Origin of the sequence: Pseudophaeobacter sp. (assembly GCF_048267565.1) — a bacterium.
In the GTDB taxonomy this organism is placed as follows: Bacteria; Pseudomonadota; Alphaproteobacteria; order Rhodobacterales; family Rhodobacteraceae; genus Pseudophaeobacter; species Pseudophaeobacter profundi.
In genome coordinates this window covers 1-55,257 of sequence record NZ_JBLWXG010000001.1, presented here as the reverse complement: position 1 = coordinate 55,257, position 55,257 = coordinate 1, and the positions used below count along the sequence as shown (strand labels likewise).

Sequence of the window (55,257 nt, the reverse complement as noted above, 5' to 3'; positions counted from 1 at the left end):
GAGCCCATAGCTATGCCATGTTCATCCTGTCAGATACCCGCGATGAGGAATTGGCCGCCCAGGAACGGCTGAGCGTTGAGGCCTTGCGTGCCGACCTGCCACCTGGGACGGCACTGTACTATCGCCGCCGGGCCCGCAATACCGGGCGCAAGGTCGGCAATATCAGCAACTGGCTGCGGCACTGGGGCGCGGGATATGAGGCCATGCTGGTGCTGGACGCCGACAGCCTTATGACCGGCCGCGCCATTGCCCGGCTGACCGATGCGCTGTCACGCGATCCCTGCGCCGGGCTGATCCAGAGTTTTCCGCAGCTGATCGGCGCCCAGTCCATTTTTGGCCGGATGCAGCAATTTGCCAATGGCGTTTATGGGCTTGCCCTGGCCGAAGGGCTGGCCCGCTGGACCGGGCATGAAGGCAACTATTGGGGCCACAACGCCATTCTGCGCACCCGCGCCTTTGCCGCCTGTGCCGGCCTGCCCAAGCTGCGTTCGCGGCTTAGCGGGCGTGAACACCTGATCATGAGCCATGATTTTGTCGAGGCAGGCCTGTTGCGCCGGGCCGGCTGGCGGGTGCGGTTCTTGCCACGCCTGGGGGGATCTTATGAGGAAACGCCCGCCACCCTGGTCGACCACATCCTGCGAGATCGCCGCTGGTGCCAGGGCAATCTGCAACACCTGAACCTGCTGGGCGCGCGTGGCTTTTTCGCCATGTCGCGGTTTCACCTGCTGCACGGGGCCATTGGCTATCTGATGGCGCCAATCTGGTTTGCGCTCTTGGTGATCTGGGCGCTGATCGGTCTGGGCGAAGACCGCTCGGTGATCCACTATTTCAGCATCACAAATCCTTCGCGCCCCTCTTGGCCCGATATGTCAGAACCCCGCCACGTTCTGGTGATTTTGCTGATCTATGCCATGTTGCTGGCCCCCAAACTGCTGGCGGTGCTGGCACTGGCAATGACCGGTCGTCGGCTTGATCAGTACGGCGGCCCGGCGCGCTTTGCGCTTTCAACCCTCTGCGAGATCCTGTTGGCGGTGCTTTATGCCCCTATTCTGATGGTACAGCAGATGATTGCGGTGCTGCGCACCACCTTTGGCATTCAGCGGGGCTGGTCAGCCCAGGCGCGCGAAGGCGGGCACTATGGGCTGCGTCATCTGCTGATCTGCCACGCGCTTGAAACCCTAAGCGGATTTGCACTCTCTGGCGGTATCCTGGCCGGGTTTGTATCGCTATGGCTGCTGCCAATTGCGCTGTCACTGGTGCTGGCGGTGCCCTTGTCGGCGCTCTCTGGCTGGCGTGCGGGGACCTCACGGCGCGGATGGATGGCGACCCCTGTGGTCTATGCCGAACCGCAGATCACCCGCGCCGCCGACCGCTATCGCCGCAGCTTCAAGCGCTATCTCGATATGCAACGCCAGCACCCCGCAGAATAGCCCCTCCCGTACACGCCATAAACTAGAAAAAGCGATAATCTTGCAACCCTGATGCGCTTCACCTAACCTCGTGCAAAGCATCGGCCACGTAGCCATTTCCCGGAGGATCGTCCACTGAGCCCCCATCTGAGCTTGGATCTTATTCCCTTTATAGCGGGGCTAAGCATCATCGGCGCCCTCCTCTTTGCGTCAAGGCGCCTGTCCATGCAACACGCTGGACTGCGGGTTGTGATCATTGGCGGGGTCTTGATGACGCTTTCTGCGCTGGTACCGATCCTGCAAGGTATCTGGCGGGCGACACCACAGCCACAGCCGCCAGATCACCCGATTGCCATGCTCCTTGCCCTGGGGTTCATGGGGCTTGGCGCCATTCTGGTCTTTCAAGGAATGTGGACCTGGCTATCGGCACTGGATAGCCTTTCTGCGCGCATTGACGAACATCAGCACCGCGCGCAAGAAGGCCACCTGAAAGAACGCCGCCTACTGACCATGATGCAGCACGCCCCCGAAAGCATCGTTGTACTCGATGCAGAGGCCAACTGCCTGGTCGAGGTAAACCCAGCTGCAGAGACACTGTTTCAGTATTCCAGCGATCAGTTGGTCGGCGAGAAAACCCTCTGGCAGCTGAGCCCGCCACTGCAGCCCTGTGGCACCCCCTCCAAGGACTTGATGGAAAGATACCTGAAACAGGCCATCAATGGCACATACCCGGTATTTGAATGGCTGCATCTCAACGCCAAGGGAGAGCCGCTGGACTGCGAGGTTACCCTGGCCCAATTGCCCTCTGCAGATCAGATGCTGATCCGCGGCACCATTGTCGACATATCCAAGCGCCGCGCCGAGGCACAGGAACGCGAAAACCTTCTGCTGCAATTGGCGGCCTCACACAAACTGGAATCCGTAGGCCAGCTGACCGGCGGAATTGCCCATGATTTCAACAATTTGCTTGCCGTTATTGTGGGAAACCTAGAGCTGTTGCGCGAAAATATCACAGAGGTTGATCAAATTTCATTGATCGACGCCGGCATCGACGCTGCGCTGCACGGTGCTGATCTGACCAAGAATATGCTCGCCTTTGCCCGCAAATCGCCGCTGGCCCCAGCAGAGCTGGATCTGAACAAGATCATTCGCAGCACGAAAAACTGGGCCGGTCGTACCCTGCCTGCCTCTGTCGCGATGGAAACCTCCTTGCTGGCTGGTCTCTGGCAGGTCAAGGCGGACCCCAGCTCGACAGAAAGCGCCCTGCTCAACCTTTTGCTGAACGCCCATGACGCAATGCCCGATGGTGGCCGGGTGACCATTGAAACCGCCAATGTCAGGATCGACGAGGATTACATCAGCTCCCGCCAAGAGGACCTGTCGCCCGGCCGCTACGTGATGCTGGCGGTCAGCGATACCGGCACGGGCATTCCCCAAGAGCATCTCGACACCGTTTTTGACCCCTTTTTCACCACGAAATCGCCAGGCAGAGGCACCGGGCTTGGCCTGTCCATGGTAATGGGCTTTATGCAGCAATCCGGCGGCACCGTGCGGGTCTATTCAGAACCCGGCGTCGGCACCACTTTCAAGCTGTATTTCAAAGCGCTTGGCAGCGACAACGAAGGGAGCCAAGAAACCATGCCCCACACCGCCCCCATCCCGACAGGAGAAACGCGCGTTCTGGTTGCCGAAGATCAGGAACAGGTTCTGGACATCATCGTCGCCACCCTGACCAAGGCGGGCTACGATGTCATCGCTGCCAAGTCGGGCGACGATGCCTATGCCCTATTCGAGGCCAACAACGATATCGACGTCTTGCTGACGGATATCGTGATGCCCGGCTCGCGGCACGGCCCGGCACTGGCCCGTGATCTGCGGCAACTGCGACCGGATCTGCCGGTGGTGTTCATGTCTGGCTATGCCAGCGAAGCCACGGTGCATGGCAATGGTTTGCGCCCCGAGGATATTCGCTTGATGAAACCCGTACGCAGGTCGCAGCTTCTGGAGGCGATCAAAAAGGCCACGAGCTAGGCGGCGCGTCAGTCTGTCCTGCCCAAGGCCTGCTGGGGTTTGGCCGGATCAATCCGCCCTGCCTCAAACCAGTCCAGCAGCCAGCCGGCCCAGGCCGCAGGCACCTGGTGGCCTTCGGGGAACAGGACGAATTCGATGTCTGCGCCAGGGGCACAGTCCCAGCGACGGCGCAGCACCGCGCCCTCGCGCGAGCGCTGCGCTGGGGCCTGCTCCTGGCAGCCATTGGTCTGACGCCACAGCGCAAGCCCGGCAAAAATATCGCCTTGCTGAAACCGGCCACCCCCCAGAAACCGCCCCTCCAGCGGCACCACGGCGTCGGTCCAGCCATGGCTGTGAAACAGCCGTACAGGCCCGGCGCAGTGGTCCGGCTGTGGGCGCCAAAAACCGCCCGCGACCGGCGCATAGGCGGCAAAGGCATCGGGGCTGTCGCAGGCCAGATAGGACACCATGAAGCCCCCGGCGGAAAATCCGGCCAGCACCATCGCCTGGCGGTCCAGATCAAAGCGATCGGCCGCATCCTGGGCCACCTGCTGCAAAAACCCCACCTCGTCGCGCCCCTGCCAACCCGGAAAAAACGTCCAAGAGCGGGGGCGGCCCACGCCGCGCGACAGTGCATCCGGCGCGATCACCGCATAGCCGCGCGCCGTCAGCGCCCCGACCAGTGTTTGATTGCGCAGCGCCCCTGCGCCAGAGCCGCCATAGCCATGCAAGAACATTACCGCAGGTCTGCGCGGCGCCGCACCAGCACGCACAGGCGACGGTGGCGCAGCGACGCCAGTCCGCGGCAGGACAACATGGTAACTGCCCTGTGCGATCTGGCAGGCTTCGGTGCCCGCTGTCCCGCAGCCTGCCTGGGCCGCAGCGGGCCAGGCAAACACGGCTGGCACCAGCGCCAGCGCCAGTTTTGCAATCAACCGCCCAAGCTGGCGATTTTTGCACCCTAATCCTGCCATGGCACCACCGGCAGCTGCGCAGCAATCCAGCCGGGGCCATCGGCGGATCCCAACATGCCCTGCGGCACGTCGATCACGCCCGGAAACCCTGCCGCTGCCAGGTCCAGCGTCATGCGGGCGGAACGCACGCCACGGGCGCAGATCAGCGCAACGGGGGCGGCGCGATCCCCGGCCAGAGCCTGATCCAGCGCCGCGACAAAGTCGACACGGCGCATATCGATTGGCATCGCGCCGACTGCCACCCCTGTTTGGTGCCATTCCTCCGGGCTGCGAATATCCACCAGGGTGATCTGGCCTGCCTGCGCTGCGGCGTGCGCCTCGGCCGGGGACAAGCGCGGCTGATCATGGGCGACAGGCTGCAACCGCCACCGCCAGATTCCACCACCTGCCGCAACCACCCCCAAGAGCGCCCCTGCGCCCACAACACCCCGCAACACCCGGCGCCGCGATGGCGGGCTGGACGGTACCGGTTCCTGTGGTCGGCTGTCATTTGCGTTTTGATCGCGCATATCACCCCGGTGCAATCTGAAGAAAACCCATGACGAAACCCCGCCGCGTCTCGCGCTGAATTTTACGGCTTATATCAGCTTTGCCCAGCGCGATCAGCCCTGGCATGGCCTTGGGCTGTTCACCTTCGCGTCACTGGCGGCACACTGGCCGGGTTCACCCACGACACCGTCGCAGAACCCCAGCAGCGACTGCGCAGTGGGACGAGCCACAAAATCTTGCACCCTATGCAAAAAAAATTCCAAGGAGAGTAAAAATCCGCCACGGGCCTGCCTACATGCGATCCACAAAAGCTACAAAACCTCACTCTTGAAACACTTACAGGGTCGTGGGGCTGGAACAGTTGCGAAAAATTGCTTAGGCGTTTGATAACCTAAGCCCAGCCAGGAGAACTGCTCGTGTCCCTGTTTTTGATTGCGGCCCTGCCGTTTCTTGGGGCGGTCTTCCCCGCCTTGTTGATCCGTGCCGGGCGCAATGCCTCGGCCTCGGCTGCGGGTCTGACTACTTTTCTCGCCTTTGCCGGGCTGTTGCTACACGCGCCAGCCATTTTTCGCGGCGAGGTCATTCAGGTGGGCGTCGACTGGCTGCCAGCACTGGGGCTGAATGCCAATTTCTTTCTTGATGGCCTTGGCTTTCTCTTTGCCAGCATGATTCTGGGCATTGGTCTTTTGATCATTCTCTATGCGCGGTTCTATCTCTCGCGCGAAGACCCGATGGGCCAGTTCTACACCTATCTCTTGCTGTTCCAGGGGGCGATGGTCGGCATTACCCTGTCCGACAACATTCTTCTGTTGCTGGTGTTCTGGGAACTCACCTCGCTGTCCTCCTTTTTGCTGATCGGCTATTGGAAGCATCTGCCAGAGGGACGCCAAGGCGCGCGCATGGCGCTGGCGGTGACCGGGTCTGGCGGGCTGGCGATGATTGGTGGCATGATGATCCTTGGCAATATCACCGGGTCATATGACTTGAGTGTGATCTTGCAAAACAAGGAGCTGATCCAGGCCTCTCCGATGTATCTGCCCGCCCTGGTGCTGATCCTGCTGGGCTGTTTCACCAAATCGGCGCAGTTTCCCTTTCACTTCTGGCTGCCGCACGCAATGGCAGCGCCAACCCCAGTTTCTGCCTATCTGCATTCGGCAACCATGGTGAAAGCGGGAATTTTCCTGATGGCGCGGCTCTGGCCGGTGCTGGCGGGCACACCCGAATGGTTCTATATCGTCGCCACCACCGGTCTGGTGACCATGTTGCTGGGCGCTGTGATTGCCCTGTTCAAGGATGATCTGAAGGCGCTGCTGGCCTTTTCAACCGTGTCCCATCTGGGGCTGATCACCATGCTGTTGGGCTTTGGCACCAAGATCGCTGCGGTAACGGCGGTGTTTCACATCATCAATCATGCCACCTTCAAGGCGGCGCTGTTCATGTCGGCAGGTATTGTCGACCACGAGACCCATACCCGCGACATCAAACGACTTGGGGGCTTGCGCCATCTGATGCCGGTCACCGCTACCGTCGCCATAGTGGCCGCCCTGTCCATGGCCGGGATCCCGCCCTTCAACGGCTTCCTGTCCAAGGAAATGATGCTGGAAGAAACCGTTCACACCCATTGGGGCAGCTCTGCCTATCTGGTTCCGGGTCTGGCGCTGGTGGCGGCGCTGTTCTCGGCAGCCTATTCCTTTCGCTTTATTGGCCATGTCTTTCTGGGCCAGCCGCGCAATGACTACCCCGCCCAGCCACATGATCCGGGGTTTGGCATGTGGGCCGGGCCCGCACTGCTGATGACCCTGGTGGTGCTGATCGGGCTGTTTTCGGCCACATTGGTCGGCCCGCTTGTGGCGATTGCTGCGGGCGCGGTGATTGGCGGCGCCGAACTGCCCTATTATTCGCTGAAACTCTGGCATGGGCTGACGCCTGCGCTCTATATGTCATTGGCCGCGAGCATTGGTGGGCTGGTGCTATTGCTGCTGCATCGCCCGCTGATGGCGGCCTGGAACGCCGCGTCGCGCCCCGAGGCAAAACAGATCTTTGACCGCCTGATGCGCGGCTTGACCAAGCTGTCGCAACTTATCACCGATGGGCTGCACAATGGGGCGATCACCCGCTATGCCTTTGTGATGATGCTGTTTATCATCGCGCTAAGCTATTACGCCTATTCCAGTGGCACGATCACTGCGCCGACGCGCCTGGCGCAAGCAGAGGGCCCGATTGCCCTGATCGCCTGGTTCTGCCTGATTGTCGCCACCCTTGCCGTGGTTGCCAAACACCGACAGCGGCAGCTTTCACTGGTGCTGATCGGGGTGGTGGGACTGGTTGTATCGCTGGGGTTCAACTATCTGTCAGCGCCCGATCTTGCCCTGACCCAGCTGTCGGTTGAGGTCGTGACAATGATCCTGCTGCTCTTGGCGCTGAACTTCATGCCCAAGGATAGCCCCATTGAATCGCCGCTTTGGGTGCGGCTGCGCGATGGTGGGATTGCGGTGATTGCCGGGCTGGGTGCGGCGACGCTGATCTATATGTTGATGCTGCGGGACTTTGCGATGCCGAGCATCTCTGAATTCCACCTGGCCAATTCCTACAAAGGCGGCGGCGGCACCAATGTGGTGAATGTCATTCTGGTAGATTTCCGTGGCTATGACACCTTCGGCGAGATCATCGTTCTCGGCATTGCTGCGCTGGTGATCTATGCCCTGACCGAAGCCGTGCTGGGCTCGCGGGTGCGCGCCTATCTGCTCAATCGTAAACCCGACATGCCGCAGGCCGGTGATGCCCATCCAATGATGATGGTTGTTGCCACACGGGTGATGATGCCGCTGGCCCTGATGGTGGCGGCCTATATCTTCTTCCGCGGCCACAACTTGCCGGGCGGCGGCTTTATCGCCGGGCTGATCACGGCCATTGCCCTGCTGATGCAGTATATGGCCTCCGGCTTTAGCTGGGCCTCGGAACGACAGCGGATGTTCTACCATGGCACCATCGGGTCGGGGGTGCTGATTGCGGCGGCCACCGGGCTTGGTTCCTGGTTTGGCGGTGTGCCCTTCCTGACCAGTGCCTTTGGCTATATCCACTGGCCCCCGCTGGAGGAATTTGAATGGGCCACTGCCGCCTTGTTTGACTTGGGCGTTTTTCTTGCGGTGGTTGGCGCAGTCCTCCTGGCGCTGGAGAGCCTGGCACGCTTTGCCTGGCAACCGGGGATTTCGTCTGAACACGCGATGGATATCAACCCCGCCCGTGACGATCTGGAACAGGCTCAGATGCAGGCGCAGACTCCGGGGCAGCACCCTGGCCTGCATCCACCCGGCCCGCATGATCAAAGCATAAAAGGCGAGGTGTAACGAGATGATCCCCTTGAGCATCGAATTCCTGGTGGCTTCTGCCGTCGGGCTGCTGACAGCAGCCGGGATCTACCTGATCCTGCGGCGGCGCACCTTTCCGGTTATCCTTGGCCTGTCACTGCTGACATATGGGGTGAACATTTTCCTCTTTGCCACGGGCCGCCTGATGGTCAATGCGCCCCCCATTCTGAACAAATACGCCGATGTCGCCTATACGGATCCGCTGCCGCAAGCGCTGGTGCTGACCGCAATCGTGATTTCCTTTGGCATGACAGCCGTGGTGGTGATGATCGCCCTGGCCGCCTATCTGTCGGCGCGCGATGACCTGATCGATATGCCACACCACCCCGAAGATGAAGGGGAAGACGCATGAACCATTTCCTGATTGCACCGGTTGTGCTGCCGGCCCTGGTTGGCCCCTTTATCATCATGGTGGTGCGTCACCATCTTGACCTGATGCGGATCTTCTCGCTGGCCAGCACCGTGCTGCTGGTGGCGATTTCACTGGTGCTGGCGGCGCAGGCCTCTAGCGGTGAAATTCAGGTCTATGAGCTGGGAAACTGGTCCGCACCTTTTGGTATCGTGCTGGTGCTGGATCGTCTGTCGGCGATGATGGTCTTGCTGACCTCAGTGCTGGCGCTGGTGGTCAACCTCTATGTCATCGGCTCGGGCTGGGACAAGCGCGGCGCCAACTTCCATGCATTGTTCCAGTTTCAGCTGATGGGCATCATCGGCGCCTTCCTCACCGGAGACGCCTTTAACCTGTTTGTCTTCTTCGAGGTTCTGCTGATCGCATCCTATGGGTTGATGATCCATTCGGGCGGCACCCGCCGGTTTCAGGCGGGCGTGCAATATGTGGTCTACAACCTCTTGGGATCGACGCTGTTCCTCTTTGCTCTGGGCACGCTTTATGCGGTGACAGGCACGCTGAACATGGCGGATCTGGCGGTGCGGGTGGCGGAAATTCCTGCCCAAGACAGCGCCCTGTTGCGGGTTGGCGCGGTGATGCTGCTGCTGGTCTTTGCCATCAAGGCCGCAGTAATTCCGCTGCATTTCTGGCTGCCGGCCTCTTATGCCAATGCGCCACTGCCGATTGCGGCGCTGTTTGCGATTATGACCAAGGTCGGTGCCTATGCGATCCTGCGGATGTATACGCTGGTCTTTGGCCCCGACCTGGCGCTGACCGAGGGGCTGGCAGGGGCCTGGCTGATGCCCGCAGCACTGATCACCCTGATGATTGGCGCCATTGGTGTGCTGGGGTCTTACCGGATGGGGCGGCTGGTGGCCTTTGGTGCCATTACCTCTATGGGCACCCTGCTGACCTCCATTGCGCTCTTCACCCCAGAAGGGGTTACGGCAGCGCTGTATTATACCGTGCATTCGACCCTGGCTGCGGCCTTCTTGTTTCTGGTTGCTGATCTGGTAACCGAACGCCAGGGTATCGAGATCACCGCCCAACCGGTGATGCCACAAAGCGGGCTGATTGCGGTGCTGTTCTTTACCGGAGCCATCGCCCTGGCAGGGATGCCGCCGATCTCGGGTTTTCTGGGGAAACTCCTGGTGCTGGATGCCGCCCGCGACCATGATCTGGTCTGGTGGATCTGGGGTACTATTCTGATCGGATCTTTGGTGACCATTCTAGGCATGGCACGGGCTGGCAGCCTGTTGTTCTGGAAAAGCCATAGCATCACGGAGACAGAGGTCGATCCTGCTGAGGACCACGACAGCGACGCGCATGACGAGACGGCGCCGACAGAGCATGCAGCTGCCCTGCCCTTTGTCGCCTGTTTCGCCCTGCTGACAGGATTGGTGGCGCTGACCATTTTTGCAGGCCCCGCCAGCCATTACGCCGAGGCCACGGCGGCCCAGTTGTTTGCACCTGAAGCCTATATCAGGGCCGTACTCGGAGAGGTGACGCCATGAAACTGCTACGTCGGCTGGTGCCGCATCCGATCCTGACCCTTCTCTTGACCATTGCCTGGGTGCTGTTGACCAGCACCTGGACGCTGAATTCCCTGGTCTTCGGCTTTTTGCTGGGGATTGGGATCCCCTTTCTGACCCAGCCCTATTGGCCCAATCAGATGCGGATGAAGAAACCGCTGAAGATCGCTGCCTACATCCTTTTGGTTCTCTATGATATTATCGTTGCCAATGTGGTGGTGGCGCGTATCGTGGTCTTCAAACCCAACAGCAAGCGCAGCCCTGCCTGGGTTGCCGTGCCGCTGGATCTACGCACACCAGAAGCGATTACCGTACTGGCCGGAACCATCACCATGACCCCCGGCACCGTTTCGGCGGATGTCTCTGCCGAGGGGCACGCGCTCTTGGTGCATTGTCTGGATGCCAGCGACCCGGATGCCGTCCGCGATTCGATCAAACAGCGCTATGAGCGCCGCCTGATGGAGATCTTTGAATGATAGCCTTTGCCACGTTTTTTGCCTTTGTCTGTTTTGCCCTCGCGATACTGATGAACCTTTGGAAGATCATCTCGGCCGCCGAAATTGCTGATCGCATCCTGGCGCTGGATGCTATGTTCATCAACGCGCTGGCACTGATGATCCTCTATGGGATTTCCCTGGGCAGCGAGGTCTATTTCGAGGCCTCCCTGATCATCGCCATGCTCGGCTTTGTTTCTACCGTGGCCTATGCGCGCTTTATTCTGCGCGGCAATATCATCGAGTAACAGGAGCCAGCCATGAGCATGATTTTTGAATATCTGATCGCGGGCTTTTTGATTATGTCTGGCGTCTTTGGCTTTGTTGGCTCTTTCGGGTTGCTAAAGCTGAACGATCCGATGTCGCGCCTGCATGCGCCGACCAAGGCCACGACGCTGGGCGTTGGCGGGGTTCTGCTGGCCTCTATGGTGCATGGGCTGACCGTCGAAGGCTCTGTCTCGTTGCATGAACTGATGATCACCCTGTTCCTGTTTCTGACTGCCCCTGTCACGGCACTGTTTATTGCCAAGGTTCACCTGCACCGGCATGAAACAAAGGACAGCCTGCCCACCCCCGCAGATGACAGCAGTTGGGCCACTCATACCGTGATTGAACCGCAGCCACAGCAGGACTGAGCCAACATCGCCCCACGGCGGCACCGGCAGGGGATACCGATCCAGGCACCATGACTGAGGCGTCAAGACACAGGCGGCACAACACAGGCGGCACAACACAGGCAAAAAGGTACAGAAGCAGATGCATAGCCCCCCTCTACCAGCAACCAAAGATGTGGTTTTGATTGGCGGCGGGCATGCCCATGCTCTGTTGCTATTGAAATGGGGGATGCGCCCGCTGGCGGGGGCGCGCCTGACCCTGATCAACCCAGGCCCCAGCGCCCCCTATTCCGGCATGTTACCGGGCTTTGTGGCCGGCCATTACCAGCGCGATGAGCTGGATATTGATCTGGTAAAACTGGCGCGCTTTGCCGGGGCCCGGCTGGTGCTGGGCGCGGCAACGGCGATGGATCCAGTGGCCCGTCAGGTGCAGGTGTCGGGGCGCGCGCCTATTGCCTATGATCTGGCCTCTCTGGATGTGGGCATCACCTCTGACATGCCCGATCTACCCGGTTTTGCGCGCTACGGCCTGCCGGCCAAGCCGCTTGGTGCATTTGCCCGGACCTGGGATCAGTTCCGCCAGGCGCAGGCGGATCGCGCGGCGGCATCAGGCCCGGCAGCCAATATCGCGGTGATTGGTGGCGGCGTCGCCGGAGCCGAGTTGATCCTCGCCATGGCCTACGCGCTGGCACAGCAGGGGCGGCTGGGCCAGGCCAGCCTGATCGACAGCCGCAGGATATTGGGACAGGCCAGCCCCGATCTGCGCCGGCGCCTGCTGCGCGCCTTTTGTGAACACAGGGTCACGCTGGTAGAAAACACTGCGGTCGCCCGGATTGAACCAGACCGCATCCTGCTGGAAGATGGCCGGACGGTACTATCGGATTTCACCACCGGTGCCGCCGGTGCCCGCCCGCAGGACTGGATCGCCCAGAGCGGGCTGGCGCTGCAGGATGGCTTTATCAAGGTGGACGAAACCCTGCAAAGCTCTGTTCCGGGTGTCTTTGCGGCAGGGGACTGCGCCCATATGACCGCGACGCCGCGCCCCAAGGCCGGGGTCTATGCGGTACGCCAGGCCCCCATTCTCTATCACAACCTGCGCGCCCAGCTGACCCAGGATCCGCTGCGCAAATATCAGCCGCAAAAGGACTATCTAAAGCTGATCTCGCTGGGCAGGGCCGAGGCCCTGGGCGAGCGCATCGGGCTACAATTTTCCGGTGCTCTGGTCTGGCACTGGAAAGACCGGATCGACCGGGCCTTTATGGATCAGTTTCGCAACCTGCCCCAGATGCCCCCTGCCAGCCTGCCGCCGGAACATACCCATGATCTGCCAGCCATCCTGGGCGACAAACCCATGTGCGGTGGCTGTGGTGCCAAGGCCGGCCGCGCCGCCCTGCGCGGCGCACTTACAGGGCTGGCAGCCCCGCGACGCAGCGATGTGACGCCGCTGCCCGGCGACGACGCTGCACTGGTGCAAACCGGTGGCGCGCGGCAGGTGATCACCACCGATCATCTGCGCGCCTCGACGCTCGACCCTGAGGTAATGGCCCGGATTGCCGCGGTACATGCGCTTGGCGATATCTGGGCCATGGCCGCTGCGCCACAGGTGGCCACTGCCAATCTGATCCTGCCGCGCCTGTCCCCGGCGCTGCAACAGCGCAGCCTGGCGGAAATCATGGGCGCTGCAACGCAGGTATTTCAGGACGCCGGGGCCGACATCATCGGCGGTCATACCTCTCTCGGGGATGAGCTGTCGATTGGCTTCACCGTCACGGGCCTGTGTGACAGCCCGCCTGTGACCCTGGGCGGGGCGCAGCCTGGCGATGTGCTGATCCTGACCAAGCCTATTGGGTCCGGCGTGATCATGGCCGCCGAGATGCAGGGCGCGGCCAAGGGCGCCTGGGTGGCAGCGGCTTTGGCGCGGATGGTCCAGCCCCAGGGCGCGGCCTCCCGGATCCTGGCTTCGGCCCATGCGATGACGGATGTCACTGGCTTTGGCCTTGCCGGGCATCTCTTGGGGATCTGCGAGGCTTCGGGCCTGGCTGCCCAGCTGGATCTTGCCGCAGTGCCACTGATGCAGGGGGCTGCCACGCTCAGCGCGCGTGGTATCCGCTCTTCCCTGTTTGAAGACAACCGCGCCCTCGCCCCCGAGCTGCCAGACCGCCCCGACGTTGATCTGCTGTTTGATCCGCAAACAGCCGGCGGGCTGCTGGCCGCGCTTGCCCCGGATGAAGCAGAAGACAAACTGCAGGACCTGCGCGCCGCTGGCTTTGAGGCTGCACGCATAGGCTGCCTGCAGGCTGGTGCGCCCGGTCTTACGCTGGTTTGACAGCGCCGCCTTCAGATCTCTGTGCCGGGGCTTCCATCAGATCGCAGATCTGTTGCGCGGCGCGGTCCAGATCTGCCTGCGTCATCTGCCCCAGACCCACCTCAGAAAGGGGCGGCAAACCATTGATACGGCGTGATTTCTGATAGGCAGGATCATAGTGATCCTGCATCAGGGCCAGGGTCAGCGCGGCCTTATCTCCCGCCGCGATCAGGTCAAACCAGTGATCTATAACCGCATTTGCGTGATGCCCCCGCAGATAGCCAAGCTTCTGTTGCAAGCGCTTTGTATCCGACAGGATATCATCATAAACTTGGGTCAGATATTGGCAGCGGGCCGCACTGGGGGCGCTGACCTCGATCCGGGGGGCCTGTTTCATCGCACGCCACAGGCTGGGGGGAATGATGCGGGCGCCGACCTTGCTCGACTCGGCCTCGACCAGAACCGGGCGCGCGGGGTCCATCTGCACCAGCGCCTGTGCCAGGGCGCTTTCAAATCCCTTTTGGCTAGGCTGTGGATCCGACATTGCCCCCAGCAAAGAGCCGCGATGTTTGGCCAGCCCCTCCAGATCAAGCATCTGTGCGCCCAGGGCCTGACAGCGCTGCAACAGCTCTGTCTTGGCGCTGCCGGTATAGCCATCCAGCGCGATCAGCCGAAACGGCAGCACCTGATCATAGAGGTAAGACTTCACCAGGCGGCGATAGGTCTGGTACCCGCCCTCGACCAGTTCCGCCCGCCAGCCGATCTGTTGCAGCATCCAGGCAAAACTGCCCGAGCGCTGACCGCCGCGCCAGCAATAGACCAGCGGTTGCCAACCGCCGTCATGATGGCTGAGGCTGGTTTCGATGTGATTGGCGGCATTGCGAAACACCAGTGCCGCGCCAAGTTTGCGGGCCCGAAAAGGGCTGTCCTGCACATAGATGGTGCCGACCTGCGCCCGTTCTTCGTTGTCCAGAACCGGCAGGTTGATGGCCCCCGGAAGATGATCCTCGGCAAATTCGGCGGGGCTGCGCACATCAATGACGCAGTCCGCCCCATGGGCCAACAATTCCTGCAGCGATTTGTAACGCTTTGACATGCGCTCTGACCTATCCTTTGAACGGGCTGAATAAAAGAAAGATTTCGCATACAGGCTGTCGCACCCGCTGCAAGGAATGCCCCGCCAATCAAAGATCGTGGCGGGGCATAGCAGGCAACTGTTTCGCGCGCGAAACGCTATTTTTGCGAAATGCGACCGTCCGTATAGGCCTGATAGGGGCCTTGCTGTGCCAGATATTCGGCCAGAACATCAGCGAGATCGGGACCAAAATCATAGGCGTTCTTGTCGTCACCCGCAAAAATCTTGTAGCCGTCACCGCCCTTGCGCACATAGTCGTTGGTCACAACGCGATAGGTCTTGGCCGGATCCAGCGGCACAAAGCCCGCATCGCTGGCGACCTGAACCTCTTGCACCCTGCCCTCATTGGCGGCGACAGTGCCATCCCAGCTGAACTTCAGCCCGGCAACCTGGGGAAAGCGGCCTTTGACCTCTTCCACCTGGCTGACGCCATTTTCAAGGGCTGCAACCAGATCAGCCCCGGTGATTTCAAAGGTGGACAGCGTGTTTTGGAACGGTAACACCGTCAGCACCTCGCCCATGGTGACAGCGCCGGGTTCCAGGCTGGCGCGAATGCCGCCAGAATTGGCAATGGCTATGGTCACGCCCTGGTCCTTGACCCGATCCAGCATGGCATCCGCCACCAAATTGCCCATCTCGCATTCCTGAATGCGGCAAATGGTGCGATCACCTTCTACCGCGCTGGCGGCCTCGGCCACGACCTTGTTGCGGATTTCATCCAGCGGCTGCGCCAATTCGGCAATGCGCGCCAGGGTGTCACTGTCCTCGGCCACATTGCCATCCATGATCAGCGGCTCGCCCGCAGCCTTGGTCACCGTTCCAGCCTCGTCAAAGGTAACGTTCAGCTCGCCCAGGAATTTGCCATAGGCATAGGCCTGCACGATGGCGACATCATTGACCATGGTGGGATAGGGACCAACCGCATCTTCGGATGTATTGGACAGATAGGTATTTGAATGCCCGCCAACAATCACATCCACCCCGGTGGTCTCCGCCGCCACGATCTGATCCACCTTATAGCCGGAATGGCTGAGCACGATAATCTTGTTGACGCCCATCTCTGTCAGCCGGTCGACCTCTGCCTGCACGGCGGCCACCGGATCAGAGAACGAAATATTCGCGCCCGGGCTGGCCAGATCGTGGGTATCTTCCGGGGTCAGGCCAATCAGACCGATTTTTTCGCCGCCACGTTCAATCACGGTGGATTTTTGCAAGACATCCGCCAGAGCAGGTTCCGCCGAGACATCCGCATTGGACATCAACACCGGGAACTCTACCGCATCCATGAACCCGCGCAGGACCTCGGGGCCATCGTCAAATTCATGGTTGCCAACGGTCATCCCGTCATAGCCGAGCTTGTTCATCATCTCGGCCGCGACCTTACCCTTGTAATAGGTATAAAACAGCGAGCCCTGGAACTGGTCGCCCCCATCCACAAGGATCGCATTGTCGGCACGTTCGCGCGCGTCTTCCAAGGCGGTAACCAAACGTGCCGATCCGCCAAAGCACTTGCCCTCGGCGTTGTCGCCCTCGCGGCAGCCGCTGTCATATTTACTGATCGGTTCAAAGCGCGCGTGGAAGTCATTGGTGTGCAGAATGGTCAGTTTATACTCTGCCGCCGCCATGCCAGCCGTCAGGCCCAAGGCCGCGACCGAGGTCAAAATTCGCATCATCATCAGTATCGCTCCCGTTGTTATTCTTTGCCCGTAATCGTGCGATCAAAGCATCAACCAGTCAAAGGGGAATAACGCCCGGCCCGCCCCCTAGGCAGCATTCGGTACGATATTTGCACGTTTGGCGCGATCGACGCGGCACGTGTTGGGCGATCTGCGGCGGATTACTGCGCCCGGTACTGTCGCTTCGGGCTTGATTCCAACGGCGGCGCGGGGCATCAGATCGCCATGCTGATCTATAAAATCCTCCGCGCCGATGAATGGTCGGCCTTCCAGTCCCAAGGCGAAACCCTTGGCGCGCCTATCGACCTGAGCGATGGTTTCATTCACTTTTCCACCGCGGTGCAAGCGGCCGAGACCGCCAGCAAGCATTTTGCCGGTGTTGACGGGCTTTGGCTGCTTGCGCTGGATGCAGACGCGCTGGGGGAGGCGCTGAAATGGGAGGTCTCGCGCGGCGGTGACGACTTCCCGCATCTTTACCGCAAGATGCACCTGTCAGAGGTGATCTGGGCCAAACCGCTGCCGCTGATCGACGGTGTACACCACTTTCCCCCAGCCATGACGTGAGCACCCCAATCAATGAAACTGACTGAAAAACTTGCGCTCAAGGCGCTGCACAAGCTGGATCCGGAAGTGGCACATGGGCTGTCGATCAAGGCGCTGACATCGGGGCTGGCCCCCTGCCCCGGCCCGGTACGATCCCCCCGGTTGAAATGTGACATCGCGGGCATCACGCTGGACAATCCGGTGGGACTGGCCGCAGGTTTTGACAAAAACGCCGAGGCGCTGGCACCGCTGAGCCAGGCCGGGTTCGGCTTTATCGAGGTCGGCGCTGCCACACCGCGCCCACAGCCGGGCAACCCCAAGCCACGCCTGTTCCGGCTAAGCGAAGACCGCGCTGCGATCAATCGCTTTGGTTTTAACAACGACGGTATGGAGGTGATTGCAGAGCGCCTGGCGAAACGGCCCAAAACAGGCGTAATTGGCCTGAACCTTGGGGCCAATAAGGACAGCGACGACCGGGCAGCCGATTTTGCCAGGGTGCTGGCGCGCTGTGGCGCTTTTCTGGATTTTGCGACGGTCAATGTTTCCTCGCCCAACACAGAAAAACTGCGGGATCTGCAAGGCAAGGCAGCACTTTCTGCGCTGTTGAACGGGGTGATCGAAACCCGCGACAGCCTGGATCGCCGGGTGCCGATCTTCCTGAAAATAGCCCCAGATCTGGATCGTGCAGGCATCGAAGACATTGCCGCCGTCGCGCTGGACACCGGTATCGACGGCGTGATTGCCACCAATACCACCCTGTCGCGCGAAGGGCTGCACAGCCCACACCGGGCCGAGGCGGGCGGGCTGTCCGGCGCGCCACTGTTTGAAGCCTCAACCCGGGTCCTGGCGCAGCTCTCTGATCTACTGCGGGATCAGGTGCCGCTGATTGGCGTGGGCGGTATCGGCAATGCCGAACAGGCCTATGCCAAGATCTGCGCCGGGGCTTCGGCGGTGCAGCTTTATACCGCCATGGTCTATGGGGGCCTGTCGCTGGCGGCTGAGATCGCGCAGGAGCTGGACCACTTGCTGGCCTGCGACGGGTTTGACTGCGTTGCTGCTGCGGTTGGGACAAAACGCGGGGACTGGCTATGATCCGCTATTGGCATAATCCACGCTGCTCCAAATCGCGCGCAGGTCTTGCGCTGCTTGAAAGCCGGGGGATCACACCAGAGGTGCGGCTTTATCTGCAGGATCCGCCCAGTCTGGCTGAGCTGCAGGCGCTGCATGCCGCCCTTGGGGGATCGGTAATCGAAATGATGCGAACAGGCGAAAAGGTCTTCAAAGAGCTGGGCCTGAGCAAGGGCAGCCCCGCAGCAGACCTCCTGACGGCCATGCAGGCACATCCCATCCTGATCGAACGACCAATTGCGATCAAGCAGGATGGCAATGCAATCGAACAGGCGGTGATTGGCCGCCCGACCGAAGCACTGGATGCGCTGCTCTAGGCCACCGCGCCAGGCTGAGATGACGCCACGCTGGCCTCTAGCCGAGGATAGCGCAGCCCCAGCGTCACAGCGCGGGCACAGTTCAATACCAAAAGCGCCGCCCAGAGCCCATGATTGCCCCAGAGCGGCACCAGCGCCAGCAGCACCAAGATGAAAATGGCCACCGATTGCACCATTGCCCGGCGCATATCACCCGTCCAGGTCGCGCCGATATAGATGCCGTCATACATGTAGCTTGCCACCGAGATCAGCGGCAGCACCGCAGCCCAGATCAGATAGCTACGCCCCTCAGCTCTGACCTCGGGGGCGGTGGCCATCAGGTCAATCAGATAGGGGCCGCCCAGAAAAAAACCTACGCTCAGCAATACGGCGCAGACAATCCCCCATTGACTGGAAATCAAGGCGGCGCGGCGCAGGTTGCCCCGGTTCTTTGCGCCTATGGCACCACCCACCAGGGCCTCGGCGGCAAAGGCAAAACCATCCAGCGCAAAGGCAGTGATCTCGACAAACTGCAGCAGTACCTGATTGGCCGCCAGCGTCACATCGCCAAATTTGGCCCCGACAAACATAAAACAGGTGAAAGACCCGGTCAGCAGCACCGAGCGCACCATGATATCCCCATTGACCTGCGCCATCCGCCGGATCCGCACCGGATCAAACACCCTAGGCCAATCGCACCATTGCCGCCCGGCAAAGGCGGCACGACACAGCCAGAGCCCCAGCGCCAAGCCGCTCCATTCGGCAATCAGGGTGGCAAGGGCGACGCCTTCGACGCCCCAGTCCAGCCCCAGCACGAACCATAGATCCAAGGCGATATTGATCCCATTCATCCAGATCTGCAGCACAAAGACGCCACGGGTATTTTCCACCGCGATCAGCCAGCCCGTCACCGCAAAGAGCGCAATGGTCGCAGGTGCCCCCCAGATGCGAATCTGCAAATAGTCGCGCGCCAGGGTTTCGACCTCGGCACTGGTGGGGGCCAGGGAAAACGCCCCCCAGAACACCAGGCCCTGCAACGAAACAAAGGTGATCCCAGCAAGCGCAGCCAGCAGGACGCCGCGCATCAGCAAGGCGCCGGTTTCCGCCGTGTCGCCGGCCCCGCGCGCCTGCGCCACCAGACCGGTGGTGCCCATGCGCAGAAAGCCGAAAATGAAATAAAGCGTCGCCAGAATAACTGCGCCGATGCCCACCGCGCCAATAGGCGCCGCCTGCCCCATCTGCCCGACAACGCCGGTATCCACCGCGCCCAGAATAGGCACCGTGGCATTGGACAACACAATCGGCAGGGCAATTTTCAGCACCCGCGCATGGGTGATGTCATCCTGTTGCAAACCCATCTCGCGGGCACCTTCCTGTCATCTGTCAGGTCACGCGCGACACCACCCAGTTCGGGGGGCTTGCTGCGCACCTGGCCCTGGCATCAGCTTTTGGCCGCTTTATCTTGTGGCATCAGAAAATGGCCGGTGGCCTGGGCAAACAGCTTGTCTTTGTGATCCTGCCAGGCCTCGACATGGACAGAGGCATAGCGCCGCCCGGCGCGGCTGATCGTGGCGCGGGCATAGGCATCGCGCGGCAGGCCAGAGCGCAGGTAGTCCACGGAAAAATCAATGGTCTTCGGTTGGCGTGGCAGGATGCCCTTCGCCATGTCTTCGGGGTCCAAGGCACCGTTTTCAATGCTGCTCCAGATCTGCGACCAATTCAGAGAGACCGTGGCGGTGATCTCCAGAAAAGCCGCGGTCACCCCACCATGAATGGCAGGCAAAAACGGATTGCCAATGTGTTTGTCGCTAAAGTTCAGCTGCGCTGTCAGCTCGTCGCCGCGACGATCGAAGGTGACGTTGAGAAATCGGATATAGGGCACGGAGTCGAGCAGAGCATTCAGCGCCGCATCGCGCCGCTGCTTGACCACCTGGATTGGTTCTGGACGGGGGCGATTCAAAATCCACTCTCCACTGTAAAGGCACCAGAAGCGGTTGCGACTGGACGATCGGTATCGTCATCGCTGGCCACCGCCCGCACAAAAGCAACGCTGCGGGTGATATGATGACAGGTGGCGCGGGTGGTGATGCTTTGCCCCGGCGTGGCACCGCGCATGTAGTCGATGCGCAGATCAATGGTGGCGGTGCCGCCAGGGGCATCAGGGTGACACATCACCGCAGCACCGCAACAGGTATCCATCAAGGCCGACACCGCCCCGCCCGCGATGACCCCGCTTTGCGGATCGCCGATAAGCTTTTCATCGTAGGGCATTGAAATACATGCAGTTCCATCGCCAATTTCTTCCAGGACCATCCCCAGCTCTTTGGCATGCGGTATCGCCTGAATGAACTGACGCGCGAGATCTGTCTTGTCTGCCATATGGCTGTTTCCTATCCTGACTTGGCCCATTTGTGGCCCCGCTCGAAACAAAGCGCAAGCCCACAGCACGCAGGGAGGTTGCACAGGTCATTTCAAGTGCATAGGTTGCGCGCAAGGGAGATGATGGATGACCGAAGCAAGATTGTCATTCAAGGAAATGTGCGCAGCCTTTGACGTTACGCCGCGAACCTTGCGATATTATGAGTATATTGAACTGCTGAAACCCGATCGCGAGGGGCGATCACGGTTTTACGGTGCCCGAGAGCGCGCCCGGATGAAGCTGATTCTACGTGGCCGCCGATTTGGCTTTCAGTTGGAGGAGATCCGTCAGTGGCTGCTGATCTACGAAAACGAAGGCAATCAGGCCCAGATGCAGGCTTTCATCGAGATGGCCGACCACCAGATGGGTGAGTTGCAGCAGCAACGCGAACAGCTGGACGAAGCCCTGGATGAGCTGGGCAGCCTACGCGCCACCACCAAAAGCCTTTTGTCGCAAAGCTGACGCCCGGCTGCCCTACCAAGGGTAAGCGCCAAACAGACGCGGCCGAGCAGATGATCCGCGCGCCCTGCCGCATCAATTGCTGCACAGGGCCTTTCCAATATGTTGACCCAGGATAGCGTGCCGCCCCAACCGGGCAGCACGCTGCTTTGTCATGTCCGGTTGACGACCTAGATCAAGCGACGCGCTGCCCGCTCTAGCACCGCCCGCAACCGGAACAGGCGTCACGACAGGTGACCGTGACGTCACCTTTGAAAGTGACGCGGCGTCCAGCTTACGTTAACGTCAAGAAGATGTTGTAAATCGCCTCAACCCGGGCCAGCTTGGTCAGGCAGGCCTTGCCGGTTCCCCCCGTTTCCCGGGGCCGATCCGCTGGCCAGCATTGCACTGGCAAACCACCGCCCCGCCCGGCACCGACAAAGAGTGACGACGATGACAGAAGAAGAGACAAAATCGATCCGTGAGATGTGCGACGCCTTTGGCGTGACCCCCCGCACCCTGCGCTTTTATGAGGCCAAAGAGCTGCTGTTTCCCCAGCGCGACGGGCAAAAACGCCTGTTCACCAAAAGAGACGGTGCCCGGCTAAAGCTGATCCTGCGCGGCAAGCGCTTTGGCTTTAGCCTGGAAGAAATCCGCCAGCTGCTGGATCTGTATCACATCGGCGATCAACAGATCACCCAACTGTCGCGCACCTATGAAATCGCCTGTGATCGCCTTGCCGATATGATGCGCCAGCGCGATGAACTGAACGAAGCCATCGAAGAATTGCAGGACCAGTTGAAATGGGGCGAAAAAGTCATCGCCTCGATGAAATCCGACCAGGAGGCCGCCGAGTAGCGGCCGCCCCCGCGCACCCCGCCAGCCTGCACGGGCAGGCCTATTGACCCGAACTCTGCCACCACGAGGACCGCAATGACCGTCTATTCAGCCCCCACCAAAGACACCCAGTTCATCCTGCATGACGTCTTGAAAGTCTCTGAGGCCGCAACTCCAGGCTACAACGATCTGGAACGCGACTTCACCGCCGCCATCCTGGAAGAAGCCGGCAAGATCAGTTCCGAGGTATTGCACCCGCTGAACGTCGTGGGCGACACCGAAGGTTGCCGCCTGGAAAATGGCGTGGTTTCAACCCCAACCGGGTTCAAAGCGGCCTTTGAACAGGTCAAGGAAGGCGGCTGGACCGGGCTGGACATGCCCGAACAATATGGCGGCCAGAACATGCCCTATGTGCTGGGCACCGCCGTTGGCGAGATGTTCTCCTCTGCCAACCAGGCCTTTGTGATGTACCAGGGCCTGACCCATGGGGCCGCCGCCGCGATCCTGGCACATGGTACCGATCAGCAAAAAGACACCTATCTGCCCAAGATGGTCTCGTGTGAGTGGACCGGCACCATGAACCTGACCGAACCGCACTGCGGTACCGATCTTGGTCTGATGCGCACCAAGGCAGAACCGCAGGATGATGGCAGCTACAAGGTCTCAGGCCAAAAGATCTTTATCTCGGCTGGTGATCACGACATGGCTGACAACATCATCCACCTGGTGCTGGCCAAAATCCCCGGTGGCCCCGAAGGCATCAAGGGTGTGTCGCTGTTTATCGTGCCCAAATTTGTGGTCAATGACGATGGCACACCGGGGCCACGCAATGGCGTTTCCGTAGGCAATATCGAGAAAAAGATGGGCATCCACGGCAATTCGACCTGCGTGATGAACTATGATGAGGCCACCGGCTATCTGCTGGGAGATCTGCACAAGGGCATGCGCGCCATGTTCACCATGATGAACGAAGCCCGCATCGGCGTTGGCATGCAGGGCGTTAGCCAGGCCGAAGCCGCATACCAGAATGCGGTGGAATACGCCAAAGACCGGCTGCAGGGCCGCGATGTCACCGGCGCCAAGAACCCCGACGGCCCGGCCGACCCGCTGATCGTGCACCCTGATATCCGCCGCTCTCTCATGGATCAGAAAAGCTTTGTTGAAGGCGGCCGTGCCTTCCTGCTCTGGGGTGCGGGGCTGATCGATCAGGCGCACCGCGATGGCAACAAAGACGCCGACGGGCTGATTTCACTGCTGACGCCGGTGATCAAGGGCTTTTTGACCGACGAAGGCTATGACATGACGGTCAAGGCCCAGCAGGTCTTTGGCGGCCACGGCTATATCGAAGAACACGGCATGAGCCAGTACACCCGCGACGCCCGCATTGCGCAGATCTATGAAGGCGCCAACGGTGTTCAGGCGCTGGATCTCGTCGGCCGCAAGCTGGCGGTTGATGGCGGCAAGCACCTGATGGGTTTCTTTGAGATGGTAAAAACCTTCTGCAAGGACAACGCTGATCTGAACGAAGCCTATAGCAAAGACTTTATTGCGCCCCTGAAATCCGCCTCGAAGGACCTGCAGGCCGCCAGCATGTATTTCATGCAAAACGGCATGAAGAACCCCAACAATGCCCTCGCAGGATCGACTGACTTCATGCATATGTTCGGCCATGTCTGCCTGGGCCTGATGTGGGCGCAGATGGCCAAAGCCGCAACGGAATGCCTTGATGCTGGGGCCTCTGACGCGGCGTTCTACGAGACAAAAATCGCCACCGGCCGGTACTATATGGCACGGAGGCTGCCCGCCACCAAACTGCATCTGGCCCGGATCGAAACCGGTGCCGATACAGTCATGGCCCTGGATGCGGCAAACTTCTGATCCATATGAAAAACCGGGCCTCCCCTGACAACCTTAGGGGAGGCCCGCCCCAGCCCGGGGGCTTTGACACCACCAACAAGGAGCCTCCGATGCCAAAACGTTTTCGCCTGACCCGCCGCTTTCCCGTCGCCATGACAGAAGATGGCTACCGTCGGCTGAAACGTTTTGCATCCGAGGCAGGGCTGGACGAAGGCGAAGCCCTGTCATTTCTGTTTGAAAATTTCGACAGCGTGACAGACCAAGAAAACCTCGGCCACCGGCTGCGACTGTTCAACAGCGCGCTGGAGGATCGCAAAAGATAGGGGTCCGGCGCTTCAGCGCCAGAATGGGCCAAAGGGAGCACTATGACGCGCGAAACACGTTCCGCCTGGATGACCGACGAGCACCAGATGCTTGCTGATATGACAGCACAGTTCATCACCAATGAATGGATGCCCAAATACGAGACCTGGCGCAAACAGGGCATGATGGACCGTGACACCTGGACCCAGGCGGGCGAGCTGGGCCTGCTCTGCCCCTCCATTCCCGAAGAATACGGCGGCGTCGGCGGCGATTTTGGCCATGAGGCCGCAATCCTGATCGAAGGCAGCCGCGCCAATCTGGCCAGCTGGGGACATGGTATCCATTCCGGAATCGTCGCCCACTACATCCTGGAATACGGCACCGAAGAGCAGAAAAAACGCTGGCTGCCCAAAATGATCAGCGGCGAACTGGTCGGAGCCCTGGCAATGACTGAACCCTCCACCGGGTCCGACGTGCAGCGGATCAAGACCAAGGCAATCCGCGACGGCAATGCCTATCGGCTTTCGGGTCAGAAAACCTTCATCACCAATGGCCAGCATGCCAACCTCATCCTGGTGGCGGCCAAGACCGATCCCAGCCTCGGGTCCAAAGGGGTGTCGCTGGTCGCGGTGGAAACCGACGGTGCCGAAGGCTTTTCGCGCGGCCGCAACCTCGACAAGATCGGTCTGCACGCAGCAGACACCTCTGAGCTCTTCTTCGACAATGTGGAAGTCCCACCAGAAAACATCCTCGGCCAGGAAGAGGGCAAGGGCTTTTATCAGATGATGCAGCAGCTGCCGCAGGAACGTCTGATCATCGCCTGTGGCGCCGTCGGCGCGATGGAGGGTGCTGTGGAGCGCACCATCGCCTATTGCAAAGAGCGCGAAGCCTTTGGTGGCCCGCTGACCCAGTTCCAGAACACCCGGTTCAAACTGGTTGAATGCCTGACCAAAACCAAAGTCGCCCGCGCCTTTCTTGATGAATGCATTTCCGAACACCTGCGCGGTGAACTGACGGTGGAAAAGGCGGCTATGGCCAAATACTGGATCACCGACACCCAGGGTGAAGTGCTGGACGAATGCCTCCAGATGCACGGCGGATATGGTTTCATGCAGGAATATGCGGTCGCAGAAATGTGGACAGACGCCCGGGTGCAACGGATCTATGGCGGCACCAACGAAATCATGAAGGAATTGATCGGCAGGTCATTGTGACACAACACCGGTTTCGCTCAACAGGACCTGATGGATGCCTCCGGCGGAGGTATTTATGGCAAGATGAAATCAACGGCGCGTCCCTGCCCCCAAGCCTTCGCCAAATGGGCAGGGACGACTTCACCTTACGCGGTCATCGGCTCCTCAGCCTGTACCGCGCCATAACAATAGCACACAATCATAGAAAGAGTGTTAATTCTCTTTCATCTTACTCAAAATACCTCACGGGGGTCCGGGGGTGTGAAACCCCCGGTGCCACATTGGCGACAAGGAGAACAACGTGACGATTAAACTGCATTGTTTTGGCGAGTCGGGGCATTCCTACAAAGCGGCGCTGGCACTAGAGCTGTCGGGTTTGGACTGGGAGCCAGTATTTGTTGACTTTTTTGCCGGGCAGCACCGCGGTGAGGACTATCGCAACCTAAATGTCATGGCAGAGGCTCCGGTGCTGATTGACGGTGATATCCGCCTGTCACAGTCCGGGGTCATCCAGCAGTATATCACCGATAAGACCGGAAAGTTTGGCGGCGCACCAAAGGATAAGTACGAGGTGCTGCGCTGGGTCTTGTGGGACAACCACAAGCTGTCTTCACAGGTGGGCATGACCCGGTTCTTGATGAACTTCGTTCCAGCGGACAAACGCCCGGCGGAGATTATCGGCTTCATGCAGGGGCGCCTGAAGGCTGCCTTTGCCACACTCAACGCCCATCTGGCGGGCCGCGACTGGCTGGTTGGCGATGGCATGACCAATGCTGATCTGACCTGCTGTGGCTATCTGTTCTATGACGAGCCCTTCGGGTTTGACCGCAAGGACTACCCCAATATCGACGCCTGGCTGACGCGCATCAGTGAAACGCCCGGCTGGAAACATCCCTATGACCTAATGCCCGGCAATCCGTCGGACCGCGCTTGAGGAGAGACTCATGACCGAAGCTTATATTTACGACGCCATCCGCACCCCGCGAGGCAAGGGCCGCAAAGACGGTTCCCTGCATGAAGTGACCTCTGTGCGCCTGTCAGCTCTGACACTGAACGCGCTGAAAGAACGCAACAATCTTGAAGGCCATGCGGTTGAGGATGTGATCTGGGGCAATGTCACCCAGGTGATGGAACAGGGCGGCTGCCTGGCACGATCCGCAGTGCTGGCCTCGGACCTGGATGAGAGCATTCCCGGCCTTGCCATCAACCGGTTCTGCGCCTCTGGCATGGAGGCGGTCAATCTTGCGGCCAACCAGGTCAAGGGCGGTGCTGGCCAGGCCTATATTGCTGGTGGTGTTGAAATGATGGGCCGCGTCGCCATGGGCTCTGATGGGGCGGCCATCGCGGTGGATCCTTCGCTGGCGATGGAGACCTATTTTGTGCCCCAGGGCATTTCGGCCGATATTATCGCCACCGAATATGGCTTTACCCGAGAGCAGGCCGATGCCCTGGCGGTGGAAAGCCAGCGCCGGGCCAAGGCCGCCTGGGACGACAACCGCTTTGCAAAATCAGTCATTCCGGTGCGTGATCAGAACGGTATCCTCATTCTGGATCGTGACGAATACATGCGCCCAGGTACAGACATGCAGTCACTTGGCGCGCTGAATGCATCGTTCCAGATGATGGGCGAACAGATGCCCGGTTTTGACAAGGTGGCCATGCTGAAATATCCGCATCTGGAGCGGATCAACCACATCCACCATGCTGGCAACTCTTCGGGCATCGTCGATGGTGCTGCGGCTGTGCTGATCGGCAACAAGGAGTTTGGCGAACAGTATGGCCTGAAGCCACGTGCCCGCATCAAGGCCACTGCCAAGATTGGTACCGACCCGACCATCATGCTGACAGGCCCGGTGCCAGTGACGCAAAAGATCCTTGCTGACAACGGCATGGTGATTTCCGATCTGGATCTGTTTGAAGTCAACGAGGCCTTTGCCTCGGTGGTGATGCGCTTCCAGCAGGCCTTTGACGTGGATCCGGCCGTGGTCAACCCCAATGGCGGATCCATCGCCATGGGCCACCCGCTGGGCGCAACGGGTGCCATGATCATCGGCACATTGCTGGATGAGCTGGAGCGTCAGGACAAGGAAATGGGCCTGGCGACGCTGTGCATTGCCTCTGGCATGGGTGCAGCCACCATAATCGAGCGCGTCTGATGCCCAAGCTGGACCTGGCACAAATTCCCTTCAAGGGTGGATCAAGCTACCCCGGTCAGCTGGCCGAGGCGGTTGTCGGCCGGTCCAATCAACGGATCGGCGATGCTGCAGGGCTGACTCAATATGGCGTCAATATCGTGCGGCTAGAGCCCGGCGGACTATCCTCGCTGCGCCATTACCACCTGAAGCAGGATGAATTCCTGATGATGGTCAGTGGCAGCTGCACCCTGATTGACGATCAGGGAGAGCACGAGATGCTGCCAGGTGACTGTGCCGCCTTTCCCGCCGGTGAGGCCAATGGCCATCACCTGAAAAACAATACCGACGCGCCGGCCAGTTTTCTGGTGGTGGGCACGCGGACCCCGACTGAAACCGCTTACTACAGCGATATGGACATGATGGTGAAGAGCGACGCCAATGGTAGCCGCTTCACCCGTAAAGACGGCAGCCCGCTGACGGCTGACCAGATCGGAGACGAGACATGAGTGAGTTTACGCTTTCCAAGGACGCAAACGGCGTCGCAACAATCACCTGGGATGTTCCCGGCAAAACCATGAACGTGATGTCCTTTGACGGGCTCACCCAGCTCGAGGCCTGCATTGACGAGGCCCTGGCGGATGATGCCATCAAGGGCGTGGTGATCACCTCGGGCAAAGAGGGCACATTTGCCGGCGGCATGGACCTGAACCTGCTGGCGGTAATGAAGGAAGAGGCCGGCGATGAGCCCGCCCGCGGCCTGTTTGAAGGCACCATGAAAATGCATGCCCTCCTGCGCAAGATCGAGCTGGCCGGGATGGATCTGAAAACCAAGAAAGGTGGCAAGCCAATTGCGGCTGCCCTGCCCGGCACCGCTGCTGGTATCGGAATGGAGCTGCCGCTGGCAACCCATCGTATCTTTGCCGCCGAGAACCCAAAGGCCAAATACGGCCTGCCGGAAATCATGGTTGGCATCTTCCCCGGCGCCGGCGGCACCACCCGCATGGTGCGCAAGGTTGGCGCCATCGCCGCCGCGCCGCTCTTGCTGGAAGGCAAGATGCTGGACGTGAAAAAGGCCAAGGCTGCTGGCTATGTTGACGAGATCGCCGCTGATCCCGTTGCCGCCGCCAAGGACTGGGTGCTGAATGCATCCGCGGCGGATCTGGTGAAACCCTGGGATGCCAAGGGCTACAAGATGCCCGGTGGCGCGCCCTATCACCCTGCGGGTTTCATGAACTTTGTTGGTGCCTCCGCCATGGTGCACGGCAAGACCCAGGGCGCGTTTCCAGCCGCCAAGGCGCTGCTGTCCGCCGTCTACGAGGGCGCGCTGGTGGATTTTGACACTGCGCTCAAGATCGAAGCCCGCTGGTTTACCTCGGTGCTGATGAACCCCTCTTCCGGTGCAATGATCCGCTCGCTCTTCATCAACAAGGAAGCGCTGGAAAAAGGCGCGGTCCGTCCCAAGGATGTCCCTGATCAGCGGGTGCAGAAACTGGGCGTGCTGGGGGCCGGCATGATGGGCGCCGGCATTGCGCTGGTCTCGGCCCAGGCCGGGATCGAGGTGGTGCTGGTAGACCGCGATCAGGCGGCCGCCGACAAGGGCAAGGCCTATACCGAAGGCTACCTCGACAAGGGGATGAAGCGCGGCAAGGTCACCGCCGAGAAGAAAGAGGCGATGCTGGCCCGCATCACCGCCACCCCTGATCTGGAGGCGCTGAAAGGCTGCGATCTGATCATCGAGGCGGTCTTTGAGGACCCAGCCGTCAAGGCCGAGATGACCAAGAAGGTCGAGGCGATCATCCCCGAGGATTGCATCTTTGCCTCCAACACCTCGACCCTGCCGATCACCGATCTGGCCAAGGCCTCGGTCCGGCCCGAGCAGTTCATCGGCATCCACTTCTTCTCACCTGTCGAGAAGATGCTGCTGGTGGAAATCATCAAGGGCAAAGAGACCGGCGACCGGGCCGTGGCCAAGGCGCTGGACTATGTGCGCCAGATCAAGAAGACGCCCATCGTCGTCAATGACGCGCGCTTCTTCTATGCCAACCGCTGCATCATTCCTTATGTGAATGAAGGCGCGCGGATGATCACCGAAGGTGTCTCGCCGGTGCTGATCGACAATGCCGCGCGTCAGCTTGGCTTCCCCGTTGGTCCCATTCAGCTCACCGATGAGACCTCGATCGATCTGGGTGCCAAGATAGCCCGCGCCACCAAGGCGGCGATGGGCAACGAATATCCCGACAACCCCGCCGATGACATGATCTTCTGGATGGAAGGCCTGGGTCGTCTGGGGCGCAAGGCCAATGCCGGCTTCTTTGACTATGACGAAAAGGGCAAGCGCATCGGCTATTGGAAAGGCATGCAGGACAAATACCCGCTGCTGGAAAACCAGCCTGACCTTATCGAGGTGCAGGAACGGCTGATGTTTGCCCAGGTGCTGGAAGCGGTACGGGCGCTGGAAGAAGGCGTATTGGAAGACATCCGCGAAGGTGACGTAGGCGCAGTTCTGGCCTGGGGCTTTGCGCCCTGGTCCGGCGGCCCGCTCAGCTGGCTGGACATCATCGGCACGCCCTATGCTGCCGAACGTTGCGATCAGCTGACCGCAGCCTACGGCGAACGGTTTGCCTGCCCGGATCTGCTGCGTGAGATGGCCGCCAAAGGTCAGACCTTCTACGGTCGTTTCAACCCGGATGCAGCATCCGCCGCCTGATCCGGCCTTGGGTTAAAATCAACGCCCCCCAGATCACTGGGGGGCGTTTTGCTTTGGATTACTTGACGATCATCCACCTTGGGACAGGCCCAGGGGCCTGAAGTCATGCGTTACTTGCAGCTGGGGTTATTGCCCGGCATCAAGACCTTGTCGACCACATGGATCACGCCGTTGTCGGCCATAATATCGGCAACAACCACATTGGCCACCTGACCGCTACCATCCGCGATGGTTACACCAGAACTGCCAGAGGTAATGCAAAGCCGCTCTGTCGTCAGGATCGGCTTGAAAGAGGTGGTGCCAGTGGGAAAAATATCGGAAGATAGCTTCCGGTCATCGACATGGTACAACAGGATATCCGTCAGCTGCGCCTTGTTCTCTGGCTTGAGCAGGGTTTCGACGGTGCCTTCGGGAAGGGCTGCAAAGGCATCGTTCAACGGCGCATAGACAGTAAAGGGACCGGGACCGGATAGAGTTTCGGCCAAACCTGCAGCCCCAACTGCTGCCACCAGCGTCGAGAAACGTTCATCACCTGCGGCGATCTCGACAATCGTCTGAGCACTGGCGGCAGCCGCCGAGATGCACAATGTGAGGGCTGTTGCGGCAACTTTAAATTGAGTTTTCATTTTCTCTCTCCGGGTTGTTGAACGCGTAGCTGTTCTGAAGTGCTGAACATGTAAGGATTACGCCGGAGCATCCGATATGGATCATCGCCTTCACGTTTTTGTGAATTAGCCACGCCAAGTTGCTGTAATTAAACAATTTCCCAAAACACACGCCATATTGCCATTGGTCAATCGCACTGCAAGCCAAGAGGCCGAACAACCCCTAAGGAACACCAATGCCCCCAATGCCATTTGGCAAAGGGGGCATTCGTTGCTCTAATAGGGGCTGAAAATCGCTCGGTTGGTTGGGGTCAGATCTGGAAACTGCCCGGTGCCATGGCGGGAACGCCGATATTGGTCATCAGCGTCTCTGTCAGGGACATTGCTGAAATCAGTTCCTGGGCTTCATCAATGGGCAGCACCCGATACATGTCCTCTTGCAATTCGATCCCGATGGTCAAAAGATCACGCGGCGCCGGGCAGTAGCCCAGCAGGCCCGCCTCCAGATAGATCACCTCGTCCTGTTCAAAACGCGGGGCCACCAGTTGCAGGGAATCGTCCGGGTGCAGGCGGCAGATGCCGCGATAGCCATCCAGCGTCGAGGCAGGCACCACGGCAAAGGGATCGCCCTGGTGATCCTCGATCAGATCGCTTTCCAGCAGCACCCCCTGGTCGGGCATCAGCCACATTGGCACCCGGTTGCCCAGCGCATCGCGCGGCACATGCAGCGGGCAGCGGCTGGGGGAAATCACCCCGGCCTCCAGATGTATGGTCTCGCGTAGCATTTCCACCACCGTCTGCATCCCGTGATCGAAGGTCAGTACCCGATCCCCAGCGCAGAGCGCCTCTACCGGGCGCCAGCCAAGATTAGAGGCCACATGGGTTCCGCTCAGGAAACCGCCCAGTCCAACCGGCACCGGCGGGATGGTCAGCTCAAACTCAGGGCTCATCCGTTTTTGGAACCAATCCAGCATTTCGATCTCTCCTGTGCGGCGGCATCAACAGGCAGGGCTTGGCCCCGGTGTCGTGCTGCAATGCGTGTCTATGCGGCGGCCGGGCCAGAGAATCGCCAGGGGCAATCAGTCGGCAGACCCGCGCGTTTGATCCAAGGCTAGATCGAAATCGTTAAAAGAATATTCAAATCTGTTTATTTCCTCCTGACAGGCACGGGCCAGGGCGGCCTGACTGTCGGGCTGATAATAGCCGCGCCAATCCCGCTGTCGCTCGGATGTGTTTTCCCGCTTTAATTCAAGGCTAAATCCAAGATGATCAAACAGTGGCACCGCGTCCGTGGCAAAGTGCTCTAGCCGAATATAAAGCTGGCATTGTTCCGTGCCGTCGCTATGGCGCATATAACTGGGGGCAGTGTGCTGCGCAAAGCTGCGCAAAATCGCAGGGTGCAGGATAAAATCGCGAAACGTCAGCGCCTTGGCCAGCGCGACTGCCGGATGATCAAAGCCCTGCCCCTGTAGCCAGTGATAGTAGCTCACCGCACGATCCCAGGGGTTGCGCACCAGGGTAAAGGTAAACAGCCGCTGCAGCTCTGCCGCGGGGCGCAGCCCGGCGATATCGGCCAGGGTGGCATGTTTCCAAAGGCGCCCGGCGGTTTTCACCCCCTTCAGGCGACGGCGGCGTTTCTTGGCCTTCGGGGTGTCACCCAGCATCATATCATCTGCCATGGCGCGCGCCTCAAGCGCCAGCGCCAGCGCGGTGCCACCGGTCTTGGGGATGTGAATAAACAGGTAGTTGCGGCCAGGCGACAAGATCATTGGCGCAGTCTAGGCCATGGCGCTGGGGAAGAAAACAACTGGCCCGGCCTGCGCGGCCTAAGCCCCCCTGGCGGACCGCAGCGCCAGCGTCGATCCCGCCAGAACAATCAGGCCAATGCCCATCATCTGGCCCAGGTTCAGCGCCTGACCATAGATCACCCAGGCAATACCTGGCCCCACCAAAAGTACCGAATATTCAAACACCGATACAAAAGAGGCCTCGCCCAGTTGATAGGCCTTGGTGATCAAAAACACGCCCGCTACCGCAGCAAAGCCCTGCAGCAGGATCAGATGCGATATCTCCCAGATCGGCCAAACCCAGCCCCGCGTGATAAACCCATCAGCGCCCATCGGAACCGACAGCGGCCAGATCTTTAGCGCGAACAGCAGCAGAACGCCAATCGCACCCTGCGCCAGCAGATAGATGAACAGCATAGACACCGTACTTTCCTTGCTGCACATGCTGCCAGTTACAACCGACCCCAGTGCATAGAACACGCCCCCGGCAATCGGCAGCAGCATCAGCCAGTCGAAGGCTGCCAAATCTGGTTGCAGCACAAACAGCACCCCGACAAAGCCGCCGATGACAGCGGAGATACGGAACGCCCCAATGCGCATCCGCATAAACAGGACCGACACCACCACAATAATGATCGGCGAGGTAAACAACCCTGCCAGCGCCTGGGCAATCGGCATCAGCGCCACAGCGGAAAAGTAAAAGACCATCGAAACCGCCACCAAGAGCGCCCGTAGCGTCACCGCGCCCAGTCGCTGGGGACGCAGCGACCCAAAGCCCATTTTCGACATCGACCAAAGGATCGGCAAGGCCACCAGGGTGCGCAGCAGGTAGAACTGCCCCAGGCCGATCTGTTCTGCCATAAGTGGCACCACATTGTCGGTTACGCCAATGATGGCCATGGCAGCCAGCATTGCCTGGGCGGCTGTGGTTTGATTGCTGGTAGAAGATGGAAGAGACGCGATTTGTTTCATGCCTCTTCCATTGCCCGCAACTTTCCTCATTATCTGTTCCAAAACCGACAAGAAACAGAATCACAGGAGGAACGCTGATGGGATGGATGGCTGACGAAACCGGGCTGGAGAAGACCGCAGCAAACCATGTGGCGCTGACACCACTGTCACATCTGCGTCGCGCGGCCCAGGTCTTTGCAGACCATACGGCGGTGATCTATGGCAGCCATCGCGTCAGCTACCGGGAATATCATGCGCGGTGCACCCGGCTGGCCTCGGCGCTGGCGGCGCTGGGGGTTGCCCCCGGCGATGTGGTCGCCACGCTGATCCCAAACCTGCCCGCCCAGGCCGAAGCGCATTTTGGCGTGCCTGCCTGCGGTGGTGTGCTCAACACCATCAACACCCGGCTGGATGTGGACACTGTTGCCTATATCCTTGAACACGGTGGCGCCAAGGTGCTGCTGGTGGACAGCGAATTTCTGGAGCTGGCCACTGCCGCCCTGGCCCGGATGCAAGGCGATGCACCCATCCTGATCGAAACCCCCGATCTTGAGGCCGGCTTTGCCGCCAGCGGCGACCACCAGACCTATGAGGACCTGCTTGCAAGCGGCGATCCCGGTTTTGACTGGATCATGCCGCAGGATGAATGGGAAAGCCTGGCGCTGAACTATACCTCTGGCACCACCGGCCGCCCCAAGGGCGTGGTGTACCACCATCGCGGCGCCTACCTTATGACCATGGGCACGGTGGTGTCCTGGCGCATGGTACTAAAGCCGGTTTACCTGACGATTGTGCCGCTGTTTCATTGCAATGGCTGGAACCACACCTGGATGATGCCTATGCTGGGGGGCACAGTGGTCTGCTGCCGCAATATCACCCCAGAGGCCATCTACGATGCCATCGCGGACCACGGGGTCACCCATTTTGGCGGCGCGCCGATTGTGCTAAACCTGTTGGTCAACGCCAAGGAAGAACAGCGCCGCGCCTTTGATCATCAGGTAGAAGTCTTTACCGCCGGCGCCCCCCCTGCCCCTGCAACCCTGCAAAAAATTGAAACCCTCGGCTTTCACATCACCCAGGTCTATGGCCTGACGGAAACCTATGGCCATGTCACCGAATGTCTCTGGCAGGGCGGTAACTGGGATAATCTGGATCAGGCCGGACGTGCCGCCATCAAGGCCCGTCAGGGCATCGCCTTTCCGATGATGGAAGACATCACCGTAGTAGACGAAAACATGCAGCAGATCCCGCAAAATGCCAGCGATCAGGGCGAAATCGTCATGCGCGGAAATTCGGTGATGAAGGGCTATCTGAAAAACCCCGAAGCCACCGCCGAGGCCTTTGCCGGGGGGTATTTCCACTCTGGTGATATCGCGATTCAACACCCCGATGGCTATATCCAGATTGCGGACCGCGCCAAGGACATCATCATTTCAGGCGGAGAAAATATCTCTTCCGTTGAGGTCGAAGGCGTGCTGATGGGCCACCCGGCGGTGAACCTTGCAGCAGTGGTGGCAAAGCCCGACGACAAATGGGGCGAAGTGCCCTGCGCCTTTGTCGAGTTGAAAGAGGGCCACGAGGTGAGCGAGGCCGAGATCATCGCCTTTTCCCGTGAAACCCTGGCCGGGTTCAAGGCCCCCAAACGGGTGGTCTTTCAGGAACTGCCCAAGACCTCGACTGGCAAAATCCAAAAGTTTGAACTGCGCGGGATCGCAAAATCCCTCTAGCCAATGCCCCGCTGCTGCGGCGGGGGCCTCTGCTGGTGCATCAGTTTCGACCGATCATATGGCTTGGCGCTTGTCGCCACGCCACCACCTCATGACCCTGATGGAAGCGACCCTAATGGAAGCGCGGCAGCTCCAAGCACGAGCGGGGCATTTCGGAGAGTACCTCCCCCTGAACAGGGCGCACTGAATACCGAGGCCTGTTCGGGGACAGGTCAATTTCAGCCTGCCTGTATTTCCGAGATCAAATCATGCATCAGCTGGGTCGCTGACATGGCCCGCGACAAGGGCGCCCCCTGACCGGCCCAATGGGCACCATATCCAGCATCGCCATGATGCGACGCAGCCGCGTTCAGGGCTTTCCCGGCGTCGTAGGTCACCGGGTAGTCGGGCACCGACGCATCAGGGATATGCTTGCCCCATTTGGTAAATCGATTGGCCAGACACCGGGCCGGGCGACCCGAAATCACCCGCGTCATGCAGGTGTGCTGCGCGCTTTCCCCGGCCAGCGCCTCTCGATGGGCTATCGGTGCAGCACTTTCGTCAGTCGCAATGAACGCGGTGCCAAGCTGTGCTGCCACGGCGCCAAGATTCAAGGCAGCACGTATACCGACACCATCCATGATACCTCCGGCAGCAATGACCGGAATGTCGAGTTCTTGCGCCAGAATGCGGGTTAGAGCGAAGGTGCCAAGTTGATCATCCTCGGCGCTTTCATCGAAACAGCCGCGATGCCCTCCGGCCTCCCAGCCCTGTGCAACAACGGCATCCATTCCGATGGCTGCGGCCTGACGGGCCTCGTGCAGGTTGGTGGCGGTGGCCAGCATCAGGATATTACGGTCCTTGAAAGTCTTGATTTGGGACGGCGTCGGCAGGCCGAAGTGAAAACTGACAACTGCTGGACGTTCCTCTAGCAACATGTCGAACATCGCACCGCCATCCAGGAATGACCTGTAGACCTCTGCCAGTTCCTTCGGAGGGGATGCTGCAAACCGCTCGAACTCAGGCTTTACAAGGTTCAGCCAGGCTGTTTCTTTTTCGGCGTTGCGGGTCGCCGGGCGGTGGCAAAAAACATTGGCATTGAAGGGCCGATTGGTGAGCATTCTTGTCTGGCGGATCAGATCGCGGGCTTTTTCGACTGTCGATGCGCCAATCCCCAAAGAGCCCAGCCCGCCGGCAGTGGACACTGCCGCAGCCATCTGGGGTGTGGCAACACCCGCCATCGGGGCCTGAATGATCGGGGCGGTCAGGCCGAGTTGGGCGAAGACAGTCAAGTCACGGGACATGGGGCTTCCTTATGCGCGGGCTGGGGGCACAATGGTTCTACGGTCACAGGGCAAAAATACAGGCCGGTGTCTTTGAACTTCAGAGTGCTCTCTTCCATGATTGAGATGATCATACAACGCTCCATCAATCTATAGTAGCGTGAAAAAATGATGCATAGGATCACAATTTCAGAAGGATAAGCATCACGAAGAACCGCTCTAACTTGCAAACAGTGTCTTGCGTGCGGTCTGTAAAAACGCCTCCACCGCGCCATTGCGGACAGATTTGGGATTCAGCATGGCATAGGTATCGATGAAACGCGCAGGATCGTCCAATGTGTGAATGCGCAGCAGGTTGCAAACCTGGCTGCCGACGACGACAGAACGTGGCAGGCAACTGATGCCAACACCGGATGCAACACATCCCAAGATGCCTTCAAGCGTCCCCAGTTCGAAGACTTCGTTAGGTGCCAGGCCGGACATGCGCATCCAGCGCCGGGTGTAGTCGCGGTACGAACATCCCAGCTTGAATACGATCACCGGAAGAGAGCGCAGATCTTCCAGGGTTTCGAACTCAAGCGCAGAAATCATCACCATTTCTTCGGCAAACAGCGCGTGCCCCTGAAGATCGGCATGCTTAAACTTGCCACCAATCAATGCCATATCAATCTGGTCAAGAAGAAGTTTTTCGATCAATTCATCAGTGGGCCCTGATTTGATCTGCAACCGAAGGTTTGGATTTTCACTGCGAAATGACGACAGGATCCCGGGCAAGCGTACTGCGAGTGTGCTTTCCATGCTTCCGATCCTTAACAAGCTGACCGAGCTTTCGAAGGCCTCGACCGAAGCGCGAGCGCGTTCTTCTGCCTGAATGACGTCTTGCGCGTAGGGCAAGAATGCCACGCCTGCCGCTGTCAACGCCATTCCCGCCCGGCTCCGGTTGAACAGGCTGACACCCAACTCCGCTTCCAATGCCTTGATCCGGGTCGTCACATTGGACTGGACGCAGTTCAATTTCTTGGACGCACCGCCAATGGTTCCGATCTCGGCAACAGTGGCGAATGTGTGCAGTGTCTTGAGTTCCATTAAGTTCTCATTTTCAAAATGTATCGCTTCACTTTGTTCTGCATAAGGGATGGATCGCCGCCTGTCTAATATATGGGTCGTTTACTCTAGGGGACATTACCGGGATGAAGCGGCAAGCACACAGGGGAGACGTTGAAAAGGTCAGCCAGCCGCCGACAAATCCGGCAGGGCGCAATCCGGCGACGGCAGAGCGCCCAATTTAACTGGCTTGTGCTTTAACTGGCTTCTGCCGCGCAGCCAAAGACTGTGTTGGCGATTTCACTATTGTTCAATATCCCCAAGTTTGTCTGGGTTTCTCATGATATATAGCCACGCAATTTTTCCATCCTGATCGGGCGCCAGAGTGGTAACGGAATCCAGCCGCCCGAATTGGTAGCGCAAGAAGGCGGGTTTGGTGTTCACGTATGCTATCCGGGTCGTCCAGCCCGTTTCATCGCGCGCTTTTTCATACAAAGCGCGGAACACCTGCAAGATCTCGTTGCCACCGACCAATGGGCGCCGTGCGGCGCGTCTTTTCGCCCCCCCGTCAGAAAGCGCCACGGAATTGGGTGTCAGCAATGACAGCGCCGCATCAAAGTCTTCGGCCATGATCGCCATGAAGAAACGTTGGCTCAAATCTGCGACCTCTTCCGGAGTGGCATCAAAACGGGGGCCAGAGTCCTGCAACTTCTTTTGCGAACGGCTGACAAGTTGGCGACAGGCGGCTTCCGTTGCATCAAGCGTGGCTGCAATGTCCGAATAGCTGGCGTCAAATGCCTCTCGTAGAATGAATGCCGCACGCTCCCGTTCGGTGAGCCGTTCCATGGCCCAAAGCAATGCCAGCTCGCACTCCAGGGCAAGTTCAAACTGATGCACGGGCTCTTGGGTTTCACATTGAATAAGGGGTTCAGGAAGCCAGGGGCCTACATAGACTTCCCGTTGCCGATGCGCGGTTCGCAACGTATCGATGGCGACATTCGTGGCGACCCGGCGCAACCAAGCCGCCGGATTGTCAATTTGGGTCATGTCGGCTGCTGACCATTTCAGCCATGTGTCTTGTACAGCATCCTCGGCACCCGCACGTTCACCCAGCATGCGATAGCATAGTGAGATCAGTTTTGGGCGCTCTGCTTCAAATATGTTCGCGACGATGTTCATGATTGATGCAATGCCGTTATTGCCCTGTCCTCGATAATCACGCGGCTACAGGTCTGACCAAATCCAAGGCCACGTTTCAACACCGGGTATATTCGCCCGCTTGATGCCGCAAAAGACGCCGCAGTGACCGCCGCCGCACCAAAGCGCGCTTCGATTTCCTTTCGCAGTTCCTCCAGTTCGCGGGCGTCCGCAATGGCCGCCTGTGAAAACCGGAAACCAAGGCCGACATCACCCGCAGCCTTGGCATTGCCTTGCAGGCAAAGCGCGATTTCCTCTGCCGGAACCGCTGCCTCAAGCGCCATGTCGACGATCAGCTGCACACAAGGCCCGCAGTCTCCGTCCAGCGTCGATGCAAGCATTGCGCCTGCCCAGACGTTTTGGGCCTCTTTTGGGCCACAATATTGGCTGTAAAACGGTAGCATAGACAGCCGCACCCCCGCCGATGCCGAAGTATCAACGATATGGCTCATGTAGCTCGTATCGTATTTATATCGCGAGGCGAACCGCTGAATACCAAATTTTAGAAGCGCACGGATCATATTTTCACCCCTTCTGACATCAGGTTGACTGCGGAAATGAACCCTGCAAAAGCCGGTATCTGGATGCCTATCAGATTGGTGAGGGCAACCAAGTCCGTCGGCGTACCGCGATGAAACCATATCCAAATATGAAACAGCGCATGCAGGACAAGCCAGGACGCACCGCAGATTCCGGCCGATTTGTCATGTTTGGCACCAGCCCATATCAAAGCCACCCCGCTTGCCAGATAGGCAAGGCCGACATCCTTCGCAAAATGAAAGTTCATCGGTCCCGTCTGTGCGACCCCCGGTATCGTTTGATACCAGTGCTGCGTGGCGCCCCAGATATAGGCCGCCGTTAGAACTGAAAGCCCACCGACCCCGATCAAAATCAAATGTCGCATCATATCTCCAATCTTGAGGTTTCAGAGATAAGACGATCCAAAGACCGAGTTTGTGACGCGCTTCCGAAAAAAAACCTGGCGCAAGGGCAGCGAACTCTTGCTTCGGCCCGGTCGCCCCTTTTATCGATGGTGTGGCGAAGGCTAGGTCGGGGGCAAGGAGGCGTGCCGTTTGGGGCAAGATGGTATGGCGCGGCCTGTTGATAGGATGCAGCCCGCCTGCTGCGTCGCATCAAGACACGCGCCGTTTCACGATCTGCCCGCGCAGCCCCTGAAAAATCTCTGTACTGACGGTATTTGGCAGCGAAGCCATTTGCCGCACCATCATTGGCCATGCTAGGCTTGTTCAACGAAAACAGGCAAGACAGGCAGGCTGAATGACCGTTCTCAGGGAATTCGAACGACTTGAGGCTGCAGGCCTTTGGCGTGCAGGCCCCGATGCGCAGCGTCGAGACGTCATAATCTCGGTTGGCGATGCCACGCTTACCATAACCGATATGCAGGATCGCCCGCTGGCCCATTGGTCGCTGGCGGCCGTCGAGCGTGCAAATCCCGGCGCCTTTCCGGCGCTGTTTCACCCCGATGGCGACCCGGGTGAGCAGCTGGAAATCCCGCAGGATGAGGTCACCATGCTGGAGGCCATCGAAAAGGTGCGCCATGCCATTGAACGCGCCCGCCCCCACCCCGGCCGCCTGCGGGTGGTCAGCGTGCTGGGCAGCCTTGCTGTGGTTGCGCTTCTGGTGCTTTTCGGCCTGCCCGGACTGATGCAGCGCCATGCGGTGAAAGTGGTCCCGGAGATCAAGGCCAAGGCGATCGGTCAGGCGCTTTTGGGCCGGATTGAGCGGGTTTCAGGCCAGGCCTGTGCCACGCCTGAGGCAACCCCTATCCTGACCAAACTGGCGCTACGCACCGGGCTGCGCCAGCTGGTCATCATGCGATCCGGCGTCGCCAGCAGCCTGCATTTGCCGGGGGGCATTGTGCTGCTCAACCGCAGCTTTGTCGAAGATTATGAGGACCCTGCTGTGGCGGCCGGTGCAATCCTGGCCGAACGCACCCGTGCCGATCTGCATGACCCGCTGGCAGAGCTGCTGGACGCCGGGGGCTTTTTTGCCTCGTTCCGCCTGCTCACCACCGGAGAGCTGACACGCGCCAACCTCGATAGTTATTCGGAAACCGTGTTGGCAGCGCCGCGCCCGCCCCTGCCAGATGATATGCTGCTGGCCGAATTCGCCCGTGCGGCCATCCCGTCCACGCCCTATGCCTACGCGCTGGACATCACTGGCGAAACCACCCTGGGCCTGATTGAGGCCGACCCCATGGCCGGCCGCGTACTGGAGCCAGTCCTGAATGACCGCGACTGGGTGCAGCTGCAAAACATCTGCGGCTAGGTCCAAGTCATGGCTCTGGGTCTGGGTCTGGCGACAGTGGCCAATAGGTTAATATAAGCCCTCACCCTCTCTGGTTTTTCAAAGACCAGTAGCAACGGAGATGTGCCGCCACGCCCCCCAATTGGCCCGCAGATTGGTGCACTACACCGAACTAGGCCGTGATGAGCGGGGGGCAAAGGGTGCGACCGCGCCAGGCCGCTATAGCGCGCGCGGCCGAAAAACTGCAGGTGTCACACTCTAACGGCTGAGACGGGCGCCGCGATAGCCCGCAGCGCGCACCCGGTTCAGCGCCTGTTCAGCGCGGGTGCTGTCATGAAAGGGACCAGCCAGAACCACCTTGTAGGGCACACCTTTGCGCGACAACGCGCCCAGACGTACTGGCAGCCCGGTTGCAGCTAAAACCTGCGCCGCCCGCCGGGCCTCTGCCGCATCGGCAAAGGTTGCAGCGCGCACATATCGTGCAGGCGCTGCGGCAGCAGAGGTATCAGCTGCGCCTGGCGCAGAGCGGCTCGACAAACGCAGGGCCAGACCATGCCGGTCCTCGCCCTCAAAACGATCATGTCGCCTGTTGTCAATCTTCACCACCGGACGATCAAGTGGCAGCGTCCGCAGGCTACGAGGCGGGCCGGCATCCCAAACCGCAGCCATCTGCGCATCGCCGCGTGGGGTGCGCACACCACGCATCGGATTCATGCGATCATCCCTGCGCTCAACCGCGACATAGCCCTCAGGCACCTGGGTCCGCCCGGTCAGGATGGCGGGGCGCAAATCCCGTTCGGCGCGCCGCAGGTTCAAGCGATCATCATCCCAGGCGGCGGTATATCCGGGCGGCGGGGTCATCCCCAAACTATGGCGCCGCTGCTCATAGACATGCACCGGCAGAACCCGTGTATTCGGCGACAGAACCAGCGAGGACTGCGGACCAATGCCGCTGCCAGACCCATATGTCACCGGCGACTGCGCCTGTGGGCCACAGCGGGTACCGGCCTGACCGGAATATTGCCGACTGATCGCAGAAGCCCCTGCGCATCCAGTCTGAACGCCGGATTGTCCACTGGCTTGCACATTGGCCGCCCCTGTGCCTGCGGCGGAACTGGCCTGCGCGGCGGGCCGGGTGCGCGCCGTAGTGGGCGCAGACGGTACAGGGGTGGTGGCGGTCCGCGGCGCGGTGGTCACCCGTGCGGTGGTTGTCTGTGGCGTGCGCCGTGGCTTGGCCGTGGTCACGACTGCGGGTGGCGTCGCGGCAGCGGTACGCGGCTTTGGCGCCGGTTTGGCCACCGGGGTTGCAGCGGCAGCGGTCTGGGGCGCGGGCTTGGCCGGGGCATCCAGGGTGATCATTTCTGGCGCGGCGCTTTGGGTGGGACGCGCAGTGGCCCCGGCAACGGTCGTGGGCTTGTATCCACACAGTTGCTTGCGATTGCGTGCCACCCGCGGCACCCAGTTCACATTGCCGTCAATGCCGGCCCGGATATAGACGCAACCACGGCTATCGACAAACTGTTTACCACGAAAGGATGCCGGGGGAAATTCAGCGGGGGGGCGGACGGCACGCAGGGTCTGCGCCTGCAGCGCAGTGTCTGCCACCGCCAAAGCAATAGTGCCCGAGATGATGGTCAGCGCGACAATTCTAGTTAGTTTCATATCTGTGCCCCACAAAATATAGGGTCAGGATGCCTGAATTTTCAAAAGTAGTAAAGCCGCGTTAGGCAACAATATGGCGATGATCCAGCACAGTGCTGCCGGATCATCGCCATATTGAAACAGATCAAAAATCAGGCCTGCGGCCCAGTCTTACTTGGTGCCGAACATACGGTCGCCCGCATCCCCAAGGCCCGGCATGATATAGCCTTTCTCGTTCAGTTCGCGGTCGAGCGAAGCCGTGACGATTGGCACATCGGGGTGGGCTTCTTTCATGCGGGCAACGCCTTCGGGGGCGGCCAGCAGGCAGAGGAAACGGATATTGGTGGCCCCTGCCTCTTTCAGCAGATCGATCGCGGCGACCGAAGAATTGCCAGTGGCCAACATGGGGTCCACTGCGATAACCATGCGATCGCCCAGCTCTTTGGGGACTTTGAAATAATATTGCACCGGCTGCAGGGTTTCTTCGTCACGATACAGCCCAACAAAGCCCACACGGGCGGAAGGCACCAGGTCCAGCACCCCATCAAGCATGCCATTGCCCGCCCGCAGGATCGACACCAGCGCCAGCTTCTTACCTGCGAGGATCGGCGATTGCACGGTTTCCATCGGGGTCTCGATGGTGGTTTCGGTCAACGGCAGTTCGCGGGTGATTTCATAGGCCAGCAACTGGGTGATTTCATGCAGTAAGCGCCGAAAGTCGGCGGTCGAGGTCGCCTTGTCGCGCATCAACGTGAGCTTGTGCTGCACCAATGGGTGATCAACAACGGTCAGATGGTCGCTCATTTTGGCTGTCTCCTACTATGAATTCCGACTTTCCTTGCGCGGTCTTATGCGGGCTCCCCCCTTGGGGGCAAGTCTGTTTTGATCCGCTGGTCAAAGAAAACTCTGGCCGGGCCCGCGGTTTTCGACCCCCAGATGTGCCGCAACAGAGGCCGCGACATCGACAAAGCGGCAGGTTCCCAGGCTACCAGTACCACACCCCGCCACCAGAACGGGCACCTGTTCGCGAGTATGATCGGTTCCGGGCCAGCTGGGGTCATTGCCATGATCCGCCGTCAACAGCAGCATGTCATCCTGGCGCAAACGCAGCAACAGCTTGCCGAGTTCGGCATCAAACCATTCCAGCGCACGGGCATAGCCAGCAATATCGCGGCGATGGCCATAAAGGCTGTCGAACTCGACAAAATTGGCAAATGTCAGGCTACCGTCCTCGGCCCCTTCGATGCTGCGGGCCAGATGCTGCATCAGTCGTACATCCGGGCCTTTTTGCAAGCTATCAATACCCTGCATCGAGAAGATATCGCCAATTTTGCCAATGGCATGCACCCGGTGACCGGCCTCCTGCAGCCAATTGGTCAACACCGGTGCAGGCGGCTGAATAGCAAAGTCGCGCCGGTTGCTGGTCCGGCTGAACCCGGTTTCTGACCTGCCGATAAAGGGGCGCGCAATGACGCGGCCCACCTTCATGGCATGCAGTCGGGGGGCCACCATTTCGCAGAGCGCCAACAGCCGGTCCAGGCCAAAGCTTTCTTCGTGGGCGGCGATCTGAAACACGCTGTCGGCAGAGGTATAGCAGATTGGCTGCCCCGTACGCATATGTGCCGCGCCATGGCGGGCAATAATGTCCGTACCAGAGGCATGGCAATTGCCCAGAATTCCGTCCGACCCGGCCGCCTGCGCGACATAGTCGGCCAGTTCAGCCGGAAAGGCAGGGGTGGTATCGGGAAAGAAGCACCAGTCCCAGGGAACCGGCAGGCCGGCAAGCTCCCAGTGACCCGAGGGGGTATCCTTGCCCTGGCTCACCTCGGTCGCCGCGCCCCAGCGTCCCTCTGGCGGAGCGGTAAGGCCGGGAAAGGGCTGCGGCGAGGCCAGCCGCATCGCGGCCCCCAGGCCAAGGCGGTCCAGGTTCGGCAGATGCAACGGCCCCGAACGCCCTGTCTCGGCCTGGCCGGCAGCACAAGCCTGGGCGATATGCGCCAGGGTATTGGCACCAAGATCCGGCAGATCGCCATTGTAAAAATCACTGGCATCCGGCGCCCCGCCAATGCCCACGGAATCCATCACCACCAAAAAGGCACGCGCCATCAGCTGACCCTTTCATAGACAAGCGGCGGCAGCTCTGGAGCACGATCCGCCAGGGTCAAGGCCTGCAACAGGCTTGCCTCGGCCTCCAGGGCGGCGCTTTCGCGCGCTGCATGGATCCGCGCCACTGGCGCCCCGGCATCAACCCAGTGCCCCAGCCGCACGAGATCGGAAATGCCGACAGCCGGATCCACCTGATCCGCCTCCACCATGCGGCCGCCCCCCAGCGCGACCACTGCAAGCCCCAGCGCCTCGCCATTCAGGGCCGCAACAAAGCCAGAGCGGGGCGCCGTGACCTCGCGGATGACCGGGGCCACAGGCAGATAGCGTTGCCAGTCGCTGGCAAAATCCACGGGTCCGCCCTGGGCCGCCACCATCTGGCCAAACCGCTGCGCCACCCGGCCACTCAGCAAAAGATCAGAAATCTGGCGCGCCCCCACAGCCACATCCGCTGCCAGCCCTGCCCGGACAAGCAACTCTGCGCCAAGTGCAGCGGTAATATCGATCAGCGGACAGGTCTTGCCCGCAGTCAAGGCCCGCATCACCTCGGCCACCTCCAGCCCATTGCCAAGTGCTCGCGCAATCGGCTGGTTCATATCGGTGATCAGCGCCGTGGTCTTGCAGCCCGCCGCAGTCGCCGTCTCGACCAGGGACCGCGCCAGGGCGCGGGCCTCTTCAGGGGTTTTCATAAAGCCACCAGAGCCAAGTTTGACATCCATCACCAGGGCTTCGGGGCTGGCGGCGAGCTTCTTTGACAGGATAGACGCCGTGATCAGATCAAGGCTTTCGACCGTGCCCGTGACATCGCGAATAGCATAGAGCCGTTTGTCCGCCGGGGCGATCCGCCCGGTTGCCCCGACAATGGCACAGCCAACCTGCGCAGTGATCGCCTGCAGTCTTTGTTCGGAAATCTGCGTCGTGACGCCGGGGATGGCCTCCATCTTGTCCAGCGTTCCCCCAGTGTGGCCCAGCCCGCGGCCGGAAATCATCGGCACGTAGACACCACATTCGGCCAGGGCCGGCGCCAGCAACAACGAAACACAATCCCCCACCCCGCCGGTCGAGTGCTTGTCCATCACCGGCCCCGGCAGATCCCAGTGCAGCACATCGCCGCTGTCACGCATCGCCAGGGTCAGCGCCCGCCGCCCCGCAGGCTCTAGCCCCTGCAGGCAGACCGCCATGGCAAAGGCACCCGCCTGGGCATCACTGACATGACCATTGGCCAGCCCCTCGACAAACCATCCCAGCTCGGCCTCGCTGGGCTGCTGTCCCCGGCGCAATTCGGCAATGATGGCACGTGCATCCATCGATCAGCTCCGCTCCATATGACCCGCGTCAAAGGCACCGGGCAACAGGTCGCCAATGGTAGTTTGCTGCTCCAGCCCATCAATGGTGCCCAGGGTCACCATCACCGAAGGGCCGCCAAACTCTTTCAGCTTTTGCCGACACCCGCCACAGGGCGGCACCGGTGCGGGGCTGTCCGCAACCACATAGACCTCGGCCAGGTCGCGCTCTCCGGCGGCGACCATCGCGGCAATGGCGCCGGCCTCAGCGCAGGTGCCTTCGGGATAGGCGACATTTTCCACGTTGCACCCCACGTAGACCGCCCCCGAAGCACTGCGCAGTGCCGCCCCGACCTGGAAATTCGAATAGGGCGCATAGGCGTTCTGGCATACGGCGCGGGCGGCATCTTTCAAGGTCATCATCAGGTCTCGCTGGCTTGGGTCAACAGGTGGAAAGGCAACAGGATAGGGGCAAGCGCGGGCAAAGGTAAAGCCTGCGTCCGGGGCCACAGCAGGGGGCGCCCTGTCTGATGGCCCCGTCTGATGGCCCCGGTCAGGTCAACCGGTCAGGTCAAATCGGTCAGGCAGGTTCTGCCCCCGGTTCCGCCCCAGCCTGCATCAGGGTGGTCTTGAACACCCCCGGCAGGCTGACCTCCAGCAGTTCCAGATCGGCACTGGCCGCGCTAAGCCGGGTTTGCATCCCCGGCGGAATCACAAAGGCGTCGCCCTGCTCCAGCGGGTAGGGAACGCGCCCCTCGCCTTCCAGCGTCACGCTCCCATTCATTACAAAGGTGAAATGGATGTCGGTATCATGCGCAGCCCAGACCGGATCACCTGCACCGGTCGCCGGGCGCACCACCTGCACGCCTGCAACGCCTTTGGTATTTGCGGCGATGGTGGTGTCGCGGCAGTCAAACCCCGGCAAACGGAAGGGTTGCCAAGCGGCACCTTCGGCCCTGTTGTAGACAAACCGCTGTCCCTGCCATTCGCGCTCGGGCCGCAGATGCTGCGTTGGCAGGGTCATGTCGTGGTCGATCTCGGTCACATGTTCTGCCGGAACGCCGATTTCAATCACCTGCACATTGTCACTGGCCTCCAGCACCCGGTGGCGAATTTCCGGCGGCTGGATAAAGCAATCGCCAGCGGTAAGCCGCATCTTGTCCCCCTGATCTTCATAGAGCACATCAACCCAGCCGTGGATGCAAAAGATCAGCTGAAAGCCAACCCGGTGGAAATGCACCATATCCGGCACCGGCCCGCCATCGGGGATGCGGATATGGCTGGCAATGATAGAGCCCCCCAGCCGATCCGGCACCAGATCACGATAATGCATGCCCGCCCGGCCAATCACCCAGGGGGCCTGATCCTTGAGGCGGCGCACCACAAAGCTGTGCACGGTTTTGGGCATCACCATGGGCGGGTGGCGCTCTTCGATTTCAATCCGGGTGCCATTGGGCGCAGTCAGCCGTCGCTGGCCATCGGCAAATCCGTCCGGATCGTCACACAGGATGCGCAGGGTGCCAGGCGGCTCGCTTGCTGCCCGGTCGATGCACAGGCGCAGACCGTGCCCGGAAAACACGGCAACCTGGGGATCATCCGCCGGATAGATCATATCCATCTTCATTCCAAGAACCTTGGTGAAAAACGGTATGTCATCGCGCAGCTCCTGCGTTGGCAGGCGCATTTCTGCTATGATTTCATTCATCTATTTCCCCTTTATCACTGGGGCTGGTTCTGTGATCTGTCAAGTCCGCCCCCCCCTTTGCGCCACAGTGCGGCGAAGTTTTCCATTGCGCAAGAGAGGCCAGATCACGTTAGCTGGACAAAAGCCGGTTTCCCCGGCGTCTAAATTGGTTTAACGTTAAACTATACACCCTGTGGAGCCCCCTATGTCTGACACCCCTTCGCTGCGCGATGCCGCCCTGCGCTATCACGAATTCCCGCGTCCGGGAAAATTGGAAATCCGCGCCACCAAGCCGATGGCCAATGGCCGTGATCTGGCACGCGCCTATTCCCCCGGCGTGGCCGAGGCCTGTCTGGAAATCAAGGCAGATCCGGCGAATGCGGCGCGCTATACCGCGCGGGGCAATCTGGTGGCGGTTGTTACCAATGGCTCTGCGGTGCTTGGCTTGGGCAATATCGGCGCATTGGCTTCAAAACCGGTGATGGAAGGCAAGGCCGTTCTGTTCAAGAATTTCGCCGGCATCGATTGCTTTGACATCGAACTGAACGAGAGCGACCCGGAAAAGCTGGCCGATATCGTCTGCGCCCTGGAACCCAGCTTTGGCGCCATCAACCTGGAAGACATCAAGGCCCCTGACTGCTTTATCGTGGAAAAACTGTGCCGCGAGCGGATGAATATTCCAGTGTTTCACGATGACCAGCACGGCACTGCCATCGTGGTGGGCGCGGCAGCGAAGAACGCGCTGCATGTGGCGGGCAAGCGGTTTGAAGACATCAAGATCGTCTCGACCGGCGGCGGCGCAGCAGGAATTGCCTGCCTGAATATGTTGCTGAAACTTGGGGTAAAGCGGGAAAATATCTGGCTATGCGACATTCATGGGCTGGCCTATGAGGGCCGCCAGGAAGACATGAACCCGGAAAAAGCCGCCTTTGCCCAGGCCAGCGACCTGCGCACTCTGGATGACGTCATTGGCGGGGCCGACCTGTTCCTCGGCCTGTCTGGTCCCAATGTGCTGAAACCCGAAATGGTGGCAAAGATGCGGCCGCAGCCCATTGTCTTTGCCCTGGCGAACCCCAACCCCGAGATCCTGCCAGAGGCCGCGCGCGCCGTGGCACCCGACGCAATCATTGCAACCGGACGCAGCGATTTTCCCAACCAAGTCAATAACGTGTTGTGCTTCCCCTTTATCTTTCGCGGCGCGCTGGACGTTGGCGCCAGCGAAATCAACGACGAGATGCAGATCGCCTGCGTCGAAGGCATCGCAGAACTGGCCCGCGCCACCACAAGCGCCGAGGCAGCCGCCGCCTACAAAGGCGAGCAACTGACCTTTGGTGCCGATTACCTGATCCCCAAACCCTTTGATCCGCGGCTGGTGGCGGTGGTCTCTTCGGCAGTGGCCGAAGCCGCGATGAAAAGCGGCGTGGCTGCGCGGCCGATTGACGATCTGGAGGCCTATAAACAGCGGCTGAACCAGTCGGTGTTCAAATCGGCGCTGCTGATGCGTCCGGTCTTTGATGCCGCCCGCGCTGCCGCCCGCCGGATTGTCTTTGCCGAAGGAGAAGACGAAAGGGTGCTGCGCGCCGCCCAGGAAGTGCTGGAAGAAACCACCGAAACCCCCATCCTGATTGGCCGCCCAGAGGTGATCGAAGCCCGCTGCGAACGCCTTGGCCTGCGAATTCGCCCCGACCGCGATCTGCAGATCGTGAATCCGGAAAATGATCCGCGTTACTACAACTACTGGAACAGCTACCACCAGATCATGCAGCGCGAAGGCGTCACGCCGGATCTGGCCAAGGCGATCATGCGCACCAATACGACCGCGATTGGTGCCATCATGGTCCACCACGGCGAGGCCGACAGCATGATTTGCGGGACCTTTGGCGAATATCGCTGGCACCTGAACTATGTAAACCAGGTGCTGGGTGGCGAAGGCTATGCGCCGCACGGTGCCCTGTCGATGATGATCCTTGAGGACGGGCCGCTGTTCATCGCCGACACCCAGGTGCGGATCGAACCCACCCCGGAACAGATTGCCGAAACCGTCATGGGGGCCGCGCGGCATGTGCGCCGCTTTGGCATCGAGCCACAGATCGCCCTGTGCTCGCAATCACAGTTCGGCAATATCGCCTGCGACACGGGCGCCCGCCTGCGGGCCGCGATAGAGATCCTCGATGCCAAGCACTGCGACTTTACCTATGAAGGCGAGATGAACATCGACACTGCGCTCGACACCGAGTTGCGGAGCCGGATCTTCCCCAATTCACGACTGAACGGCGCTGCCAATGTCCTGGTCTTTGCCCATGCCGACGCGGCCTCTGGCGTGCGCAATATCCTCAAGATGCGCTCTGACGGGCTTGAGGTTGGGCCAATCCTGATGGGCATGGGCAACCGCGCCCATATCGTCAGCCCGTCTATTACTCCACGTGGCCTGCTGAACATGGCCGCCATTGCCGGCACCCCCGTGGCGCATTACGGCTAGGCAAACAGCCCTTGGAGAGGGGGGGCAGCCCCCCTCTCCCCCCTGCCGCCCCGCCAGAAGGCCGCAACAGCAGGTGAATATGACCAAAGCCCCCTAGCGTCGGGCAAAAGGCCACATATATTGGGGCCAGCGACAGCCACTCCCAGCAAAACAGAGCCCACAATGCCCCCCTCTCCCAGCGTTCCAGCAGACCGCCCCCCGCAGGCAAGCACAGCCCGCAGCGCGACCAAAACAGTGGTAATCGTGGCGCATGGCCAGCCCTCTGCCCCAGAACCCGCCGAACGCGCCCTGGCCCAACTGGCAGCGCAGGTTGCCCGGTTCCTGCCCGGCTGGGATATCCGCTCTGCGACCCTGGCGCAGCCCGACCGCCTGGAGACGGTGATGCGAAAGGGCGCCCTGGTCTATCCCTTCTTCATGGCTGACGGCTGGTTCACCACCAAGGTTCTGCCACAGCGGCTGACCGCTATTGACCACCGCCAGCTGCCGCCATTTGGTCAAGACCCAGCCCTGCCAGAATTCGTGGCCAGCATGGTTCAACAGGCCCTTGCCGCGCAGACCGCAACAGCAGAAAACCACACCGCCCAAGACAGCCTGCTGCTTGCCGCCCATGGATCGGCCCGCGGCCCGAAGGCGGCAGCAGCCACCGAACGCTTTGCCACCGCACTGCGCCCCCTGCTGCCCGGCCTGGATCTGGTCACAGGTTATATTGAGCAAGCCCCCTATCTGGCTGATATAGCTGAGATAATGCCGACTCAAAGCCTCTGCCTGCCGTTCTTTGCCCAGTCTGGCGACCACGTCACACAGGACATTCCCGCAGCCCTCGCCAAGGCCAAGTTTCAAGGCAGGCTGCTGCCAGCCCTCGGCACCGCGCCCCAGATCGCACAGCTCATCGCCAAAGCCATTCGGCGCGCCTGACCCAGCCCCAGCACCCGAAATTTTGAGCCGCGAAACATCCGAAATTGACAGCTCGTTTTTTCAAGGTTCTTTGTCACTTTGGCCCTTGCGAAGGCAACCGAACCTAAATAGAAGGTGTGTCAGACTGTGTGGCAGGACACCACCCGCCACGGTTAAGTCATTGAAAAGGCGAGTTGGCGGAGTGGTGACGCAGCGGATTGCAAATCCGTGTACACCGGTTCGATTCCGGTACTCGCCTCCAATAAAATCAATGACTTGCGTCATCCTTTCTCTCCTTCACTGCCATTTTTGAAACAACCGTTGAAACTTTCACGTTTCGGTCTTGCTTCGTTCCAATTGATTTCTTGCCTCTTGAGCGCGCTTCGCGAGCTCTCTTTGCCGGATCGGCCCACCGTACTTTTTGAGCATCTCAACGCCTGAATGGCCGGTGACGGCCTTGACCATCTCGTCATCACACCCAGCCAGATACAGCTCAATCGTCGCATTTTTCCTGAGCCCGTGCGTTTTGTAGTAGCTCGCCTTCTCGTGCTTCATCTTCTTTTTGATGGAGCGCATTTCCTCGGCGATGATGCGATAGCTGACCGACCTGCCCTTAGCGTCAGTCACTACCGTGCCGTCCGTTCGCTCGAGCCCGTCCAGGTGAGCCTTGAGACGATCAGTGAGCGGGATCCACAGCGGCTTGTCGGTTTTACCCTGAGTGAAATCGAATCCTTCGTCGGAAAAGTGTGCCCACTTCATCTTTACGACGTCGCCAATTCGCTGGCCTGTGCCAACGCAAAGCTCGTAGACCAGTCGCGCACGCTCAGAAGCCAGCGCTTCGAACTCTGCGCGGACATCGTCCGGCCAAGGCTCCCAGCCATCGCTCTGCTGCTTGAAGAGCGGAATGCCTTTCGCCGGATTGCCGTGCTCCTTCTTAATAAAGCCAATCAATCGTGCGTGGTTCATCAAGACGACCATGACCTGGACGAGATAATTGGCTTGCCGCCAGTGATCCGCATTGGCGCGGTGCAATTCGTAGATATGATGGGTCTCGATCCTGGCCGGGTCTTTCTCGGCCCAGATCTCACGAATGTGGCTGATATACCGCCGATAGTCGGATCTCGTCCGGGGCTTCAGCTTTTTGTAGGCGTCGCTCTCGTAGTAGCTCAGGATTAAGGCCTCAAAGTTACGCTTCACCGGCGCAGGCGCTGGCTTTCCTTTAAGCAGGCGATTGTAATGATCCCAAAATTCCGGAGTGCCCGCTTCTTCATGCATCATGACAGAGATGCCGCGCGAACGCCGGATGAACCGAAGGTATCCTCTGTCATTGTAGACGTATTTTGGAAGGCTCTTGCGGGTCATTCGCCCATTCTCAGGTCACTGTTGAGAAAGTCGTCAGCTGCCTCTGGCGCGACCATGTTGGCATCGACGATGACACTGCCATCTGGCTTGATCTCGAACTTCGCGCGTTGCCAACCTGCCTCCCGCGCCTCGCGGATAAAAGCCGAGGCCGCTTGTTTCGCTTTCGTCTGTGCACTTACTTTCGTCATCTTATCGACACCTCTCTCACCTCGTTAACAACGCGCATTATCACCCTGATCTATATTGATATTTCCGATTGAAGCGGGAGTGGAGCGCCTGTCCTTTGCCGCGCGAATTGCGCGGATCACCTCAGAATTCTGGGAGTTGCCATTGCGATCGGACTCCGCCTTGATCCACTCCTTGAGCTCTTGCGGAAGCCGAAGTTGCATTGGTTTACGACTGTTCATGAAACGCCTCCAGGTTGAAACAATATCCCGTTAGTGGCACTTAGCCACTATTGCGTCAATCGCTTTTTATGGCACAGTGCCACCATGCCAGAACAAAGCTCTCAAAATCAGGATAAATTTATCGTGCGGCTGCCCGACGGTCTTCGCGATCGGATACGCCTCGCGGCTGAGGCCAACCACCGCAGTATGAATGCTGAGGTCGTTGCCCTACTCGAAGAAAATTATCCGGCCCCTGTGCCGGAAAAACTGGAAGACCCCGCCGCGCGGCTGCTCTTCTGGCTCGCGAAGCGCATCCGCCGAAGAAGCCCGAAGCCCGGCTCTCCCAGAGACAAGCAAGCAGCCTTGTATGAGCGCATTGCGGGCGATATTTCAGAACGCATGAAGGATATCGGGGAATAGCCTTAGTAGGCCACCCACTCATATCCGTGGTTGCCTTCGTGGTCCTCCCATTCAACGCCGACCCCGCGCCGCCAATTCGATGACGAACAGCGCCGCGACGGCAGAACCCATTGCGGGGCAGCCGCTGGTGTGGTGCGTTGCCAGCCGAATTCGCCCTGCGTGCCGTAGGTCCCGAGGCGCATGTTGTAACTCTCAGAGCAATCATCGTCGCGGCCACGTTCGTGATGACTGTAATGCCGAACGTCCCAGACGCGGATCGAGCGCACGAAATCGAATTCCAAACCGCTGATGTCGATATCGGCACCACCTTCGACCACCTGTGCCAAAATGATTTGCCCAAGCGTTTGACCTGATTGGTCGCTGGCCTCCCAGAGTTTAGGGGCCGTGCTCTGCAATGGTGCGCGCTCAGAAACACCCATAGGACAACGCCAGATTTGCAACGGCGGCTCAATCGGCCAGGGCGTGATCCGACGGATGAACACGGCACGGGCATGAGCGCATTCTGCTGACGTGGGCCACCCACCAGCCAGGCAAAGCAGAATGGCGCAGTCAACCTGATAGGCTTTCGCCGCCTGCGGAGCCACACTGAAAAGCAGAGACATTGCGACCCCAAAGAACCAATTCCTGATAAATCTGCACCACATATCAATAATTGCCTTTTGATTACGTTACTGTATTATTGAAAAAGTAGCTCCAACACCCCCTTCACACCATATACGAGAACATCATTTGTGATGCTCGCGCGCGCTTTGTGGAATATATTCCGTAGAGCGGTTCTTGTGATCTGGCCGAATACAGGCCATGAAATTGCGGGAACGAGTAGGGCTAAATGTACGGAATCTAAGAAATTCCAGAGGATTGAGCCAAGAACAATTAGCCTTAGCTGCGGAAGTCGATCGCAGCTATATCAGCGAGATCGAACTCGCCAAGAATTCAGCATCAATCGATGTTCTGGAGCGGATCGCGGATGCTCTCAGCGTCGATCCAAAGGAATTGTTTAACGAGAGGGGCTAGTTTTGCCCGAATTTGAGAGTGTTCGCACAACGGCCGAAGCCATCGGCCGCATTACCTGTATCAAGACAGGCGAAGAAATCGGCTTGCTGTATCATTGGGACAATGGTGAGACGCAGGCGGCGCTTTACGATGATGGTCATCCTGATACATCAAACTGCTCAGATCATCCCGCTGAAACGGACATCGGCGCAAACCGCAGCTAACGGCCGGAAAGAACCCGAACGTCCTGATGCTGCATCAAGTAGGAATGTCGGATTTCAGCCTCTCGCCCTAATGCATCTGGCCCAGCTCGAAGTTGGCGGAGAGCTAGACAGTGTCCATGCCCAGATGGTCTTTCATGAAGTTGGCGATAACTCGATGGGCCTGTCGGTTGAGTGGACGAAAAGTAGAAAAACAGCTGCTCCAATTTGGGTGGCTTTTTCGGGAGTTAACCGAAAGCCGGTTCCGGCAGGTTTTCCACGTTTCCACTCTTCAAGATGCTCGTCACAGCAAAACGCCAACATGGACTGGCATTGCGTTTTAGCAGCACACCCGTTCACGTCCGATACTTCAGCCCAGATGACGGTAGCTTCGGGGTGCACGGCTTCTACTTCCAATCCATCCCGGTTGATTGAAACCTTGATCTGCCTTTCACACTCCGGACAGGCTGACTGAACAGTCGTCTCGTGGCCAGTCATCGCAGCGGTTCCTAATGCATCAATGACACAAATAGCGTTGATGCGCCTGCCGCCCAGTGAAACTCGATGCTGCGTCGGGGTCGCGGAGAACGGATAGGCTGCTACAATCACGTCGTCTTCAAAAAGGACCAGATCGCGTCGTTGCAGGTGACCTGAGCCCCAAGTTTCCTCCACCTAGCGGAGAGTCCTTGGGGTTGGTTTGATGGCCCTACGCGGCCAGTTT

Annotated in this window: 55 protein-coding genes and 1 tRNA gene (1 of these 56 only partly in view); 29 read left to right on the top strand and 27 right to left on the bottom strand. The window is 59.9% G+C overall.

The genetic code is table 11. The features are described 5' to 3' along the window. On the top strand, window positions 1-1,430 hold the 3' portion of the coding sequence (gene mdoH, locus ACN0VH_RS00280) for a glucans biosynthesis glucosyltransferase MdoH (RefSeq protein WP_417699077.1). The gene continues 532 nt to the left of window position 1, outside the view; only the last 1,430 of its 1,962 coding nucleotides appear in the window; the start codon falls outside the window, past its left edge; it ends in the stop codon at window positions 1,428-1,430. 204 nt (window positions 1,431-1,634) lie between these two features. Further along, window positions 1,635-3,440 (top strand): ATP-binding protein, encoded by a 1,806-nt coding sequence (locus ACN0VH_RS00275; RefSeq protein ID WP_417699076.1) that lies wholly within the window; start codon window positions 1,635-1,637, stop codon window positions 3,438-3,440. Window positions 3,441-3,448: 8 nt separating this feature from the next. On the opposite strand, the gene ACN0VH_RS00270 is transcribed toward ACN0VH_RS00275, so the two are convergent. Further along, window positions 3,449-4,393 (bottom strand): CE1 family esterase, encoded by a 945-nt coding sequence (locus tag ACN0VH_RS00270; protein ID WP_278922543.1) that lies wholly within the window; start codon window positions 4,391-4,393, stop codon window positions 3,449-3,451. Continuing rightward, window positions 4,381-4,902 carry a rhodanese-like domain-containing protein gene (locus tag ACN0VH_RS00265; RefSeq protein ID WP_417699075.1) on the bottom strand — a complete coding sequence of 174 codons (522 nt, stop codon included), beginning with the start codon at window positions 4,900-4,902 and terminating at the stop codon, window positions 4,381-4,383. The genes ACN0VH_RS00270 and ACN0VH_RS00265 overlap by 13 nt, the downstream gene beginning before the upstream one ends. A gap of 396 nt (window positions 4,903-5,298) precedes the next feature. Between ACN0VH_RS00265 and ACN0VH_RS00260 the strand changes: the two genes are divergently transcribed. The 7 genes from ACN0VH_RS00260 to selD all read left to right on the top strand — a co-directional run bounded on the left by ACN0VH_RS00260 (window position 5,299) and on the right by selD (window position 13,604). Next, on the top strand, window positions 5,299-8,229 hold the full coding sequence (locus ACN0VH_RS00260; protein WP_278922545.1) for a monovalent cation/H+ antiporter subunit A: 2,931 nt from the start codon (window positions 5,299-5,301) through the stop codon (window positions 8,227-8,229). Between the two features lie 19 nt (window positions 8,230-8,248). Continuing rightward, entirely contained in the window at window positions 8,249-8,602 is a 354-nt protein-coding gene (locus tag ACN0VH_RS00255) for a Na+/H+ antiporter subunit C (protein ID WP_232402726.1), read from the top strand. Beyond that, a complete protein-coding gene (locus ACN0VH_RS00250; protein ID WP_417699073.1) occupies window positions 8,599-10,152 on the top strand; it encodes a monovalent cation/H+ antiporter subunit D in 1,554 nt (517 codons plus the stop codon). The genes ACN0VH_RS00255 and ACN0VH_RS00250 overlap by 4 nt, the downstream gene beginning before the upstream one ends. Next, window positions 10,149-10,646, top strand: a complete 498-nt coding sequence (locus tag ACN0VH_RS00245) for a Na+/H+ antiporter subunit E (protein ID WP_278922547.1) — start codon at window positions 10,149-10,151, stop codon at window positions 10,644-10,646. Before ACN0VH_RS00250 ends, ACN0VH_RS00245 begins: the two co-directional genes overlap by 4 nt. Further along, on the top strand, window positions 10,643-10,912 hold the full coding sequence (locus ACN0VH_RS00240) for a K+/H+ antiporter subunit F (protein WP_278922548.1): 270 nt from the start codon (window positions 10,643-10,645) through the stop codon (window positions 10,910-10,912). The genes ACN0VH_RS00245 and ACN0VH_RS00240 overlap by 4 nt, the downstream gene beginning before the upstream one ends. Before the next feature lie 12 nt (window positions 10,913-10,924). Continuing rightward, window positions 10,925-11,299, top strand: a complete 375-nt coding sequence (locus tag ACN0VH_RS00235) for a Na+/H+ antiporter subunit G (RefSeq protein ID WP_417699072.1) — start codon at window positions 10,925-10,927, stop codon at window positions 11,297-11,299. Between the two features lie 121 nt (window positions 11,300-11,420). After that, on the top strand, window positions 11,421-13,604 hold the full coding sequence (gene selD, locus ACN0VH_RS00230) for a selenide, water dikinase SelD (RefSeq protein ID WP_417699071.1): 2,184 nt from the start codon (window positions 11,421-11,423) through the stop codon (window positions 13,602-13,604). Here the strand turns inward: selD and mnmH are convergent. After that, window positions 13,591-14,679 carry a tRNA 2-selenouridine(34) synthase MnmH gene (gene mnmH / locus ACN0VH_RS00225; RefSeq protein ID WP_417699069.1) on the bottom strand — a complete coding sequence of 363 codons (1,089 nt, stop codon included), beginning with the start codon at window positions 14,677-14,679 and terminating at the stop codon, window positions 13,591-13,593. The genes selD and mnmH overlap by 14 nt on opposite strands. 137 nt (window positions 14,680-14,816) lie before the next feature. Next, window positions 14,817-16,394: a bifunctional metallophosphatase/5'-nucleotidase gene (locus tag ACN0VH_RS00220; RefSeq protein ID WP_417699067.1), complete on the bottom strand. Its 1,578-nt coding sequence runs from the start codon at window positions 16,392-16,394 to the stop codon at window positions 14,817-14,819. 225 nt (window positions 16,395-16,619) lie between these two features. Between ACN0VH_RS00220 and ACN0VH_RS00215 the strand changes: the two genes are divergently transcribed. The 3 genes from ACN0VH_RS00215 to arsC are packed head-to-tail and all read left to right on the top strand — an operon-like array spanning window position 16,620 to window position 18,382. Continuing rightward, window positions 16,620-16,958 (top strand): DUF952 domain-containing protein, encoded by a 339-nt coding sequence (locus tag ACN0VH_RS00215; RefSeq protein WP_278922553.1) that lies wholly within the window; start codon window positions 16,620-16,622, stop codon window positions 16,956-16,958. A gap of 12 nt (window positions 16,959-16,970) precedes the next feature. Beyond that, window positions 16,971-18,029 carry a quinone-dependent dihydroorotate dehydrogenase gene (locus ACN0VH_RS00210; protein ID WP_417699066.1) on the top strand — a complete coding sequence of 353 codons (1,059 nt, stop codon included), beginning with the start codon at window positions 16,971-16,973 and terminating at the stop codon, window positions 18,027-18,029. After that, on the top strand, window positions 18,026-18,382 hold the full coding sequence (arsC, locus tag ACN0VH_RS00205; RefSeq protein WP_417699064.1) for an arsenate reductase (glutaredoxin): 357 nt from the start codon (window positions 18,026-18,028) through the stop codon (window positions 18,380-18,382). The genes ACN0VH_RS00210 and arsC overlap by 4 nt, the downstream gene beginning before the upstream one ends. Here the strand turns inward: arsC and ACN0VH_RS00200 are convergent. The 3 genes from ACN0VH_RS00200 to ACN0VH_RS00190 form a co-directional block, all read right to left on the bottom strand. Continuing rightward, window positions 18,379-19,719, bottom strand: a complete 1,341-nt coding sequence (locus ACN0VH_RS00200) for an MATE family efflux transporter (protein ID WP_278922556.1) — start codon at window positions 19,717-19,719, stop codon at window positions 18,379-18,381. The genes arsC and ACN0VH_RS00200 overlap by 4 nt on opposite strands. Before the next feature lie 83 nt (window positions 19,720-19,802). Further along, window positions 19,803-20,321 (bottom strand): PaaI family thioesterase, encoded by a 519-nt coding sequence (locus ACN0VH_RS00195; protein WP_278922557.1) that lies wholly within the window; start codon window positions 20,319-20,321, stop codon window positions 19,803-19,805. Further along, window positions 20,318-20,740 (bottom strand): PaaI family thioesterase, encoded by a 423-nt coding sequence (locus tag ACN0VH_RS00190; RefSeq protein ID WP_278922558.1) that lies wholly within the window; start codon window positions 20,738-20,740, stop codon window positions 20,318-20,320. Before ACN0VH_RS00190 ends, ACN0VH_RS00195 begins: the two co-directional genes overlap by 4 nt. Before the next feature lie 127 nt (window positions 20,741-20,867). On the opposite strand from ACN0VH_RS00190, the gene ACN0VH_RS00185 reads away from it, so the two are divergent. From ACN0VH_RS00185 to ACN0VH_RS00145, 9 genes are all read left to right on the top strand, one after another. Next, the gene (locus tag ACN0VH_RS00185) at window positions 20,868-21,242 is read left to right on the top strand and encodes a MerR family transcriptional regulator (protein ID WP_232402046.1); all 375 of its coding nucleotides are present in this window, start codon (window positions 20,868-20,870) and stop codon (window positions 21,240-21,242) included. A 429-nt stretch (window positions 21,243-21,671) separates the two neighbouring features. Then, window positions 21,672-22,076 carry a MerR family transcriptional regulator gene (locus tag ACN0VH_RS00180; protein ID WP_278922559.1) on the top strand — a complete coding sequence of 135 codons (405 nt, stop codon included), beginning with the start codon at window positions 21,672-21,674 and terminating at the stop codon, window positions 22,074-22,076. Between the two features lie 75 nt (window positions 22,077-22,151). After that, window positions 22,152-23,933 carry an acyl-CoA dehydrogenase C-terminal domain-containing protein gene (locus tag ACN0VH_RS00175; RefSeq protein ID WP_417699062.1) on the top strand — a complete coding sequence of 594 codons (1,782 nt, stop codon included), beginning with the start codon at window positions 22,152-22,154 and terminating at the stop codon, window positions 23,931-23,933. 89 nt (window positions 23,934-24,022) lie between these two features. After that, a complete protein-coding gene (locus ACN0VH_RS00170; protein WP_278922561.1) occupies window positions 24,023-24,235 on the top strand; it encodes a hypothetical protein in 213 nt (70 codons plus the stop codon). 42 nt (window positions 24,236-24,277) lie between these two features. Then, a complete protein-coding gene (locus tag ACN0VH_RS00165) occupies window positions 24,278-25,429 on the top strand; it encodes an acyl-CoA dehydrogenase family protein (RefSeq protein ID WP_417699061.1) in 1,152 nt (383 codons plus the stop codon). A gap of 280 nt (window positions 25,430-25,709) precedes the next feature. Further along, entirely contained in the window at window positions 25,710-26,342 is a 633-nt protein-coding gene (locus ACN0VH_RS00160; RefSeq protein WP_278922563.1) for a glutathione S-transferase family protein, read from the top strand. A 10-nt stretch (window positions 26,343-26,352) separates the two neighbouring features. Next, a complete protein-coding gene (locus ACN0VH_RS00155) occupies window positions 26,353-27,564 on the top strand; it encodes an acetyl-CoA C-acetyltransferase (RefSeq protein ID WP_417699059.1) in 1,212 nt (403 codons plus the stop codon). Further along, the gene (locus tag ACN0VH_RS00150) at window positions 27,564-28,049 is read left to right on the top strand and encodes a cupin domain-containing protein (RefSeq protein ID WP_417699058.1); all 486 of its coding nucleotides are present in this window, start codon (window positions 27,564-27,566) and stop codon (window positions 28,047-28,049) included. Before ACN0VH_RS00155 ends, ACN0VH_RS00150 begins: the two co-directional genes overlap by 1 nt. Beyond that, the gene (locus tag ACN0VH_RS00145; protein WP_417699057.1) at window positions 28,046-30,250 is read left to right on the top strand and encodes a 3-hydroxyacyl-CoA dehydrogenase NAD-binding domain-containing protein; all 2,205 of its coding nucleotides are present in this window, start codon (window positions 28,046-28,048) and stop codon (window positions 30,248-30,250) included. The genes ACN0VH_RS00150 and ACN0VH_RS00145 overlap by 4 nt, the downstream gene beginning before the upstream one ends. Before the next feature lie 110 nt (window positions 30,251-30,360). On the opposite strand, the gene ACN0VH_RS00140 is transcribed toward ACN0VH_RS00145, so the two are convergent. The 4 genes from ACN0VH_RS00140 to ACN0VH_RS00125 all read right to left on the bottom strand — a co-directional run bounded on the left by ACN0VH_RS00140 (window position 30,361) and on the right by ACN0VH_RS00125 (window position 33,614). After that, window positions 30,361-30,876: a fasciclin domain-containing protein gene (locus tag ACN0VH_RS00140; protein WP_278922567.1), complete on the bottom strand. Its 516-nt coding sequence runs from the start codon at window positions 30,874-30,876 to the stop codon at window positions 30,361-30,363. Window positions 30,877-31,166: 290 nt separating this feature from the next. Further along, window positions 31,167-31,829, bottom strand: coding sequence for a Hint domain-containing protein (locus tag ACN0VH_RS00135; RefSeq protein ID WP_278922568.1), 663 nt, complete (start codon window positions 31,827-31,829; stop codon window positions 31,167-31,169). A gap of 105 nt (window positions 31,830-31,934) precedes the next feature. After that, window positions 31,935-32,624 carry a sulfotransferase family 2 domain-containing protein gene (locus ACN0VH_RS00130; RefSeq protein WP_417699055.1) on the bottom strand — a complete coding sequence of 230 codons (690 nt, stop codon included), beginning with the start codon at window positions 32,622-32,624 and terminating at the stop codon, window positions 31,935-31,937. Between the two features lie 57 nt (window positions 32,625-32,681). Next, window positions 32,682-33,614: a DMT family transporter gene (locus ACN0VH_RS00125; protein WP_278922570.1), complete on the bottom strand. Its 933-nt coding sequence runs from the start codon at window positions 33,612-33,614 to the stop codon at window positions 32,682-32,684. A 77-nt stretch (window positions 33,615-33,691) separates the two neighbouring features. On the opposite strand from ACN0VH_RS00125, the gene ACN0VH_RS00120 reads away from it, so the two are divergent. Continuing rightward, window positions 33,692-35,320: an AMP-binding protein gene (locus ACN0VH_RS00120; protein WP_417699054.1), complete on the top strand. Its 1,629-nt coding sequence runs from the start codon at window positions 33,692-33,694 to the stop codon at window positions 35,318-35,320. Window positions 35,321-35,538: 218 nt separating this feature from the next. Here the strand turns inward: ACN0VH_RS00120 and ACN0VH_RS00115 are convergent, their stop codons facing one another. From ACN0VH_RS00115 to ACN0VH_RS00095, 5 genes are all read right to left on the bottom strand, one after another. Continuing rightward, window positions 35,539-36,603 carry an NAD(P)H-dependent flavin oxidoreductase gene (locus ACN0VH_RS00115; RefSeq protein ID WP_417699053.1) on the bottom strand — a complete coding sequence of 355 codons (1,065 nt, stop codon included), beginning with the start codon at window positions 36,601-36,603 and terminating at the stop codon, window positions 35,539-35,541. A 198-nt stretch (window positions 36,604-36,801) separates the two neighbouring features. Next, window positions 36,802-37,668 (bottom strand): LysR family transcriptional regulator, encoded by an 867-nt coding sequence (locus ACN0VH_RS00110; RefSeq protein WP_417699051.1) that lies wholly within the window; start codon window positions 37,666-37,668, stop codon window positions 36,802-36,804. Window positions 37,669-37,929: 261 nt separating this feature from the next. Further along, the gene (gene sigJ / locus ACN0VH_RS00105; protein WP_417699050.1) at window positions 37,930-38,805 is read right to left on the bottom strand and encodes an RNA polymerase sigma factor SigJ; all 876 of its coding nucleotides are present in this window, start codon (window positions 38,803-38,805) and stop codon (window positions 37,930-37,932) included. Continuing rightward, window positions 38,802-39,344 carry a hypothetical protein gene (locus ACN0VH_RS00100; RefSeq protein WP_417699048.1) on the bottom strand — a complete coding sequence of 181 codons (543 nt, stop codon included), beginning with the start codon at window positions 39,342-39,344 and terminating at the stop codon, window positions 38,802-38,804. Before ACN0VH_RS00100 ends, sigJ begins: the two co-directional genes overlap by 4 nt. Next, a complete protein-coding gene (locus tag ACN0VH_RS00095) occupies window positions 39,341-39,727 on the bottom strand; it encodes a hypothetical protein (protein ID WP_417699047.1) in 387 nt (128 codons plus the stop codon). The genes ACN0VH_RS00100 and ACN0VH_RS00095 overlap by 4 nt, the downstream gene beginning before the upstream one ends. A gap of 374 nt (window positions 39,728-40,101) precedes the next feature. On the opposite strand from ACN0VH_RS00095, the gene ACN0VH_RS00090 reads away from it, so the two are divergent. Next, entirely contained in the window at window positions 40,102-41,112 is a 1,011-nt protein-coding gene (locus ACN0VH_RS00090; RefSeq protein WP_278922577.1) for a hypothetical protein, read from the top strand. A 237-nt stretch (window positions 41,113-41,349) separates the two neighbouring features. Here ACN0VH_RS00090 and ACN0VH_RS00085 read toward each other — a convergent pair whose 3' ends face one another. From ACN0VH_RS00085 to ACN0VH_RS00060, 6 genes are all read right to left on the bottom strand, one after another. Then, on the bottom strand, window positions 41,350-42,753 hold the full coding sequence (locus tag ACN0VH_RS00085; protein WP_417699045.1) for an SPOR domain-containing protein: 1,404 nt from the start codon (window positions 42,751-42,753) through the stop codon (window positions 41,350-41,352). Window positions 42,754-42,903: 150 nt separating this feature from the next. After that, window positions 42,904-43,536, bottom strand: a complete 633-nt coding sequence (gene upp, locus ACN0VH_RS00080; RefSeq protein ID WP_278922579.1) for a uracil phosphoribosyltransferase — start codon at window positions 43,534-43,536, stop codon at window positions 42,904-42,906. 90 nt (window positions 43,537-43,626) lie between these two features. Beyond that, a complete protein-coding gene (locus tag ACN0VH_RS00075; protein ID WP_278922580.1) occupies window positions 43,627-44,838 on the bottom strand; it encodes a phosphopentomutase in 1,212 nt (403 codons plus the stop codon). Then, window positions 44,838-46,142 carry a thymidine phosphorylase gene (locus tag ACN0VH_RS00070; protein ID WP_417699043.1) on the bottom strand — a complete coding sequence of 435 codons (1,305 nt, stop codon included), beginning with the start codon at window positions 46,140-46,142 and terminating at the stop codon, window positions 44,838-44,840. The genes ACN0VH_RS00075 and ACN0VH_RS00070 overlap by 1 nt, the downstream gene beginning before the upstream one ends. 3 nt (window positions 46,143-46,145) lie before the next feature. After that, on the bottom strand, window positions 46,146-46,538 hold the full coding sequence (locus tag ACN0VH_RS00065) for a cytidine deaminase (protein ID WP_278922676.1): 393 nt from the start codon (window positions 46,536-46,538) through the stop codon (window positions 46,146-46,148). Window positions 46,539-46,698: 160 nt separating this feature from the next. Then, window positions 46,699-47,823, bottom strand: coding sequence for a cupin domain-containing protein (locus tag ACN0VH_RS00060; protein WP_417699041.1), 1,125 nt, complete (start codon window positions 47,821-47,823; stop codon window positions 46,699-46,701). Window positions 47,824-48,007: 184 nt separating this feature from the next. Between ACN0VH_RS00060 and ACN0VH_RS00055 the strand changes: the two genes are divergently transcribed. The 3 genes from ACN0VH_RS00055 to ACN0VH_RS00045 all read left to right on the top strand — a co-directional run bounded on the left by ACN0VH_RS00055 (window position 48,008) and on the right by ACN0VH_RS00045 (window position 51,437). Continuing rightward, complete coding sequence (locus tag ACN0VH_RS00055; RefSeq protein WP_417699040.1) at window positions 48,008-50,281, top strand: NADP-dependent malic enzyme; 2,274 nt, start codon at window positions 48,008-48,010, stop codon at window positions 50,279-50,281. Between the two features lie 162 nt (window positions 50,282-50,443). Then, entirely contained in the window at window positions 50,444-51,196 is a 753-nt protein-coding gene (locus ACN0VH_RS00050; protein WP_417699039.1) for a sirohydrochlorin chelatase, read from the top strand. A 167-nt stretch (window positions 51,197-51,363) separates the two neighbouring features. Beyond that, window positions 51,364-51,437 (top strand) — tRNA-Cys (locus ACN0VH_RS00045). Window positions 51,438-51,505: 68 nt separating this feature from the next. On the opposite strand, the gene ACN0VH_RS00040 is transcribed toward ACN0VH_RS00045, so the two are convergent. From ACN0VH_RS00040 to ACN0VH_RS00030, 3 genes are read right to left on the bottom strand one after another with little or no spacing between them, the layout of a single operon-like run. After that, window positions 51,506-52,537: a site-specific integrase gene (locus ACN0VH_RS00040; protein WP_417699038.1), complete on the bottom strand. Its 1,032-nt coding sequence runs from the start codon at window positions 52,535-52,537 to the stop codon at window positions 51,506-51,508. Then, on the bottom strand, window positions 52,534-52,725 hold the full coding sequence (locus tag ACN0VH_RS00035) for a hypothetical protein (RefSeq protein ID WP_058291186.1): 192 nt from the start codon (window positions 52,723-52,725) through the stop codon (window positions 52,534-52,536). Before ACN0VH_RS00035 ends, ACN0VH_RS00040 begins: the two co-directional genes overlap by 4 nt. A 24-nt stretch (window positions 52,726-52,749) precedes the next feature. Next, window positions 52,750-52,944, bottom strand: coding sequence for an Arc family DNA-binding protein (locus ACN0VH_RS00030; RefSeq protein ID WP_170695082.1), 195 nt, complete (start codon window positions 52,942-52,944; stop codon window positions 52,750-52,752). Between the two features lie 84 nt (window positions 52,945-53,028). On the opposite strand from ACN0VH_RS00030, the gene ACN0VH_RS00025 reads away from it, so the two are divergent. After that, complete coding sequence (locus ACN0VH_RS00025; RefSeq protein ID WP_417699037.1) at window positions 53,029-53,343, top strand: Arc family DNA-binding protein; 315 nt, start codon at window positions 53,029-53,031, stop codon at window positions 53,341-53,343. Window positions 53,344-53,345: 2 nt separating this feature from the next. On the opposite strand, the gene ACN0VH_RS00020 is transcribed toward ACN0VH_RS00025, so the two are convergent. Further along, window positions 53,346-53,945, bottom strand: coding sequence for a hypothetical protein (locus tag ACN0VH_RS00020; protein ID WP_417699035.1), 600 nt, complete (start codon window positions 53,943-53,945; stop codon window positions 53,346-53,348). Window positions 53,946-54,144: 199 nt separating this feature from the next. Between ACN0VH_RS00020 and ACN0VH_RS00015 the strand changes: the two genes are divergently transcribed. Together ACN0VH_RS00015 and ACN0VH_RS00010 are read left to right on the top strand one after the other, a co-directional pair. Next, window positions 54,145-54,357 (top strand): helix-turn-helix domain-containing protein, encoded by a 213-nt coding sequence (locus ACN0VH_RS00015; RefSeq protein WP_348493582.1) that lies wholly within the window; start codon window positions 54,145-54,147, stop codon window positions 54,355-54,357. A 2-nt stretch (window positions 54,358-54,359) separates the two neighbouring features. Continuing rightward, complete coding sequence (locus ACN0VH_RS00010; protein WP_417699034.1) at window positions 54,360-54,560, top strand: hypothetical protein; 201 nt, start codon at window positions 54,360-54,362, stop codon at window positions 54,558-54,560. Window positions 54,561-54,692: 132 nt separating this feature from the next. Here ACN0VH_RS00010 and ACN0VH_RS00005 read toward each other — a convergent pair whose 3' ends face one another. After that, the gene (locus ACN0VH_RS00005) at window positions 54,693-55,208 is read right to left on the bottom strand and encodes an alkylmercury lyase family protein (RefSeq protein WP_417699032.1); all 516 of its coding nucleotides are present in this window, start codon (window positions 55,206-55,208) and stop codon (window positions 54,693-54,695) included. Between the last annotated feature and the right edge of the window lie 49 nt (window positions 55,209-55,257).

Bases quoted from the DNA above. Each gene is read 5' to 3' on its own strand.
- ACN0VH_RS00055 (WP_417699040.1), top strand. From the start codon at position 48,008: ATGTCTGACACCCCTTCGCTGCGCGATGCCGCCCTGCGCTATCACGAA.
- ACN0VH_RS00145 (WP_417699057.1), top strand. From the start codon at position 28,046: ATGAGTGAGTTTACGCTTTCCAAGGACGCAAACGGCGTCGCAACAATC.
- ACN0VH_RS00130 (WP_417699055.1), bottom strand. From the start codon at position 32,624: ATGATCTTGTCGCCTGGCCGCAACTACCTGTTTATTCACATCCCCAAG.
- ACN0VH_RS00215 (WP_278922553.1), top strand. From the start codon at position 16,620: ATGCTGATCTATAAAATCCTCCGCGCCGATGAATGGTCGGCCTTCCAG.
- ACN0VH_RS00180 (WP_278922559.1), top strand. From the start codon at position 21,672: ATGACAGAAGAAGAGACAAAATCGATCCGTGAGATGTGCGACGCCTTT.
- selD (WP_417699071.1), top strand. From the start codon at position 11,421: ATGCATAGCCCCCCTCTACCAGCAACCAAAGATGTGGTTTTGATTGGC.
- ACN0VH_RS00240 (WP_278922548.1), top strand. From the start codon at position 10,643: ATGATAGCCTTTGCCACGTTTTTTGCCTTTGTCTGTTTTGCCCTCGCG.
- mnmH (WP_417699069.1), bottom strand. From the start codon at position 14,679: ATGTCAAAGCGTTACAAATCGCTGCAGGAATTGTTGGCCCATGGGGCG.
- ACN0VH_RS00070 (WP_417699043.1), bottom strand. From the start codon at position 46,142: ATGGATGCACGTGCCATCATTGCCGAATTGCGCCGGGGACAGCAGCCC.
- ACN0VH_RS00065 (WP_278922676.1), bottom strand. From the start codon at position 46,538: ATGACCTTGAAAGATGCCGCCCGCGCCGTATGCCAGAACGCCTATGCG.
- ACN0VH_RS00220 (WP_417699067.1), bottom strand. From the start codon at position 16,394: ATGATGATGCGAATTTTGACCTCGGTCGCGGCCTTGGGCCTGACGGCT.
- ACN0VH_RS00085 (WP_417699045.1), bottom strand. From the start codon at position 42,753: ATGAAACTAACTAGAATTGTCGCGCTGACCATCATCTCGGGCACTATT.
- ACN0VH_RS00185 (WP_232402046.1), top strand. From the start codon at position 20,868: ATGACCGAAGCAAGATTGTCATTCAAGGAAATGTGCGCAGCCTTTGAC.
- ACN0VH_RS00275 (WP_417699076.1), top strand. From the start codon at position 1,635: ATGCAACACGCTGGACTGCGGGTTGTGATCATTGGCGGGGTCTTGATG.
- ACN0VH_RS00245 (WP_278922547.1), top strand. From the start codon at position 10,149: ATGAAACTGCTACGTCGGCTGGTGCCGCATCCGATCCTGACCCTTCTC.
- ACN0VH_RS00140 (WP_278922567.1), bottom strand. From the start codon at position 30,876: ATGAAAACTCAATTTAAAGTTGCCGCAACAGCCCTCACATTGTGCATC.
- ACN0VH_RS00200 (WP_278922556.1), bottom strand. From the start codon at position 19,719: ATGGGTTTGCAACAGGATGACATCACCCATGCGCGGGTGCTGAAAATT.
- ACN0VH_RS00060 (WP_417699041.1), bottom strand. From the start codon at position 47,823: ATGAATGAAATCATAGCAGAAATGCGCCTGCCAACGCAGGAGCTGCGC.
- ACN0VH_RS00040 (WP_417699038.1), bottom strand. From the start codon at position 52,537: ATGACCCGCAAGAGCCTTCCAAAATACGTCTACAATGACAGAGGATAC.
- ACN0VH_RS00020 (WP_417699035.1), bottom strand. From the start codon at position 53,945: ATGTCTCTGCTTTTCAGTGTGGCTCCGCAGGCGGCGAAAGCCTATCAG.
- ACN0VH_RS00155 (WP_417699059.1), top strand. From the start codon at position 26,353: ATGACCGAAGCTTATATTTACGACGCCATCCGCACCCCGCGAGGCAAG.
- ACN0VH_RS00135 (WP_278922568.1), bottom strand. From the start codon at position 31,829: ATGCTGGATTGGTTCCAAAAACGGATGAGCCCTGAGTTTGAGCTGACC.
- ACN0VH_RS00015 (WP_348493582.1), top strand. From the start codon at position 54,145: ATGAAATTGCGGGAACGAGTAGGGCTAAATGTACGGAATCTAAGAAAT.
- ACN0VH_RS00210 (WP_417699066.1), top strand. From the start codon at position 16,971: ATGAAACTGACTGAAAAACTTGCGCTCAAGGCGCTGCACAAGCTGGAT.
- ACN0VH_RS00270 (WP_278922543.1), bottom strand. From the start codon at position 4,393: ATGGCAGGATTAGGGTGCAAAAATCGCCAGCTTGGGCGGTTGATTGCA.
- ACN0VH_RS00075 (WP_278922580.1), bottom strand. From the start codon at position 44,838: ATGGCGCGTGCCTTTTTGGTGGTGATGGATTCCGTGGGCATTGGCGGG.
- ACN0VH_RS00190 (WP_278922558.1), bottom strand. From the start codon at position 20,740: ATGGCAGACAAGACAGATCTCGCGCGTCAGTTCATTCAGGCGATACCG.
- arsC (WP_417699064.1), top strand. From the start codon at position 18,026: ATGATCCGCTATTGGCATAATCCACGCTGCTCCAAATCGCGCGCAGGT.
- ACN0VH_RS00115 (WP_417699053.1), bottom strand. From the start codon at position 36,603: ATGTCCCGTGACTTGACTGTCTTCGCCCAACTCGGCCTGACCGCCCCG.
- ACN0VH_RS00035 (WP_058291186.1), bottom strand. From the start codon at position 52,725: ATGACGAAAGTAAGTGCACAGACGAAAGCGAAACAAGCGGCCTCGGCT.
- ACN0VH_RS00100 (WP_417699048.1), bottom strand. From the start codon at position 39,344: ATGATCCGTGCGCTTCTAAAATTTGGTATTCAGCGGTTCGCCTCGCGA.
- ACN0VH_RS00090 (WP_278922577.1), top strand. From the start codon at position 40,102: ATGACCGTTCTCAGGGAATTCGAACGACTTGAGGCTGCAGGCCTTTGG.
- ACN0VH_RS00030 (WP_170695082.1), bottom strand. From the start codon at position 52,944: ATGAACAGTCGTAAACCAATGCAACTTCGGCTTCCGCAAGAGCTCAAG.
- ACN0VH_RS00235 (WP_417699072.1), top strand. From the start codon at position 10,925: ATGAGCATGATTTTTGAATATCTGATCGCGGGCTTTTTGATTATGTCT.
- sigJ (WP_417699050.1), bottom strand. From the start codon at position 38,805: ATGAACATCGTCGCGAACATATTTGAAGCAGAGCGCCCAAAACTGATC.
- ACN0VH_RS00120 (WP_417699054.1), top strand. From the start codon at position 33,692: ATGGGATGGATGGCTGACGAAACCGGGCTGGAGAAGACCGCAGCAAAC.
- ACN0VH_RS00175 (WP_417699062.1), top strand. From the start codon at position 22,152: ATGACCGTCTATTCAGCCCCCACCAAAGACACCCAGTTCATCCTGCAT.
- ACN0VH_RS00125 (WP_278922570.1), bottom strand. From the start codon at position 33,614: ATGAAACAAATCGCGTCTCTTCCATCTTCTACCAGCAATCAAACCACA.
- ACN0VH_RS00165 (WP_417699061.1), top strand. From the start codon at position 24,278: ATGACGCGCGAAACACGTTCCGCCTGGATGACCGACGAGCACCAGATG.
- ACN0VH_RS00265 (WP_417699075.1), bottom strand. From the start codon at position 4,902: ATGCGCGATCAAAACGCAAATGACAGCCGACCACAGGAACCGGTACCG.
- ACN0VH_RS00025 (WP_417699037.1), top strand. From the start codon at position 53,029: ATGCCAGAACAAAGCTCTCAAAATCAGGATAAATTTATCGTGCGGCTG.
- upp (WP_278922579.1), bottom strand. From the start codon at position 43,536: ATGAGCGACCATCTGACCGTTGTTGATCACCCATTGGTGCAGCACAAG.
- ACN0VH_RS00095 (WP_417699047.1), bottom strand. From the start codon at position 39,727: ATGCGACATTTGATTTTGATCGGGGTCGGTGGGCTTTCAGTTCTAACG.
- ACN0VH_RS00110 (WP_417699051.1), bottom strand. From the start codon at position 37,668: ATGGAACTCAAGACACTGCACACATTCGCCACTGTTGCCGAGATCGGA.
- ACN0VH_RS00250 (WP_417699073.1), top strand. From the start codon at position 8,599: ATGAACCATTTCCTGATTGCACCGGTTGTGCTGCCGGCCCTGGTTGGC.
- ACN0VH_RS00150 (WP_417699058.1), top strand. From the start codon at position 27,564: ATGCCCAAGCTGGACCTGGCACAAATTCCCTTCAAGGGTGGATCAAGC.
- ACN0VH_RS00050 (WP_417699039.1), top strand. From the start codon at position 50,444: ATGCCCCCCTCTCCCAGCGTTCCAGCAGACCGCCCCCCGCAGGCAAGC.
- ACN0VH_RS00170 (WP_278922561.1), top strand. From the start codon at position 24,023: ATGCCAAAACGTTTTCGCCTGACCCGCCGCTTTCCCGTCGCCATGACA.